The sequence below is a fragment of the Nostoc sp. 'Peltigera membranacea cyanobiont' 213 genome (assembly GCF_002245975.1).
Classification (GTDB): Bacteria; Cyanobacteriota; Cyanobacteriia; order Cyanobacteriales; family Nostocaceae; genus Nostoc.
This window is the reverse complement of the sequence record NZ_NOLI01000058.1, coordinates 1-44,609: the sequence shown is the minus strand read 5'-3', so window position 1 is coordinate 44,609 and position 44,609 is coordinate 1. Positions and strand designations below refer to the sequence as shown.

Sequence of the window (44,609 nt, the reverse complement as noted above, 5' to 3'; positions counted from 1 at the left end):
CCTCATTTTTATCAGTGGCTATCGCTTGAAGTGTTACCGATGGAATTGTAAATGGCTTTTTGGGAAAATCCTTATAGCCTTTACTTACTATCAATCCTGTCTAGATCAACTAACTAGTATTTCCTGATCTATCACTCCGATGATAACTTCGTGTTATCCGCATTCTGCATGTCTTGATTGTTGCTGCTAATTGATGGCGGTGATAACATCGACAACGCCGCGATCGCACCCCGGACTTGAGATGGTTCGACCTCCAAATAATTTTGCAGTTGCTCCAAATTGCGATGTCCACTGATTTCTTGGATGACTCTCAGAGGGATTTGGGCATTGCTCATGAAAGTGAGTGCGGTTCTCCGGCAACTGTGTGTGCTTGCTCCTTCGATGTCCGCACGTTCGCAAGCTTCTCGGAAGATTAGGCTTGCATATTCTGAGTGCAAGTGACCCCGCCCCCATCTACCAGGAAACAAAAAACCGTCACGAGAGTTTGTGGGTTTGTAAGTAGCTAGGAAGCACCTTAGTTCTGACAAAATCGGAATGCTGCGGGTAGCTAACTTTCCCTTTGTATTCCCTTTACGGATGATCAACTCTGCTCTGATCCGTCCCTTGCTGTTATAAACATCTTTAATTTTTAGGGTAACTGCTTCATTGACGCGGCAACCCGTATACAGCATCACGCCTATTAAGGCTCTGTCTCGCTCTGTGGCTAACCCCGAAGTGAATAGACGCTGGATTTCTTCCGGCGACAAAACCTTTGCCTTCCCGTGACGGTCAATTTTCACAGCCCCAAACCCCCGATAGTTAATCATTATCGCCGATGCTCCCGTCCCAGGATTTATTTCGGTGAAAAAAGTGTGGAACTGTACTGCAATGTGTACTAGTTTCTCTACCGTTTCCGTTTCCCTTTCCCTGTTCACGGACAAAGTGAAAATTGTGGCAGTTTGTCAGCAACAGAATACCCCCGTCACCTGTAGCCAGAACGGTGTACTAATGCTGTACTATTCCCCTGCCATTTAAGCGCACAGGAGAAAAAGCCGATTACCATTTGGGACTGCCATCTCTCGTGCTGCACAAGCAATAATCACCTTTATCATGATGAGCGATCGGTTGACTCAATCACTCTTCGTCCCAGTTTACCTAGCCACTACCTTTCTTCATGCCATTGGGCTATAGCCAATGCCCCTATATTGAAAAACCTAAAGATAGGTGAAAAAAATAAACTGAAAATGACTTTATAGTTAATAAGTAATGCAGCAGGTTAAAGAGCATACTCCTAACAGTTAACTACACAAATATTACAGGTGTAGGTTGTGGTCAAAGAAAAGGGGCAAAGGTGCTTATTTTAAGAAACTTGTACAAAATTCTTTCCTGCATCTGTTGCTTTCATGCCAAATCAAGCTGATCAGAATAGCCTGCTTTTTAATCGCTATCACGCCATACAACTATAGAGTCATTTTTAGTTTATTTTTGAGAGTGGTGTAATTGGCACAGACATCGTTTGGCATGGTGGTCTACAAATTCCTGCTCCTTTTAACACCCTCGAGCTGGGCTTATATAAAGGATTAGTTTTTGAGAATCATAATTAAGTTTTTGCCGACCAATGGTCGGCAAATTGCGATGCCGAGCAACCAACGACAATTGCACGTGCGTAGGCGAAAGTTCCCGTTGAAACTATTTATACTTTACCTAGATAACAGTTATCAAGTCACCGGGCGAGTTATGCCCTTTGTGATGCATAAACCACTGTTTCAGTACTTGCTAGATAATGACTCTACTGTTGTGGGTGAAAGGTGACACTAATTCTTCAAAACTGAATTTACGGGGATGGAGCATTACTCTAATTGCACTGAACTCAAAAAATCAACTGACTGGACACTAATTCTTTAAAACTGACAAATAATTCTTTAATGGACAGTTGGCGGTAGTATCTCTTCATAAAAACATTGCTTGAGGAATGCGCTGACACATTTGGCGATGATAGCATCAAGGTAATTCATCATGATGAATTACACGATTTAATAAGCGTGGCAAGCCCCAGTTTACCTAGATGACACGTGAACATGAGCAATACAGGGCGTAAAAAAAAGCTGGCATCTTTCAACTGTGACCAAAGGAAGTGGGAGCAGTTTATCGCCTGTTGCAACTCAAAAGGCACAACAGCAACAGCCACGCTGCTCGAATTTATCGATCTCTACTTAGGCGATTCCCAAGATAAGCTTGATGCAATAAGTGGTAATAATTTAGACAAACGCCTAGATTCTCAGATTAAGGCAAGTGTTGAGAAGTACTTAGTTACGAGTAACAATAGTAACGCCAGTCCGACTAATGAAACGATAAGAGCTATTTGCGAAAGACTTGATAAGCTGGAGTCAGAGTTTTCAAATGAATCTAATAGCAACCAAACCACAGCAATTGATAATCTCGCCAATTTAGAACAAAAAATTGAAAAGATGACAGCCCGAATGACACAGTTGGCTGAGGCGATCATTAAAATTCAAGACTATCTCAACAACCAACAAAAGCGGGGCCAAAAATCGTACTACAACAATTCATCCTATTCTGGGCAAAGTCCGCGAATGCAACCGTTAACTGAAGAAGGTTTGGCCAAGAGGCTTGGTGTAAGTGAGGAAACTGTACGCAAGGAGCGAATTAATCTTCCCCCACCGCTTTTTGTAGCATGGTGTAAGAACAAAGATAGAGCGGGATTAGGGTGGGAATTTAACGAAAATACGGGATTATATCAGCCGGCAAGTTAGTATTTTGATTAATTCCAACTTGTAGCGGCGAATGTGCGCTCTGCTGTTGCCAATTTGAATTTTTTAAAATGTGATTATTTCACAACCTTCAAGCAATTCGTCATAAACAGTTAGTTGTTGTGTTTTTAAGTGGTTTGGCAATGAATCATTATCAAAGGTCAAAGTAACAATATGAGTATTTTTGAGACTAAGAGATGATTTGCTGATATCGGTTATTGCCGCACTCATACCGCTTCGAGTACCGATCAGATACTTCACCGATTGCCCGATTTTTAACTCTGCTGCCGGAATAGCCATAGATTTTAAAAGTGTAACTTAAACAGTAGTCTGGTTGGATGTTTGGAGGTTGGATACGACCGTTTAACCATGTTGGACATGGGTTTTATTCAAGGCGCAGAACTGCATTAATTGCAGAATCAATTAACTCAATTGCGGTAGTTTCATAGTGATAAGTATTAAAGCGAAACTTACCTACAAACTCAGGCTGTTTTGACGGACGATAACCATATTTAGACTCGTACATTTGTAGTGCAAGACTACCAATAGTAGTCATCTGTCCTTGTGTTGCAGTCAATTGGCGTTGTTGCAATCTCGAAGCAATGGTAAGAGTAGATGCTGTTTTTGGAGATTTGGTAGCGTTACCTAATCTGCGCCAAATATTTGCTAATTCATCAGGAGGTGAAATGAGTAAATTAGTGAGGCCAGTAAAACGTTTAGCGGGCTTATCTGTGGCGACAGCAATCTTTAATGCAATATCTTGTCCAACAGCGATAAATGTACCCATTGCGCGGGTCATAGTAGTGTAAAGCAATTGACGGGTTAACATTCGGGAGTTGGAGGTGAGTAATGGAAAAATCACATAAGGAAATTCACTACCCTGGCTCTTGTGGCAAGTGATACAAAAGGAGTGCATGATTTGTTCAAAGTCACTCCTGTAATAGTCAACTCGTGCGCCACCTTCCCAATCAATTGTCACCAGTTCTTTGATTGGGTCAACAGCAATAATTCTGCCCATCTCCCCGTTCATTACTGGTGGGACAGTTTCATAACGATTTTTCAATTGGATAACGCGGTCGCCAACTCGGTAGACAACCGACCCAGAAACAACTTCTGCCTGATTCTCAAGTTTTGGATTGAAAATAGGGGCAAGAAGCTTATTAAGGTTATGAACACCCGCTAGCCCTGACTTTTGCGGTGCTAGTACCATTAGTTGTTGATTTAAATCCACATTCTCTTTACTCATGGCCAGGGCTAAAGAGACGATGGTGTTAGCCGTCGCTTGGGGTGAAGGAGTTTCTAGCATGGCGCAGTCGCTCACATCCATCCACTGATTGGGTTGATTAAATTTGTGCAATGTCGGCACTGTACCAAAATTTACATCACTAGCTGCATAGATAATCAAGCTCTCGTGTCGCTGCCGATAAATGGTTTGCAATCTTGTTGTTGGTATTAAATCGGAATGAAGCAAATCTCGTAGCACCATTCCGGCTCCAACACTGGGTAATTGGTCAGAATCTCCTACCAACAAAATTTGGGTTTTGGCTGGCATTGCTTTAAGTAGAGAATTAAACAGGAATATGTCTACCATTGAAAATTCATCAACAATCAGCCAGTCGAGAGCAAGCAAATTTTCCTCGTTATAAAGGAAAGCTTGCCCAACTCCCTGCCACTGAAGTAGACGGTGAATCGTACTTGCTTCCATACCTGTGGCATCTTTCATTCGGTTAGCAGCTTTTCCGGTGGGGGCTGCAAGAGCAATAGTTGCCCTAATTGAAGTCAACCATTCCACTAAAGTTTTCAGAACATGGGTTTTGCCGCGACCAGGGCCACCAGTAATAATGCTGATTGGATGTTTAGCTGCCATGACTAAAGCACTAAGTTGTTCATCGCTCAAGCGTGAGAGTTGGCGATAGTCAGTTGCTTGAAGATTTACTAACCAGCGTTCAAGATGTTCTTTCGAGCGAGTTGGTTGATTCAGGTGAGCTTGAATTTTCAAAGCCACAGAAAATTCAGCACGGTAAGCAGCTTTCAGGTAAACGCTCTCTCCACTGTCACCAGAAATTAAAGTTCCCTTATCTATTAACTTAGCAAGGATAGTACTTAAAGATTGAATATTAGGTGTATGCAAAGTATGGTTGAGCGCATCCATAGCAGCAACAAGTAATTGCGATGACGGCAGGAAACAATTACCTTCTTGCATTGCCGATTTTAAGACATGGATTAGAGATGAAGCATAACGAGTCTCACTATCAAGTGAGATTCCTAAAGATATCGCTAAAGAATCAGCAGTTTTAAAACCAATGCCATCGACTTCATCCGCTAGGCGATAAGGGTTGTTTTGCAGTACAGAAGACGTTTGGTGTCCATAATGGTCACAAATTTTTAAGGCTAACTTTAATGATGTTCCCACAGCCACAAGTTGAGTAATAACCCCAAAGTTAGGATTAGTTTTACTTTGTGACCAAGATGAAATAATTGCAGTGATTCGATAAGTAGTAAGTCCAGGAACTGAGTCCAATTTTTCCGGGGCGTTGTCTAATACTGATAAGGTGGAAGTTCCAAAGTAATTGACAAGAGTTTGAGCAGTTTTCTTGCCGATGCCACGAAACAGCCCACTTTCTAAATACTGCTGGATTTCTGACAAGGTTAGCGATGGAAATTTCTCGACTTGAAGGAGACTCGTCATGAGTTAAATCTTCGTTGAGAGATTCTGTTCTCATTCCAGAATAGCGCATCAAACGAATTCGCAATGGGCTGCGCCCCGCTACGCTAACGCAATTATTACCCCACGCACGTCACTTGCTCTATTTGGGGAAACCGGAAAATTATCAAAAAGCAGGGAGCAGGTTTTCCCCCGACTATTCTGCTCCCGAACGGGTTTGACCATTTTCTTGAAAATGGTGTGTCGGACAAAACTTAACTGACCAATATATAACAAATAAAAGTGAAAAATCAAGAGGCGAAAGTACGGATTATTTTTGTACCTTTATCGATTCTTTTGTCATTGCTAAATATAGGATATTAAAAGAGAATCGGCAATAGATAGTATTAACATATTTATAAGATAAACAGATATACTTTGGTTATAGGAAAATAGGTTTAAGCTAGCAATAACTAATACTTTAATTAAATAATTAAGATAAATAAAGATTAAAAAACATCTCGTATTTTCAACAGCAAATATTAATAAATGAGTAACTAATTATGTTACAAATATAGAATAGTTAATCATGCAAGTAGCCAAAATTTGTGCTATGCACCCAATAGAGTTTAAGAAAAAGTGGAAATTAAGTTATCGAGAGCTTGCCCTAGTTTTGGGGTACGAAAGTGAATACACTACCCGGAACTGGAATATGCCAGGAGAACATAAACGGAATCCTCAGAATGTTGTTCGCGTAGCTTGTCGTCTTTTAGATGAAAAGTGGGAACGGGAAGGAAAAGCGCTCAATTCTTATCTTTAACCAGTTTTTTGTGACCGCTAATATTTTTTAAAATGACACTCCCCCGCCACGAAAAAGGCGGGTATTTTATGTATAGTTAGAAGTTCCAAGAAGTTCTCAGAATCATGGGGATAGGGGGGTTTACCTGGCAAAATGAAGAACTAACAAGATTAGAAGTTGCGGCGATGTTAAAGCCAAAGGTTTCTGCAAGACAACTGCAAGCATATTTGAATATAGCTCGGAAGTACTTGCCGGAGTTCAAGAAATTCACCAACAAAAAAACAGGTGGTCTAAATGGCATGAGCAAGCTATACAAGTGTCATATTGCTCCCCTTCAAGAAATTCGCTCACTAGCTAGAGAGAATACTTTAGCTGACATAGAGAATGAGTTTGTTCAAAGAGGCTCGAAAAAGTGATTTTTATATGAAGAAAGGAGCAATTCTCTTGGTATCTAATAATTCTGTGCGAAGAACACAAACTCAAGTTCTGGCTAAGGCGCTAGCAGCGATTGGGCGCAAGTATCAGCATCACATAAACGCCGCGGGGACAGCGACAATCATTGTCATGCAAACCATGCCCTCTTATGGGTGGGGCTTGTTCGATTCGGCTCAGGTGGCAATGACTTGTATGTTCGGCGGCGCTGGTGGGATTACTGGAGGTGCTGCTGCTGCTGCCACCTCCATTAAAGCCCTTCCCGCAGTTATCAACGCAACCATTACAGTACTTTTGTTTGTATACTTTGTGGCTTCTGGGCTTAAGGTTGCCAACGGCATTGGTGATGGGCAGGAAGTTACGCAAATGGTACAGCAGCCTATCGGCGTGTTCTTCGTTATCCTGGTGCTTTGGATAGCTCAAAGCATATTATTCAGTGGCGTTACAGCCGCTTGCTAGTGATGAGCGAGTTTAATAAATCCCCCATCAAACGGGTCAATCAGTCACTTGGGCAGAATGCAACAATAGGCATTTTCACGGGATTTCAGTTTGCAGTAGCCTTATTTATGTTTGGCGTGGGCTTCGTTATAGCGATTATGTTTGGGGCGGGAATAGTTTGGGGAATGCTGGCAGGCGTTTGGTTGAGTGCCACGGTGATAGTTTTATCGGGCAAACGACCTTACTTGTTCTGGTCAAAAGTCTTTCCCAGCGTCCCGACTTTTACTCGCGGTTATGTCCGATATTCTTCGCCTCAAAATAAAAAAAAGGCAGGTAAAAAGAAACTGACAAAGCTATGGTAAAAACCTCACGAAATCACAAAATCGTCCCCTTTGAAGATTTTCTAGACCTAGCCACTTTAGTAAAATTAAAAAAGGGGAACTATCAAATAGGAGCTTACTTGTTGAGCAAAAAACAAGTAAGCGACACTAACAATACCATTCAATTAGTATTCGGATATAATTGCACAGGCTTTCACCCACTATTTAATTCATCTGAAAGACTAGAGGCTCACGCCAAGGCTTTTGAGACAGGCTGTAAAGAGTTTTCGGCTGGTGAAAAATTTACGTTTAGATGGTCTTCGTTTTGTGATGAAGACCAAGTAATTGAAAGCTACCGTCAGAGACTAGATAACCCAGTATCTCAAGAGATAGAATTTCTTGACTGGGGGCAAGTTGCGCGGATGCAAGAACTGACTCGCAACCATCAACGCAAGGATATCAAGCTGAGTATTTACACTACTTTTACTGTCCATCCTGGGGGGAATGAAGGAGGGGACGCAGTAGATAGAGCGATCGTGAAACTTGCTAACTTTTTACAGAGGAAATTTACACCAACAGGAGCAACAGAACTATCAACAAAAAACTTAATTCAAGTTCTTGAAAAAGCAATAATTGTTTCTTTGCGCCATCAACAAATCCTATCTGAGATGGGGTTATTTCCCACACCAAAATCAGTTGGTCAGTTGTGGGGCGATTTAGTTTCTCGAATGGGTGCAAATCCGACAAAAGTTCCTCATGCCTTGGTTTATGATACCGGAGAATTATGGGAGGAGATTAATGAAGCCACACCCAAATCTTCGCAGTACAACGATCACTTACATGCGACATCCGTCCTTCTGAATAATGGCATCCCTCACGCTGATAGACGCTGGGTATGCTTGCCCCATCAGAGTACTGACAAAAAGAAATATATCGGCGTGATGACACTTGCCCAGAAACCAGAGATATTTGCCTCAACCCATCAGCAAGTCCGCTTTTTATGGGACGTATTCTCACGCGAAGCGATTTACGATGTCGAGATAATTACAGAGATTAGTCCAGCCGATCAAAAAATGATTAGGCTAACCCAACAATTGATTACAAGGAGGTCAATAAATGCCGAAGTTAGTGCTAGGAAAAAGACTATTGACGTAGGAGCGCAAATTAAGACTGAGCGGTCAGTCGATGCTCAGAAACAACTTTATACAGGAGATATCCCGGAAAATGTAGCGGTTACTGTTCTCGTTTATCGCAACTCTCCAGAAGAAATTGATGACACTTGTCGGTTAATTTCCGGCTATATCAATCAACCTGCGGAGTTGATTAGAGAAATGCAGTATACATGGTCAATCTGGCTCGACAGTTTGCTGTTGAGACAAAGACCCCAGTTAACATTTCCTTTCAACCGGCGAGCTACTTTCTTTGCTAGTGAAGTGATTGGTTTAACTCCAGTAGTCCAGACAGCTAACGGTGACAAACAAGGCTTTGAATTAGTAGCTGATGAGGGGCAATCATCCGTTCATATTGACCTATCAAAGCCGAAAAATATGATGGTAATTGGGACTACCGGGAGTGGGAAATCGGTAATAATTGCCTCGATTATTTATCAATGCTTGGCGTTGGGAATGTCAGTATTAATGATTGACTTGCCAAATGATGATGGTTCAGGAACCTTTGGAGACTTCACGCCTTACTTTAATGGGTTTTATTTTGATATCTCAAAGGAATCAAACAACCTTGTGCAGCCGCTAGACCTATCAAAAATTCCTGAGTCGCAGTGGGAGGAAAGGACAAAAGCCCACAGAAATGATATTAATTTAATCGTTCTTCAATTAGTTTTAGGCACACAAAAATTTGATGGTTTGCTAGCCCAAACTATTGAATCTGTTATACCTCTAGGTACAAAAGCCTTTTACGAAGATTCCGAAATCCAAGAGCGATTTGAATTAGCGCAAAAAGCCGGGATAAACACCCCAGAGTGGGCGAATACACCGACATTGGTAGATATGGAGAAATTCTTTTCTCCTGAGTGGATTTCGTTAGGCTATCAGGATGACAACGTAGAAAAAGCGTTAAATTATATTCGCTTGCGATTACAGTATTGGCAAGCAAGTAGTATTGGTAGCGCTATCTGTAAGCCTTCAACCTTCCAAGCCGATAGCCAGTTAATTACCTTTGCCTTGACTAATCTGCAATCAGGAAAGGATGCAGAAGTGTTCGGGATGAGTGCATATATCGCCGCGTCCCGTCAATCCCTCTCCTCGCCCAACAGCGTATTTTTTATGGATGAGGCTAGCGTATTGCTGGGATTTTCCGCATTGTCACGGCTTGCGGGTCGGAAATGCGCTACGGCTCGAAAACAAGGCTGTCGGGTGTTTCTGGCGGCGCAGGATGTGATTTCTATTGCTAAATCGGAGGCGGGAGAACAAATATTACAAAATATGCCATTGCGGTTGATTGGGCGTATTGTCCCAGGCGCGGCTAATAGTTTCTCTGAGTTGCTGGGCATCCCTAGAGAAATTATCGATAAAAACGAAAGCTTTGTCCCTAATATTCAGCAGCTATATACGTTGTGGTTGCTCGACTACAACAACAAGTATGTGCGCTGCCGCTATTATCCCTCGTATCCACTGTTGGCATTGGTTGCCAATAGCAGAGAAGAACAAGCCACGCGAGATAAATTCAAGAAAATTCACAGCAACAAGTTCACCTGGGTGGCAGAATTTTCTAAGTATTATGTTGACTGCATCAAACAGGGAAAACCGTTATGAAGGTACTATCATTAGCCATTCAAAATAAGTTATTACTGGCAATCCTCACGGGTGTTGCGTCAATAGTCAGCTTTCAGGTTTGGCAATACAATCAAGCTCAATATGAAAAACGTATGAGAAACGCAAAGAATGACTGCGGGGTGTACATAGAATTGGGTGAAGATGCCGTTAGATTCAGTCCTAGTTTAAAAGCAGTGAAGTATCAAAATAAGATCCTTCCGGGGTTAGAACAACCTGGGATTAATTCGGAATCGGCTGATCCTGGAGATTACGTGATGATTTTGAGATCGCAGTCTTCCACCCTTCCGCCTAATGCAAAGCCCTTTGACGACCCCTTTTTTACGAGCTTGTTAAATAAGGAAACATTGCCAAAAACATTAATGGTTTCAGTCGTGTCCTTCGATAAATCAAAAAAACAAGCGACTGTCGAATCCTACTGTACCAAAAAACCTTTTGTAGTAGACATGGATAATTTGTATGAAAGATCCCAAACGATTGATCGTAATCTCAAGCACAGTGGTTTTGATATCCTTTTCTAGTCTCCCAGCTAACGCCCAAACAAATCAAAACCAATCTTTTCTGACTCAATTTCAACAAATTTACAGTAGTTTACAGGCTTACATTAGTAATTACCAGAAAGAGTTTTCTAAAAGTTTGGGCAAGTTGTCAGCAGAATTAAATCAGGCGATTGAGTCTAGTGTTGGAGATTTAGGTATTCCCGATCCTCTAAAAGCTGGTAAGAACATTGAGAAAGTCATAGAAAAACAAGAAGGGGATTTACTAATACTAGATCCACGCATTCAAGCTGATAATGCCATCAAGGATTGGAACCAACAATATACACGCGGACAGTCTCAATCAGTTCTTGGTGCTGAAGGACAAAAAGTCCAATCACAGGAGGCAGAAACCACTAATGATGCTACCTCCCAATCAAGCGAAAATGCTAATGCCGCTCAAGATGATGTCATCACCCAAGACATTCTCAAAAAGATGGCGACTCAAAACTTACAAAGTGCTGTAATTGCCAAATCAATTCACTCAGAGGCACAAAAACAATCCCGTTCTTTGGCAGTTACCAATATTAATCTTGCTGACATTTCTAGTCGCATGGATGAGCAAGCGGCGGCGAAGGATCAGGAATCTAACGCTGCTACCCGTCAAATCATCCAATCTGCCGCCGCTAACGATTCATTCTGGAAAAATCAATAATGCTGGCATTATTAACTATCCTATTTGCTCAAACTACGGGACAGCAAGCGGGGGAAAATACAGGGACTACAAACGCCGGGGAGATAGTTGAAGGGGCGGTTAATGGTGCAGACCTAATCTATAAATCCTTTGAGAATGATTGGGCTGAACTGGCATCAGGAACAAACCCAATTTATACGGCTGTTGTTGCTGTTTCTACTCTTGCTGCTGTGGTTATGATTGGTTTTGCTTCCTTTGGGTGGTATCGGAAATATGCAGAAGAAGGTTTTGGGTTTGATTTTGTCTCTGAGATGGTTTTACCTTTGCTAGTAATTGTCATGCTAAGTAACAACGGGTTCCTTCTCGCCAATACGACAATCGCGCTGAAAAATGTATCCACTGGACTAAATAGAAACATTCTAAATATTACTAGAAATGGCGTGAATTTGAGAGATGCTATCCGAAATGTCAACGCTGACCAAAGCTTTATTTTAGCCGCACAGATAGCTTTAGCTAATTGTGAAAAAGTTAGTCAGGAGAAGAAAGAGGGTCAAGAGTTTAGCGAAAAACAACTTTGCCTCAATAAGGCTGTAGAGGATACCAGAAAATCTGCACAGCAAGCTAGAGAAAAGACTGGCGCAGGTTTTGGAGGAGGAAGCTGGAACCCGTTAGACCTTAGCGGTGAACTAATCAATAGCGCAGTTCAAGGCTTTGTTTACGTAATCCTCAGTGGTCTATCAGCCGCTTTTCAATATATCGTTCAACTGTCATTCTTAATGATTGCATTCGTCGCCCCCGTCTTCCTAGTTCTATCTTTGCTACCTTTTCAAAGCAAGCCTATCTATGCTTGGTTGTCCGGCTGGCTAGGACTAACATTGGTTCTCATTTCGTACTCGATAACAGTCGGAATTATTGCCAGCGCAATTGTTTCTAAACCTTCGAGTAATCCTTTATTACTGCAACTACTACAAGCCATTTTCTCGCCATTACTCGCGGTAGCCATTGGCACGGGGGGCGGGATGACTGTATTCTCAGCGTTTACCAGTGGGGTGAAATTCTCTGTGGGTTTAAGAAGATGAAATTATTAGAGAGAAAAGAGTTAAACTTTACCCCAATTTTCTTAATAGTCAATGCTGTTTTATTAACACTTTTGCTATTAATAGAAGTTGTGAATTTTGCCCGAATTGGGACAATATCTAAAACTAAAGCTTCCACCCTAGTAGAATTATCGGACGGCGAATCTATTAGAGTTTTGCCTATCAGTAGCAGCGATCGTTCCCCGCAAGCTATTACCCATTTTGTCGGTAAAACAATGACAGGTCTTTTGAGTTGGAATGCCCTACCCAAGCCAACTGATGATTACAACCCAGACCCCACTAAACAATTAAAGTTAGATGTCGGGGTAGCGACATCAAAAGCCAAGATTACGACTAGCACTTGGGCTTCTGGTTTTGCTTTATCGGAAGATTTTCGCGCACCGTTCCTTGAGGAAATAGGCAACCTGACACCCCCCGATGTTTTTAATGGGACTACCCAATCAATTTTAAAAGTCAGCTTACTAAGTCAACCGACACGGATTAAAGAAGGTGACTGGAGAGTGGATATGGTCGCTCAGATTATCGTTTTTCAGGGAAGTAATTTAGTAGGTAAGCCAATTTCTTTTAATAAAACAATCTTTGTTAGGGCAATTGATACGGCTGTTGTACCAAGATTTTCTTCTGACGTTCAAGAGACTGCCTCTCGTGTACGAAAAGCTGGGCTAGAAATTTACAAAATCCAAGACTTAAGTTTATGATCCAGACTTCGCAGGAACCCTTACCGTCAGCAACTACTGAGAAGAAAGCAGAGATAAAAGATAAAGACAACGACAACGAGCAAGATTTTGCTGCAATGAACGGTGCTAAATCTTCTCAAATAAATGAATCAATTCAACCTGAAGAGAACCCCGCGCCTGAAGAAATTGTGACGACTAGAACAGTCTCACAATCTCCCCTTTTAAAAGGAGGCGTTATTGCCCTAATTTGCCTTCTCTTTGTGACAATCATCGGGGCATTGCTAGGTAATTCCTTAAATGTGCTGAAGTTTTCTAGCGGCAATGTACAAACCACCAAAAAAGAAGTGCAAACGACCTCGGTAGAGCCGGAGAACGAGACGGGCAAGGATAAGACAGCGCTGGCTCTGACTAGCCAAAATTACGAGTTAAAGCAAATTCGCGATCAAAAAGTTAGCCCAACGCCAACCTCAAGCCCTGCGGCAATTGCACCTGTAGCTGCTCCAATGCAACCAGTGCGGCAGGTTCGGCAGACTTACCCAGTTGTCAGACAGCCTCCTTCACCCAGAAGCTACCAACAATCTAGGCGAGAACAGCCACAACCCCGACAAATTAGTCGGGAGCTTCAGTCTCAACCAAGAATTACCCCCAGGAGTCAACAATCCTCTCCAACTATTTCCCAAGCACAAGCACTAAAGCCAAAGTTAGACCCCACTCAGCAATGGCTTATCGCTGCAAATGCTGGTAGCTTCAGTAGCTCCTCCGATCAGACAGAAAGCGAGAAACCTACCAAGACTAGGGGAATTGAAGGAGGCACGGGAGGAGCTATGCAAGTTTCTCAGATTACTCCAGATAATAATTACAATGCTCATAGTGTCCTCGTTGGCAGCACCGCAGAGGGCAGACTAGAAACTCCAATAGCTTGGGGAGTGGGTGACTCCGGGGGGCAGAATTATCTAGTGAAAATATCAAAAGCTTTGAAGGCTTCGGATGGTAGTGAAGTACTCCCCGTTGGTTCTTATCTGGTTGTTCAATTAGCAGAGTCGAATGGCTCGGGTCTTGCTAAGTTGCGCGGCGTTTCAGCATTGGTCAATATGCAAGAAAAACCGCTACCACCCAATGCTGTTTTGGTTATGGCGAAAGATGGCAATTTCCTCAGAGCTAATTCTCGTAAAGGGAGCAACCTGGGGAATAATTTTATCTCTGCTGTTGTCGCTGGAGTTGCGAAGGCTGCCCAAGTACAGAATAACCCACGGACTCAAGTTAGTACGAACTCTAATGGCTTCTCAACTAGCTCAACTACCAACGATCAAAAAGATTTACCTGCTGCTTTTGGAGAGGGGGCATTCAATAGCATTCTTGACAATATCAAAAGTTCAAATGTCGCTCGTTCTCAACAGTTGAGCGGCAGAGATGAAGTATTTGTGATCGACGTTGGTAAGCCAGTGAAAATATTCGTTAATCAAACAATCTCGCTCTAGTCACAACAAGAATGTTTCATAAACTCGCTATTATTACAACCATCTTAATATCTACAGCCTCAAGTGTGTCGGCAATACCAACCAGAACTATTTACGCAAGAGATGCCGATTCTGATGCGATCGAATTAATGGTGTGGAAAGGCTACGGATTAACTATTAACTTGACTCCCACTGGGGAAACTATCAAGCAAGTTTGGATAGGAGACCCCAGTCGCTTCGCTTTTACTTCAAACGGGTCTTTATGTCCAAAGCAAGAAGGTAAGTCAGAATGCACAGGAGGGAAAGCAAATGTCATCTTTCTTCGGCAGATTAATCCAATCGAGTTTCCGGTCACTTCAAGTAGTAATGGGAGTACTCAAATTACAATCCTTACCAATGAAAAACAATATCAATTTAAGATAGTTCCCGCTAGCGGTAATCCTGCTTACACAAGTTTGATGATTAAGTCAGACTCCATGAAACCTACACCGATACCCCGAATGCGAATGCCAATTCCCCTAACCGTTCAGAAACCACAATCAGTCCCGCCAATGGACAAGCAGCCCTCGTTACCACCACAAACAATAACAGTCCAAAAGCCTCAGTCTGTTGCCGTTTTACGCCCCAATCCTGGGACTACGCTAAACGGGGCAATTCAAAGGAATGATGCGAATGCCCTTGCTTTTGGGCTAGCCGAGGCTGGGCGGAAAAATGAAGTTAAACCCGGTTCTACCACCTGGAACAAGGTACAAGATGCAATTAAATTGTTACGGCGTGGCAAGACTAGAGATGAGGCTATCTCACGCTCTGGCATTGACGCAAAAGTTTTTTATCAGTTAATTCAGTGGGGTAACAAATGAAATTTAAACTCTTTCTACTGACTGCTGTATCTTCGATGGGCTTCGCCAGCACTTCCCTAACTCTACCCTCCGCTTCAGTTGCACAAACACCAACGATTACTCATTCTCAGGGGAAATATTCAGCCCAAACTCCTGATTGGTCAAAAATTACCTGGGATACTTTGCCAGCCGTTCAACAGCCAGGAAATTTAAAGATTCCTCAAGACTTAATCTCAACCTTTGGTTACGACCCTTCCCGTGAATGGTCGGCAGGACAAAAGGTGGACTCTATTGTGATGCTAGGGGATGTAGATGATGCCTTCTCTCTATCCAGTTTTAGTCTAAATTCCATAAGTACAATTGCGCCTCAATCATCAAAACAGACGCTAAAAGATTTTGGATTAATGCAATGGCAAACTCCTAAATCTTTAGTTAAAGCTATTCCAGAATTAGGTAATCTCTCCGTTAATCAAGTTCCACCCCTTGAAGAATTATTTAGTAAATCTGGAGTTGCTACTAGTGGGACAATTTCTGAGATTGTAGCCTATAATCCCCAAGCTGCTAATCTCAAATTAGGTGAAATAGACCTGAGCAAATATTCTTTGAATTCTATACCGGGACTCCAAGATACACCTTTAAAATCCTTTCAATCTTGGCAACAAAGTTATATCAACCAAGTGCCGGGATTAAACCAAGTAGCCTTTGATCAAATGCCCAATCCGATAAACTCTGGACTTGGTGTTGTGGGCATTGCGTCGGTTGTACTTGGAACTTCTGAAAGAGGTGATGCCAAGGCTGGAAATGACTACTTTATCTCTGGAAGCGTCGTCAGGGGGGACAAGACAGTCCCTACCGCTTGTCCTGTTGGCACTGAATGCTCGTATCTCGAAATGGGGGATTTCTCTGGCAGTCAAGGCGGCTTGTATGGTAAACGCTGGGTATCCGGTTCCTCACAGCAAGTAAAAGGTGGCTACGGAATCCTGGCAGCCATCAACGGGGGGAAGGAACCCACGGGGCGGCTAGTGTATGGCAGTGGGTTCAAGGTGGCGCTAACTGGAGTTAATGAAGCCAAAGGAACCGCAGACTTTGGCTTGTTCTTTAGAATCTGTGCTAGTCCGCCATTTCAGCAGAAAACTTGCACCCCTTACTTTATTGGGCCCGTGCCCTGGTTGCCCGTGAGCGAGAATGATTTGGTTATCGTGGGCACTGGACAATGACCGAACCTACTTCATCAGTCAATCCAAATCAATTCATTCCCCTTATTCCCCCAGGTCTTGAATCAGCGCTGTTTTCCCCCGCCGGGTTAGGAGTAATAGCTTGTGTCGTTGTAATCATATTAGCCAAAATTATCGATAGTAAGGGAGGTAAAACCAAGTTAGCGACCGCACGGTGGGGCGGTGCGGTAGAGAAAACGGCAGCTCGTAAATTGGCGTGTAAGCAAATTCAGAAGCGAAAGCATAACCGCGTATCTTTATATGTTGGCACTCCCAAGAATACAGCGAGCGAGGTTATTGATGGTGTCCGTAGAACTTGCATCCCTGAAGATTCAGCAACCCTTTACTTCCCAGAAGCGCAACGAGGTATTTTAGTCTGTGGTGGGCCGGGGAGTGGAAAATCATTCTCAATAATTAACCCGCTAATTCGATCTGCCATCGATCAGGGGTTCCCACTGGTATTGTACGATTTTAAGTACGCACAGCAAGAATCAGCAACGGCCGATGCCAAAGGGCAAGCCCCCATACTTGCGGGTTATGCCGCAAAGCGTGGCTATCAAGTTACTATTCTAGCCCCAGGCGCGGCAGAGTCAGCGATCGCTAACCCGATAGATTTTCTTAACAGCAACGAAGACTCCGAAATGGCGCGGCAGTTAGCAATCACGCTAAATCGAAACTTTCAACTCGGTAATAAAGACTCTGGTAACAGCTTTTTCACCAATGCTGGGGATCAGCTGGTGCAAGCCGTCTTTATGCTAGCGAAAGGAACAGAGTATCCAGATATTATGATGTGCCAAGCGATACTAGGATTGCCAAAGTTAGTTAAGCGCATTGAGCAAGCCGCCGAACTAAACTTCATGGTCAGAGAGGCTTTTGCACAGTTTGTCTCTGTCGCCGGTTCCCCAGAAACAGCCGCTAGTATTGTCGGTACAGCTAGTGGATTGTTCAGCCGATTCATGGTTCCCTCGGCCTTGGCTGCCTTCTGTGGTCAGACTAACATTCCTTTGGATTTGAAGGGGCGGCAGATGGTGATTTTCGGGATGAACAAAGAGAAGCGTGATGTAATTGCACCCTTGCTAGTCTCGATTCTGCATCTATTAGTGAGTCGGAATGTAGCTAACAAACGTACTTGTCCTTTGGTATTAGGGATTGACGAATTACCTACTCTTTATTTACCAGCACTGGTTGATTGGCTGAATCAGAATCGGGAAGATGGGCTAATTTCAATATTAGGGTTACAAAATCTCTCAATGCTGATTGAAGCTTATGGAGAAAACACAACTAATGCAATTTTTGGTGGTTGTGCTACCAAAGCATTCTTTAACCCTCAAGATGATGTCGCCGCCGAACGTTTTAGTAACTTTTTAGGTGAAGAGGAAATTAAATACAAGCAACGTTCTCGCTCATCAGGAGGCAAAGGGGGTGCAAGCATTTCCAACTCTGACCAAAACAGTACTCGCAAGTTATTTGACATTAACCAATTTAATACATTGCCATCAGGAAAAGCTGTAATTATTAGTCCAGGGTTTCGTTCTCGTGGACAGATAAGTTTGCCAATCTTGCAATCAATTAAGATTCCTCAGTATGAAATCCAATCTGAAGCTGACAGTGTGAAAGCTTGGTATGAGTTTCAAAAGTCATTAGCCATGAAGTCTATTTTGAAACCTCCAGCAGATGAAGAAATGAGAATTCGTCGAGCCTCCGCGATAAAATTGTTACCTTTAATAGAAAACCAAGAGCAGTTATCATCTTATGCAAGTCTGATTTAAAGTGAAATTTCCTGCCCTTAATAGTCATCACAAATATTTAGGATAAATACCATGTCGTCACGTGAATTTTACTCACTTAATGATTATGACAGACGAGAAATTGCAAAACTTCCACCTCAGATAGCAGCTTTAGCAGATAAATATCCATGTGAGATTGTAAATGTTGTCGATGCTTGGGACGATGAGCCTTTTGGGATTAATTATGTTCCTCAATATGTTGAAATTTATAGCGATGCTGGTGAAAAGGCTAGCTTGTGTATTTTAGACGGGGTTCTCACTGACTATACACCTGCTAATCCAGAAATTAATACCTCAACTGTCCAAGTAATTATTGACGGCAAGTTTGCTTATATCGAAATTGAAGGAAGGGTAATAATCAATCATTTGGGCGGAATAATTCTCCCCAAAGTAACTGTCAATCCTTCGGAGTTAATTCAAGTTTTACTAAAGGAATCAAATCATGATTGATGATGGAGATGCCAAAGAAATTAAACGTGACTACTTGGATATTCTAGAAGCGCTACTTAAAAATATTCAGCAAAAAGCAAAATCAAAAGAAATACCGACTAGCAATGATATAAGTATTTATGCTGGTGGTAAGCAGGTCTATAAAGGACTTGTCGGACAATCACCATCTAAAAATTTATTGACTTCCGAACAACTAGAGAATATTAACAAAGCGATAACTGATCCCAAAAATTCTCAAGGTACTATCTCGATAAAGATTGGTAAATCGGAAGTTTTTCGCGTTCAAAAAGGACGGATAACCAATGATTTATTAGGTTTAGCTCCCCCATCCCAGCCAAATAAAGTTGTAAGTAATGAGCGAATCTACAGTATAGAAGCTTTGCAAAAACAAGTGAAAGTTTTACAAAGTAAACTTCAAGTACAGCAAAAGCTTGTTGACAGTATCAAAGAGACGCAACAAACGCCAGAATCGCTGTCAAAGTTAATTGACCAAGTTACCGAAATGGGTAAATCTTTGGAGAAACAACAGCAGTTGATTGAGAATACGCAGAAAGCATTGTCCCAAGTAAATGAACGTTCTTTACCACAAGTTCAAAATACGGTTCTTCAAAATTGGGTGGGGACGGTTGAGAACCAGGTAAAACAAACTGTTAAAAATATTTTTGAGCGGGTTAAAGATGCGCTAACACCTGAAGTTACCAAGCTCAGAAACGAAATTGCTTTACTCAAATCTCAAATTAATGAACAAATTACTAGCTTCAAGGATGAAGTTAAATATCAGACTGACAGTGTAAGAAATGAACTCAATCAACAAGTTGGTAACTTAACTCAAGAGTTACGTACACAAGTAGATGGTGTTAAAAACACTGTTGATCAAAGTATTAAGGGTGTGAAGTCGGCCATTGACAATACTCGAACTGAACTACGGGCTGCTGTTGATGATGCTAAAGGTCAAGCAATTGAACAGAGTGTTAAAGCCCTGCTGAACATCTTGGGCAAAGATAACCCTGATGGTTCTAAGAGTTTTAAAAGTACAAATTTTGATTTTGAACGCCTTGGTGATAATGTAATCGTTCGTGCCAAAAATGGCGATGCTGTTCTCACTGACGGAGTTTTATCACCTAACGTTAGTCACCAACAGTTACAGGCTCTTGGTAAGGTTCAATCTGTTGTTGATATGCATCATCAAATTCAGCAGAATTCTCAACAAGAATCACAATCTAGAGGTATGCACAGATAAAGCAGTGGTGGCTCTTGACACTCTTGAGGTAGGGGTAGCGTAAAAATGATACTAATACTAATTGTTTGCTTGTTGTTTCCACTGGGTGGAATAATTTTTCTAGCTTGGTTGTTTGTATTATTTCCACCTTCAACGCCAAAGTCAAAGTATCGCTGGCAAGGTTTTAAGCAATCGCCATTACCACCCAAGAGTACAAAATCGTCTGACATTTCACCTCAAAATTTTGTACGACAAAGCCCAGCACGAACGCAGAAGACTCTCTTCGCTAAAAATTTTAAGAAGCCTGTACGACAAAGCTCAGTAGCAACGCAAAAGGCTTTCTTAGCTAAAAATTTTTTGAAGCAATTACTACCAAGCCCAGCGCGAACACCAAGGGTTAGATTACCTAAAAATCTTAAGAAACACTTGAATAATATTGAGTACGCTAGTCAAGTATTACTTGAGCTTCGTAGCATAACTCAATTAGCCAAATTGCCAGTAGTAATCGCCACACTGGGTAGGATATCACCCTACGTTTTTGAGGAATTGGTACTCACTTGCTGCAAAAAACAGGGCTGGCAAATTCAATGTAACTTTCGGTACACTGGTGACGGGGGGATAGATGGTCGAGTGTTGATTTTGGGAAAGCTTTATGTAATCCAGGTTAAGCGTTACGCTGATTACATTAGCCCAGAACACATCAAAGATTTCCTGTCCTGTATTGAAAGTGAAAGAGCTAGTGGTGGATTCTTCGTGCATAGTGGCATAACTAGACGGTTATCAAAAGAGTTGATTCGTCGCTCCGACAAAATAATCTTAGTGAGCGGTCATAAACTAGTAAATTTTGTTTTAGGTAAGCAGTTGAAGATAATAGGGATAACAATACCAGTTAAGTCAGTGAACAGTTAGCGCCGGAACCGTAGATGCTCCTCGTTTTCATCTGGCGATGGCGAGTTGATTCCCAATCTTTTCATAATCGATGGTTTGTCATCTCTAATCAGTTGCCTAACGATGTTCATTTTCTCCTCAAAAGTCAACACTTTTGCATCAGTTGTAACACTCGTAAATAACTCGCTGACCTTTGCTCCTGTTACCTTTTCACCTTTGACATATTTTCCTACTTCCATAACTACTTCTGCCAATCTTTCAATATCTAAACCCTGAATCATCTGTTTGAGATGCAACTTTAATTCTGCTAGTAATGTTTTAGCTAAGGTTGACTCAGTAGCTGATTGCTCAACAGAGTTAGAGGTGGATAAAATAGCTCTCTTCTCTACATGAGATTGCAACTCAGTTGTCAATGCTGTTTCAAAGTCATTGAATGTACTTTTAGCAGTAACAAGTTGTTGATGAGATTGAGAAAGTTGTTTTGTTAACCCTAATACTGCTTGGTTTAAAGCAGACTCGATAGCTGATTGCTCAACATAATCAGAGATTGATAAAATAGCTCCTTTTTCTGCATGAGATTTTAACTCTTGAGTCAAGGCTGTTTCAAAGTCATTGAATGTAGTCTTAGATGCAACAAGTTGTTGATGAGATTGAGAAAGTTGTTTTGTTAACCCTAATACTGCTTGGTTTAAAGCAGACTCGATAGCTGATTGCTCAACATAATCAGAGATTGATAAAATAGCTCCTTTTTCTGCATGAGGTTTTAACTCTTGAGTCAAGGCTGTTTCAAAGTCATTGAATGTAGTCTTAGATGCAAGAAGTTGTTGATGAGATTGAGAAAGTTGCTCTGTCAATCCTAATACTGATTGGTTTAAAGCAGACTCGATAGCTGATTGCTCAATATAATCAGAGATTGATAAAATAGCCCTCTTTTCTGCATGGGATTGCAACTCAGCTGTCAATACTTCCTCAAAGTCATTAAATGCAGTTTGATATTCAACTAACTGCTGATGAGATCGAGAAAGTTGCTCTGTTAATCCTAATACTGTTTGGGCTAAAGTAGATTCAATACTTGATTGCTCAATATAATCAAAAATTGACAAAATAGCTCTCTTTTCTGCATGGGATTGCAACTCAGCCGTCAATGCTGTTTCAAACTCATTGAATGTACTTTTAGCAGCAACAAGTTGTTGATGAGATTGAGAAAGTTGTTCTGTCAATCCTAATACTGCTTGGGTTAAAGCAGACTCGATAGCTGATTGCTCAACATAATCATAGATTGACAGAATAGCTTTATTTTCTGCATAAGATTGCAACTCAGCCGTCAATGCTGTTTCAAACTCATTGAATGTACTTTTAGCAATGACAAGTTGTTGATGAGATTGAGAAAGTTGTTCTGTTAGCCCTAATACTGTTTGGGTTAAAGCAGACTCAATAGCTGATTGCTCAACATAATCGGAGATTGTATTTAAGAGTTGTCTGGTGGCTGGTTGTGAAGAATGGACATAACTTGCTTCTCTATTAAAAATTGTTGAATTTTGTCCGTTAACTTGTCTTGAGAGTTTCTCTGTTCGTTGACCTCGAAGCCCATCATCTGTAGAGCTTTGGTTAATTCCTGCAATATCGTCTCCATGCTCGAAGACTTTTTCGAGTTCAGCATCTCGGTTAATTGCTGCAAGAAGTTCGACTGATTCGCGCTCATTTCGATTAGGTTCTCGGCTTGGCTCGTTTCTAAGAACTCGATTTTCTGGGTCAATTGCTGGCTGTTGGTTTGTAACTGCTCGAAATTCTTGTTCAATTGCTCTATCTTCTCGGTTAGGAACTGTATCTGAGTTAGGTTGTTGTCGTTGGTTAAAGTCATGGGTTTGTACCTGTGGTTTATTTTGTAAAAGATAGGGAACAGGCAATGGGGAACAGGCAACAGTTTTTTCTATTTCCTCTTCCCTGTGTGTTGGTAAGAGATCCAATTTGTCATTCCCTGTTGCCCGTTCCCTGTTGCCTGTTCCCTCAAGTTGTATAGAACGTTGTTCTGGTATCGGCTTACGCAAAGGTGGAAAAGCCGCAGTCTTTGAATGCTGATTCTGCTGTTGCCAGTCCCGAAAGGTTGGAGCAAGATGACTCAATTTCTCGTAAGCTTGTGGCCCATTTGCGGCGATGAAATCATCAACACCTTTGTCTGGGCCTGGCAAGTTGATGACTTTTACTCTTGCTCCAGCTTCTTGTAACAATCTTCCAGTTACGGAAATATCTCGTTCGATATGGAGTTTTGTTTCGGGCTTGGTTTCATAGTCAAAGCAGAATTTGATTTCTCGAGAAGGTGTGGCGAAAACCGCTAGCTCCTCATGCAGGTAAGACTTGCCAATTTTCTTACCAAACTCATCTTTGGGAGTTCGGTATCCCGCCGAAATCCCAGGTAGCCCAATGGCAGCATGACCCTGACTCAACAGGCTGGCTGCTTTTTTAGCTCCTTCTGCGATCGCACAGGGGATATTATGTTTCCAGACACAGTACCAAAATCCTGACTGGCGATCGCTATCACTGGGGTTCACCTTGTGTTTGGAGTAAATGCGTTCGGCAATATCGTCGGGAACATCTAGCAAGAATATACTTAATTCAACTTTTGGGGGATGCTCATATTTAATGAATTTCCCTTCAATTATTTGATTATTCTCATCTTTTTTGGGTCTTGGTTGATTTGGCTTGTAGCATCCCCATCGTTTAATCGGCGGTTTCTCACCTGGCTTTAAGTCAGCAAATGTTCGCGCATCAACTCCAGCATCACACCACCATCCACCAGCATCAAGATGAGAATATGCTCTGATTAATCCCTCCGTTAACCTCCCGGTATTTGTACGATTAAGTTTTTCACTGATCATCAGCCTTTCCCAAGCCTCATGCTCACCACCTGCATAGTTGAACTGAAGGCTTTCAAAGTTTTTTGCCGTAATATCAGGATGAATGGCACTTGATTCAAACTCTTGCCAGTGCTTTGGTTCAATAAAATTGGGAATATCTTTACTTTTATGTGGTGTCCAAAACGCTTCTGTGGGGACAGCAGATTTCAGTACTGGCTTGTCGATATGAGGTTTTGTAACGGTTGGTGGTAACTCTATCTCTTTTAGCTTGACTACAGGTATTTCTGTCGTCATTTCTTTTTGACAAATTGGCTTTGTTTCTGGCTCTTCTCCTGATTTAGGAGTTTTCAGTACTGGGTCAGACTTCAGTACAGGTGCTACTAGCTCATCACTGATATTTATAGTTATTGCAAGCTGAGGCGAAAGTTGGCGCTGGCGAAGAGTTGAATTATGAACCTGTTTTCGTAGCAATTCCAAAGCATTCTCTTTGGCTTTGGACTGTTGCGCCAACTCTACCAATCGCGTTGGATCTTCGGTGTAAATCTTTAATTCATGCCTTGCACGGCTGGCAGCAACATAAAAACTTTCCTGTCCAATAGTGAAATCTGCCGAAATTAACACCCGATCCGCAGTTTTCCCCTGACTACTATATGTTGTACTCACAAGGGCATAGTCTAAGTTTTGCGCCTGTGCCAAACTAATGGATTCAGTACGCTCATCAGCATATTTAATCTGGACTATGTTCAGGTCAATCCCTGTTACAGTAAACTCCTGTCCGTTACGTCGTCCCAATTGCCGATCGTTTTTCTTCCATTGCAAGCGATCGCCCACAGCAATTTCAATCTGGTGCCTCTGGTAAACTGCCTTGTCAAATGCTGTATCTACTTCTAAATGCTGTCCATCATCACTTCTTAGTGTCAACTTGTCAGTAGTTCGACCTACCACTTCATATAATTTGCCTTTAGAAAGCCCCCGGCGTTTGTAATCCCGTGTGGGCATGATCACATCACCAATTTCAAAGTTATGGGCAAACCGCATCTGTACTTTTGTCAGATTTTTGGTTTGCAATTGGGTGATGGTTGCAGTTTCTCCCAAAGTTCCTTCACCCAAGAGCTTCGAGCGAATCGCTTGGGTAAGGGCAAGTCTTTCTGTATTTGTTCCAGCTAACACAAGAGTTTTGAGTCGCTGCTCTGGTGTCCCTACTATATAATCATTGGCGATCTGCTCTATTTTGGATTCACTCTCTACTTGAAGTATGGAGCCGTTGGCTTCTAGTCGTGCAAAACCAGCTTCAATCCTGCCATCAGCAATTAAATCTACTGCTAATTTTAGTTGAGGGTCTTTTTGGCGCAACGATTCATTGAGGTGTGCGGTTTTAATTCCTGCTTGCTGCAAGGATTTGAAGGGATTACCTGCTGATACTGCTGACAACTGCCGAGTGTCACCGACTAAAATCACCCTAGCTTTAAGTAAGGTTGCTCTTTGTAGGAGTGCATGGGCATCCTTAGCACTGAGTAAACCCGCTTCGTCCACAATCCAGATTTGATTTGGTTCAATCTGTGGTGGTGGTTCCGAAACCAGTAATCGAGCAACAGTCTCAGACTGAATTTTTAACTCTTCGCTCAAAACCTTAGCAGCAGAGGAACTGGGGGCGAAGCCTTTGATAATATATCCGGCAGAAAAAGCGATCGCTTTTAATTCCTTGAGGGCAAAAGTCTTCCCAGCACCAGCTACCCCCTGCCATGCAATGAACTGGTCAGATGTTGTTGCAGCCAATTCTACTGCTTGGCGCTGTCCGCTATTTAGTAAGGTATTCTCTAAGTGGTTTTCGACTACTTCCGAGTCAGAAATGGAGCAAAATTTACATTGACCCTGCTGCATCAAGTCAATCGTCGCCAATTCCCGCCGCACTGCTGTCATCGTCGTAAATTGGTGAGTCAACCCTGGCAAAGCGATTAACTCCTGATGTTCTCTAATCAGGGGTGCAATCGCTGTTACATCCGTAGCTAAACGTGATTCTAGGATGAATTTTTCTAAATCCTCTTGTTTAAAGGCGACATTTCTCTCACTGCAATGTGCGATCGCATCATCTAACGCATCAATCAGACTTTTTTGCTCAACCACAAGAGGAGCCTGTTCTTTTCTTGGTTCTCCTGGCTTGACAAACGTGATACCTAACGCCGCAGCTTCTTCTTTCCACAATGCAACTAATTCTGATTCTGGTAGTTTCTGCTTGCGCTGGCGGGTATCATCCCAAATTTTTTCACGTTCGGCCCAAGTCGAATTAGCACCAGATGAGGCGATGATTTGCTGTCGCCGCTTAGAAAATGCCTCTAAATCCTCGAATTTAAAGCCTTTTATATCAAACTGCCCATGTAAACGAAGCTCTATCTCGTAGCCAAGCTTCTGCACCTCACGCGCCAGAGAGCTTTGGTATGCCATCCCCAAGAATTTCTTATTGGCGAATATCTCGTTATTACCCAAACTTAACCACCTACCATCTGGAGTTTGGGTCATGTTCATCAGCAAACAATGGGTGTGCAGATGTGGGTCTAAATCCCGACTTTCGATGTGATCGAACTGCGCGACGACCAAGTTACCAGTTTTAACTCTATGTCTGCCGCTATTATCTGTCACTCTGGTATAGGCATAACGCTGCTCTATTAGCTCCAAGGTTTCTTTTAGCGCCTGATGATGGGCATCGATTAACCGTGTATCCCCACCCACCAATGCCATCAAGCTCACACTTTTGGGCGCAGAAAATGTACAGTCTAATGCGGCTCTGCGTTCTCCTTTCCCCTTTTCTTTGACTACTCTGGCATTCAATACCTCACGACCATCAGGCTTTTGCCCCTCAATGATATTTTTAAAAGCGTCTTCGTCATCGACTGCCCCTGACAACCCCAACTTTTTAGCACCTTGACCATTCCAAAGCGACTTTCCTTGGTGATAGTAATTCTTGATGAAGTAGTTCACCGCCATCTCACTTGAGACGTTAGCCGCTGTTAGCATGGCTCACCTCTGTTATGGGGTTTACAAAAGTTAATCCTTGTTCTATTCCATCTGTTAGTGCGGCCTACTCTCGTCAAGAAATTCTGATTATTTTCTCTTATTGCAAGATAATCACCCTTGCAATAAGTATTGAAGTCAAAATCAATCCCCGTCATCAAACTTCGTAGTGCTTGATGACGAATGAAAATTTTTTCGTGAGACTTTGACCAAAACAAAATTTTATTTCCCCAACTCTCCTGTCATTTAATATAGCAAAAAATCGAGCATTCTTTCCGCCAAATATGGCGTACTGTGCGTCAGAAAAAGATGGATTGCATGGCTTGTGGTTCTTGAAGCTAATTACTAGATAATTGGGAGAATCCTTGAGAAAATTGGGAAGTATCAGGAAGTGCTAGGAAGTCTTGGGAAGTCTTAGGAATTGTTGGAAAATATTAAGCTAATGAGAATTTGGTGAGGGGATGATGTTAAATAGTTGAAAAGGTAAGAAATGAATTAGAGATTTGGGAGATATTGTTTAGATATTGGGAGATGTTGAATGTAATTGGTGAAAATTGGGAATTGAGGGATTTTGTGGAGATTTTCTATCAGATGCACGAATTTATGATTTGTCAAAGAGTATTGCCAAAACTGTAATCTTTCTTCGTAAATGTGGAAAAAATCACGGTTTGGGCGGTTCAAGTTGAGAGTAATTATCAATTAGATAGACAAAAAAAGGGTCAAAAACAGGGAGAATTTTTCTTGTGGATTTAATGTTGAGTCTTGATCCGGGAACTTCAATGACGAAGATGGTTTATCGTGTTCTCTCGGAGATTTCGTACAAGTCAGAATTGCTGTGTATGGAACCAGAGTTAATTAAGATTTCCAAAGATTCGTTGGATTTATATGAGTCTGGGCAAATGAATCGGCCCAATCCAGAGAATGAAGCGTGGATAGAGTACAACGAAGAATATTATGCGGTTGGGTTTTTGGCACAAAAGTATTTTGAAGCGCGAATCAATTTTTTAGAACTCAAGTATGAGAACGCGATTCCAAAAACTTTGGCAGCAGTGGGGGCAATAGCGATTAGAGATTCTTTGAAGGCAAACTTTGATTTATCCTTGGGACTGCTATTGCCTTATGGGGAGTGGGAAGATAGAGAAAGATTGGAGAGGGGTTTAACTAAGGCACTGTCTAGCTTTAGCTTTCGAGGGAAACAATTTTGTATAAATTTGATTAACTTTCAGTGCTTGCCCGAAGGTGGGGGACTGATATTGACGCGAAGTAAAAAACTTGGCACAGATTTCAATAAAATGAACATTGCTGTGGTGATGCTGGGTTTTCGGGATATATCAGCCGTAATCTTTGAGCGTGGTATCTCAACTGGAAAGACGGAAGGATTGGGCTTGGCGTGGATGCTGGAGAGAATCAAAAGCCGAACATCAGGGCAAAACTTACATGAACTGTTAAAGGCTGTTCATCTATCAGGCCCGACATTGAAACCGAGATACTGCAAACCTTTGGCTCGGAGCAAGAAGTCTGATTTTCAGGTTGAGGAGATAGCACAAATTATTGAAGTGGCTGACTTATCTCGTAAAGAATACTGGGAAAAGGTATCCACTTGGCTCAAAATTAATATTCCTGCCCATATTGAGCAAGTCATTATTGGTGGTGGAACGTCGGAATATTTAGGTTCGGAGTTGAAAAATTTGTTTACTCATACCGACATTTCATGGGCAGCAGAATTATCTGAGGATGTGCGTTTAGCTTTTAACCTGCCGATTAAAAAAGATGCCTTGTGCTTGCGTTTCACTGATGTATATGGATTGTTTCGTTACCAACACGCTACGTCATCCATTTCAACTCATCGTGCTTCTTAATTAAAGGAATAATGAAATGTTTTCAGATGTTGAGTTTCGCTTACGAAGTAGAGTTAAGGCTGATAGTTCCGAAGCAATGGTGATTAAATATCTAAATTCCAGGAATACTCTTTATCCTGCTAGGGATATGGCGATGATTGCTATTAGCAGCTATTGGTTGCCTTTAGCTTATCAAGCTATGGATCAATCTGTGGATTTAGAGCCACACATTCGTGGTTGTCTTTACCGCCTTCAACTACACTCTTCATATCTGATGGGACTGCTGGGAGAAATCCCCTCTCAGGGAACGCCGATGATTGCAGTAGCCTCTAATCAATCACAACCACTACAACTAATACAATCATCACCATTACCAATATCCAGGACTTCAGTCAAAGAACCATTACAAATAGCCAGAACTCCCGTACCAGAAGAATCGGAGTTAGGAACTGACTGGTTAAATCCGTTTTAGGACTGACCATTTTTTGAATTGATTTGACGCATTGCTCCTTTGGGAGCATCTTTTTCATTAACGCAAATATGTCGTTTCAGGCTTTTTAACTAGGAGTGCATGATTATGTATCAACCACAAGAACTTTTCAACAACCTCTCACCATCCGAAATTAGCCGGACTTTACGCTTGAGTGGGATACCTGAAAAAGAGTCATATACCGAGAATGATGCAGACAGGTTTCGTGAGTGTCGCACCTTAATTGAGCAGGGTGGAAATGATGAGGAAGTAATGGCTCTATTATCTCCAGTTGTTGACAATGCACTGTCAGAAACTCAGGGCAATTCCTCGTCGTCAACGAAGAATGGGGGGAAAAAACAAGGGAAGAAAGCCCAATTACCATTAGATATCACTGAATTACTAGTTATTGCTCGTGAAAGAGGCTATAAAATCGCACTTTCTCAGGCTTTAATAATTCTCCAAGTCTGCGGACTATCTGAGCAAGATGAGTATAGCCCAGATGAGTGTGAGCGCTTTCTTGAAACCTACAAATCAATAAAAGAGCAAAATAAATCCTTTGAAGAAGTTGCATCTGAGTTAGCTGTTCTAAATGAGTCTGGGATTTCTCAGCAACTAAAATTAGATGCAGTGATTGAGAATGTTAGTGAAAAAGCTGTAGCGGCCAGAGATGATTTATCTAATCTTATTGATAGGATTACTGCCGCCGAAGCTGAAGAAGTAACTGGCTTAGTTCAATCACTTTACCTGAAAAATGTCGCATTGAAATTGCAACAGAGCGATTCGGGAAATAATCTGTTTGCTCAATTAGAAGAAAGAATCATGGCTCGAATCGCCCAAAAAAAGCAACAGAGGGCACAGTTATCTGGAATGATTTGGGAGACGACACCCTTATTGCCTTCTTCGCCAATGCCGATGCTGTCGCCCAACGTATCCAAGAATGGAATGAATACCGATTAAAACAAGAAATTGCAGCCAAAGAACGCACCATTGACATTCAAGTAGAAAAAACCTCTGATGCTAAAGCCAATAAATTAGCTTATCAAAAGCTGGAAAAAATACAGGCATGGAACGAAGCACAACTAGAACGTCAAAAACTTCGTCAAAAACACTTTGAACAATGCAAAGGACTTCTTTTCTGGGTTGGTGGTTGGGTTGGTTCTGGTCGCTCTGGGATTTTCTTTTTCATCTCTGCCGTTTTGATTTCTACAACTGCTACAGTCGTGCCAATCATTAATCTGCCAACAAATCTTTCCTGCCCTGATACTAAAAGTCTCTGTTATCTGGTATACCAAATGCGATTCAACAATAAAAGTGTGATTCTTCCGGGACAAGCAAAGGATATCGTTGCTGAGTATGAACGTAATAAGAGCAAATCTAAACGACGCAAGTAATTAAGTTTTTGGGAAAGAGAAACTGTCTGTTTTGGTTTTCCCTATCTTTTGAACAGCATCAACAGTTTGATAGAGGGATGAAGTTATGAACGAACTAAAAGAAATTAAACTTTGGGATGATTGGGACGATATTAATTTATCTACTCCAGAACGTCGCATTGAACGTTTAGAAATTCTGCTGTGCCAAAAAGTCCACAAAGGCGAGGACATATCTGAATGTCTGCAAGTTTTAGAGTACTTGAAAAATCGCACGACTCAGCAAAAGTTAGAGTCTGTTTTCTTTAGGCGAGTTCAGTCTCAAGTGACTTTCAACTCGTGGAAAATAATTGGTCAGGCTACTTTAATCTCCCTAGTCGCTATTTCTTGCTGTTTTGCCATGTATAAAATAGCTACTTCATCATTAATATCTAGCAATTCTTCGTCGGAATTATCTCTTAGCAAACAATTATCAAAAAGCACCCCACCACACAGTAAAAAACATCATAGATAAACACAGTGACAGTGCAGTATATTTATTTACTGCACTGCGATTACTGACTATGATACTCCATCAGTAATTTCTAAAATCTTTCAAGTCAACGGAGTAAAAAGGCAGTTTATGAATATTTACTTTCATGCCCAAGGTGAGGCGATCGCTTTTTTTCACATATTCAGGTCAAATCACTGCATTTGATGGATAAAAACTTTCTTTACAGGGTAACTCACCTACTTTAATAAGAGGTGTCCTTGTCGAAAGGCAAACTGTCTTCCGGCTCAAAGTTACGCAGGTCTTGCTCCATCTGCTGCCGACGTTGGACGTAAGTTCTGCTGTTTCCAATCCTCCCTTGCATCAACCATTCACCAAAGTTGATGCCTTGTTCTATGTGTGAGGCAGACATTTCATTATAATCATCAACCTCTATTTTCTTACGCCACTCAAGCTGTTCGAGGGCACTTTCACTGATGCCAATTTGACGAGCATATTCTACATATTCAGGTCTGAGACAACCATCTGGGTTGAATTCTTTTTTTTCTTGTTCAGTGAAGAAATCGTAGGCTGTGTAGATTGGCCACGGCTCTGGATCAGTTTCGTCCAAGTGCTTCCACTCGTCGTATCTTGCTTTTAGTCTAGAGGCATAATCATCAATTGCCTCGTTACTCATTCCTACAGATAACATTTCTTGTCGAGCTTCATTTTTCAAGCTGCCATCTGGATGGAACTCTTTCTTGTGCATATTTATCCAACGCTTAACCCTTGACATAAAAACCTCTCAAAAAATTAATTAATGTTCATCAAACTTTAAATATTATGACTTTGGAATTTAAGCATTTTGACCCTCGTTTAAATCAGTGGATCTATACAGACGATAACAAAACGAACTCTCAATCAATTCTAACTGAAAAGCTCAATAATACTTTACTGGAATTCTACTTTCCTGATAAAGAATTTTCATTTGGACACTCAGATGAATACAGCACTGCTGAAGAATTAAAGAATCATCCAGATGGACAGATTTTATTGCTATCTTCTAAGACTCGCTTACTTTATGGAGATAAAGAATGCTTAGAAGTTATCCCAAAAATTTGTCCCGATAGTAAAGACCGTGGGGCTTATGGTTCCATCTTTCTTGGGGCTTGTAAAAATGCGATTCACGAAAAGCTAAACATTCTGGTAGTAGATGATTCTACTGAAAAGGCTGGTGAAAATGGAGGGATATTATCAAATGATTTAGCATATAAATTAGTTGGTGACTGTTATGGGCAGATTTCAACACAACTCTATGACAAAGTAACCTTAAGAGAATCTCAACCAGATAAAAGTTATCGTGTAATTCAGCATCGATTTGGTTGGGTGGATGGAGTTGGAGAAGATACTACTAAATATCGTTTTGGCAAAGGAACACTCCGACCATACAGATTAGACGAAATCAAATATGCAGATCCAAATAACAAACCCAAAATAGACATAATTCTCCCCGTAAGCAGTTTTAAGGGAACAGACAAGGATAGACCCAAAGGCCCCACAAAACCTCAAATTCAACCAGGATTATATCAGCAAAATATTTGGTTAGCTGAAAAAGGGCAATCTCAGCAAGGTCAGATGTCTATCTCCCAACTGCTGGCATCTTTCCCCCAAGGAATTAAAGATTTTGCCGAGTCACTAGAGGTGCAAGCTCAAAGATTAGCCTCTATTCAAGATGACCCTAGAAATGTTGCTGCTTACTATTGTGAAAGATATGAAAAACGTAAAGAATCATTGAGTCAAAATAAATTAAAAACATCAGATATTATCAATCAAGAAACAGATGTTAAAAACTTAGGGACAAATGATGACTTAGATGCAGATCAGGAGTTGGATGACGAGAGTGCTAAAGATGACTTGTTCATGTACAAACTCATTAAAGCCGATTTACTAGGGCATCAGCAGCTTTTAGAAACTGAGAAGGTTAAACAGGAATTAAGTCGGTTTGTACAAAGTGAGTGGCGAGATATTGCTGTTGGGAAAACGCTTACTTTTGACCGAGGAATGATTATTCCCTCTAAGGAACTCAAAAATGGTGAAATCTGTGTCCCTTGGCTGAAGCTTGGAGAAAAAGTTCTTAACTTTCGCTCTCCTTTCCTCAACTCTAATGGATTGTGTGTCTCTACTAATAAACATGTTGAAGACAGTGTTGCGCCAGATGGTAAATCTTTGCAAGGAATAATTGTAGTCAACGATGAAGACCACAAACGTATACTTGCGAGGATTGAGGCGCTAGAAACTCAAGGCATTGAACACAACGAAGTTAATCCCCTCGAAACCGAATCAGAACGCCAAGCACGAGACTACGATGGTGACTGCATTGGTGTGGCAAAAGCCAGCTTACATCCCAACTTAACAGCAGAGGCAGAGCGAAGAAATCTTCCTCAAAACGCCTATTCACCCACGGTTAAGCTCAAAAAACAATCATTTTATGATCCCACAGATGGAACCCAGCCCCCATTTGAAAAAATCGCTATCCACATGAGTGATAGCATCAGCGTGGGCATAATCAACAATCAAGTGACAGCACTAGAGGCATTAGAATCGGAAATTGAGGTACTAAAGACTTACGGTACTTTTGAGCAGAAATCAAATTATCTAGACCAAGTTTCTAACCATTACGAAACCCTGTTTGAGCAAGAACGCCAGAAAGAGCCAAAGTTAATTCGAGAAGAATACAAGCCTTATATGCAAGGGGTTGTTGAAATTGCTCATTGTCAAAGAACTCCCGAAATTATCCAGCAAGCAATGGACATTAACCGTCAAATGTACCGGAGCATGATTGAAGAAGGATGTTATCAAAACCAAATAGCGGTTGATTTATTCAAAAGTGCTAAAAAACCTGAGATGAATTTAATCCGGGAAAACAACCGCTACTTGTATCGTGATGTTAATTATATTAAAGATAAAAAGTCGCCTTCAGTTTATTTAAACACGGGGATAACACCAAAGGGCTACTCACCAGTAGAATTATTAATTAGCCAAACCAATAAATATTTCCAAGAATCACAGTTAGAATCGCGCCCCATCGTTCAGTTTAAAGACTTGTTCCAAGGAGTAGAATTTACACCACAGCAAAAATTTGCAGCGATCGCCGCCAAGTACGAGTTTGATCTGAAATTCAACGCTGCGGTTCGTGCCTCAAGGCGGCGAGAAACAGAGTCTGGCCCTAGCGCAGTTGTTCAAACGGATTCAGGAACGCAACTCGAAATTACCAATCTCACCCGTTACGGGCATCCCTTAATCTGGAAAGCCCAGACGTTGAACATTCGCTATTATGAGATTAAATTCACAAACAGTGAACGCCCCCATAAATTATTAGCAGTTGCACAGATAGATGGCGAGGTTGGGTCAGATGGAAAACCCGCTTACCGCAACCTGGGGACAGTTAGCCAACAATCGGTGACTGACCACAACCTCAAGGCGGGGATGACCATGCAGGCAGCTAAACTCCTAGAACTAAAACCAGAACTTACTAGAAGCCAAACTAAACTACTCTTTGCCTTGGCAAATGATGCATCTGAAGCATTTTACGCTTCTATCCCAGAGTCAGAAAAACTTGCATCTGCTGCTGCCGCTTGGAACATCTGTGCATCCCGCCAGGATGAACTCGAAGTTGCAAGAAAAGAAAACGCAAACCCCCAAGCGATCGCCAAAAAAGTTTCCAATTTCGCCTTCGCTGCTTTCCCCAATGAGATTATTTCTCGCTTAGATAAATTGCAATTTACTGAGCCGAAGTTAGTCACATTAAATAATGAAGCGAATCATTTTTTGGGTCGAGACTGGAATCCCACCGAAAAACACCCGATAGAAATCAGAGCTTCTCACCACCCAGTTGGGCATGAGCGCCATGTTTCCAGGCTAATGTTTGTCCAGGATAGTGACGGCGAATATAAGGAATTCGCCATGCTTGAAACCAGAACTGCACAGCTTCCCATTGGTACGAAAGCGCTCTCTTGTATGGTTGGGGTAGAACCAGCCACAGCATCAGCAACTATTGGACTACCAGGAAACGAGCCGGTTGAAATTACTATCCGTGAACTCAAGAACTTCTCTTATGCAGGACTTGTTTTTAACGACCAACCCGTAAACTTAGAATTTGGCACTGTGCCGATTCCTGATAAAACAGTAAAAATCAAACTTGATGGCAAAACCCTGGGTGAGTTAGACAGTGATTCTGCCCAACAGTTGAAACAAATTGATTACCTGAAAAATGGTAATCCCCTAAAATTAAAGCTCACGTCAATCTCTGAGACAGGAGATCAAGCTTTTGTCCTGGGTGAGTCTCCTAATGGAAATCTCCTCAAAATTAATAAAATTAACTTTTATGATTTTTCTGGTCAGACATTCAACGATCAAGATTACCGAAAACTGACTATCGAAACCTCAGCTTCTAAAACTAGAGATGCTGTATTTTTGAATGGTGAACCTCTGGGGGTATTGCACTTCAAAAAAGACAAAGACGCGCTCAGACAACTTGGGCTACTCAAAACCGGAAAACTTACACCCGCCGACGCTATCATTGAAAGTAATTTTTCTGTTATTTGCGCTCAAATAGACCCTAATACCGTTGAATATCCCCAGAGGTGGACGAAGGAATTTCAGGCTTTTGGGACTCAATCAGTTAATTCTGAACAACAAGAGATGATTGAGAGTAGTGCGAATATTCTACATCATATTAAAGAGCGTCCTACTTTCTTATTTTCTACAGAATCAAACAAAAAACTTGGAGTCATGGGTTTGGCTGTTGACAACCAGAAAGCTGAGACTGTGACTAAATGGTTAACTGCTCAAAAAGTTGAATGGCAGCAAGTACCAATAGAAGATGTTATCAGGGAAACTAAGAAAGGTCTAGCGGTATTTAACTTGGTTGATAGCTCTATCCCTGCCAAAACTTTGTCGAGCATGACCAAGAAATTCGGGGCTGTGATTGAAACGGATAGTGACTATCAACAATTTGTTAGCTCCCTTGCCACACGACCGCAGTTTTTGAAACCACCATCTCAATCAGCATTGTCCCCGCCTCAACAAAGCGCTCAATTCCACCCAAACCAAGAGGTTCAAAATGTCGCCCCTTTTGTCATCAAAGGCAAACCGATTCCCATGAACTACCCATTAATGATGCATGGTGACACTAATCCAATACCAGTAAACACTTGTATTGATGCGATGAGAGGATATGGTCGAACTCACACCACAAGAGCTAAAGAGCCATACAAACAGTATGGGTTTAAGGAAGGCGATATTGCTCTGGCGACAGGTATTGATAAGCAAGTCGCCTTTCGAGTCGGTAAGCAGTATCAAATCACACCCTCTATGATTGCTGACCCCGTTTATCAACAGCAATGGGCTGACATGGAAAAGCACTCACCCAAAGCATTACCAGAATTATTCACTGAAAAACAGCAAGTCTGGGGACTACATCTAGAGCCGTTGGGGGATTATGTGGAGGGTTTTATAGTCCCGTTTCCTGAACTACAAAACAGAGCTGCAACCAAACAAGAAGTCCAACCTCAATCAGTTACCATTGATGATTTAAGAAATTGGTACAATGCCGCAGATAAGTTAGGGAAGTCGGAGAATTACAAAAAACGCATTGTAGAAGTGGCTAATCGGTTTAAAGCTAGTGAGCAATTATCAGCCGAAGCATTGACAGTAATGAATAAAGATAAATTTGAACTTGAAGCCATCAGTCGGCTCACTCAAATTGCTCAAAAGATTGGCATGGCCTGGGGTAAATCTGATGAAAATGGTACTAAAGTCCAAGGGAAAATTTATGACTTGGCTTTCAATACCCAGCAGAGAGATTTAACTATTTCGCAGAAAAATGGGGAGGTAATTTTAAACTTGCAATCAGGGAGAGTGCAGACTAATAAACTAACTCCACAGATATTACAAACTTTTGAAGATGTTAATACTCAAATTGATAAAATATTAGCTAAATCTCAAGCGCAACAAGTAGACTTACAAAGATAGATTTATCCTAAAATAGCCCTTTTCAGTAATGAAAAAGAGAATCAAGCTATGAAGAACACTAGGGTAGCTTATACAGACCAGCAGGAAAATGTTGTGTTTATCAAGCGGGGTTTAGATGATGAAAAGTCAGGCACACTCGTTTGGGATACTGCACGGATTGACAATCGTTGTACGGAGTACCCCAAAAACAGCGAACGCTCACAGGGCTGGTTCCGCCTGAAATTGGATGGAGAGGCAGATGATAAAATCGAAAGAGTACTCTTGTGTGATTAGTAAAGAAAATATATTTGGTTGAGATATTGTGATATTTCTTTTTCCTAGCGATTACTTCAATCCTAAAAAAGCGGATGCAGCCTACTCGGAGCAAGTTGCTTGTATACAAAATGCTGGGTTTACAACTGGAGTTATTTCTTTAGAGTCGTTAGGAACGGGTTCATCAAAGATTATTCCAGCCCCAACTCCTGGCTCTTGAGTGTGCCAAGCGAATTGAGAGCCAGTTTTTCTCTGTTGATGTGATAGAGCGTAGAGATGGTACTAAGCGAATCGTAGAAATTGGTGATGGGCAGGTATCAGATATTATTGGATGGACGGCTGAACGTTTTGCTCAACTGTGGATTGATAGTTAACAAGCCCATGAAGTGGATTGCCAACAGAAAAGATATTGTTTAGGTTATAAAGTCTGAGTAAGAAACAAAAGTAAGCAAGAAAATTTTAACTTGCTTAAAACCCCAATGGAGAAGGCTTTCAACTCCTATTACCTTGCAACTTCCAAATGCTGCCGCAGCTTAAAAATTGCGATCGCAGGAAGCGAGAAACCTTTGAGTAATCAATCATTGCTTCAATATCGCTCTATCTCTAAACGATACTAACTGGCTGTGGTTCATGAGTAACAGAGCTAGGCTTCATGGGTGCAGGATGTTTGCTCTCTTGAAGATGAGTGACTTCAAGAGAGCGAATCAACTCTCGAATGACATCAGTTGCTGGTCTGCCTGTGATTGCACAATAGCGTTCAAGTTTTTCACTCTCAGTTGATGCGAGATTTATCGTGATTCGTTTGATAGCCCATTTTTTATTCATAACTTGTTCGGATTTTTAAAAGTTGATAAATTAAACGGACATTGCACTCTAGCAATGGTTGATAAATAACAGTTATTAACTAGATTCATACTTGCCTTGCGGTCATACTATTATAAACATAAGTTTTTTAAGGTATTTACGTATAATCAAAAACTTCACTAATAAATCACTTATGTGAATTTCAGATACAGTTTTAATTTGGGATTGGGAAGCTAGCGTTTTATCATAGCAAGTGGTACTGGTGAACACGCAGTCTTTTTTGCGACAATTAACATCTAAAAAGAAATTACTTTACGATCTCGCAAAAATTTACCGTTTATATTGCGTGGAGCATCAGTAGCGAGCCAAATAGCAGTGTCGGCTCCTTCTGCTGGCGTGTGCGGTGCTGATGACCCACCCATATCTGTTTTAACCCACCCCGGACAAATGGAATTGACAACAATTCCAAAAGATTGTAAGGCTTGTGCCAGCATAATTGTTGCACCATTTAATGCCAGCTTTGATAGGCAGTAACTTGGGACATCGTAAGACAAGCCTTCTAATGCTCCATATCCGCTTGAAACGTTGACAACTCTGGCATCGGGGGATTTTTCCAACAGGGGTAAAAATGCCTGCACCATCCGAATTGCGCCAAAGGTGTTGGCATTCATGGTGGAATCAAGTAACTCCCGGTCAATGGTAAGAATATTTACATCCTTATCTGGATACACGCCAGCATTATTGATTAAAACATCTAACCGAGAAATTTTCTGGTGCAGGGTTTTTACTGCTTCATCGATAGAGCGATCATCAGTGACATCCAATTCGACAGGAATTATCTTTGATTGAAGCTTCTGAACCGCAAGTTTTGCGTTATCAAGCGAACGCGAAGTGATAATTATCGAGTAACCTTTTGCTAGTAGACCTTGAGCGATGGCAAACCCAATCCCTCGGTTCCCACCTGTGACTAATGCCCATTTGTCTTGCGTGGATTCCATCTGATGTTCTACCTTGTGTTAAGAATGCTTGCAGAAATGTTGAATCAGGGAATAGTACGTTTTTTTAGTGTGGCTGGTGATTTTCTCCAAAGTAGGGAGTACCTAAAGCTTTAGGAGGTGTAGATTTGCCCAACTTACCGACTAATGCCAATAAAGCGATCGCATAAGGTAGCATGACTAAAAATTGGTAAGGGATATTTGCGCCTAATGCCTGAATTCGCAGTTGTAAAGCTTCTGTAGCCCCAAATAGCAAACAAGCTAAAGCACTACCTATAGGATGCCATCTGCCAAAAATTAATGCTGCGATCGCAATAAATCCTTTACCAGCACTCATCCCTTCGGCAAAAAATCTTACATGTACGAGAGTTAAATAAGCACCTCCTAAACTCGCAAGACAGCCACTAATCACCACAGCGATATAACGAACAAATGCTACAGAAATACCTGCTGTGTCAGCAGCTTTCGGAGATTCTCCCACTGCCCGCAATGTCAATCCAAAGCTAGTTTTAAATAAAATGTATGTAGTTAAAATGACTAAGATAAATAATAAGTATACTAAAAAATCTGACTGAAATAGTAGCGGCCCGATTAGGGGAATATTGGCTAAACCAGGAATAGTAATTGCCCCAATTCCAGGTAACTGCTGCGTACTACTGCCACTAAACACTAACCGGGCTAAAAACGATGTTAATCCAGCTGCAACGAGATTAATTGCTAGCCCAGATACCAATTGATCGACACGCAAAGTTACACACAAAACAGCATGGAGTAGTCCGACTAATCCACCTGCAATTAAGGAAGCGAGGATACCAAGCCAGGGATTACCTATGTAGAAAGTGGCAGCAGCAGCAGTAAAAGCACCTGTAAGCAACATTCCTTCTAAGGCGATATTTAAGACGCCTGCTCGTTCCGAGTACAATCCTCCAAGGGCTGCAAATGCTAGGGGGACGGCTAGGCGTAAAGTAGCGATTAAGTAATCGGAGAAGAAGTTGAAATTATTCATGGAGTTATTTTTAAACGCAGAGGGAAGCGCAAAGTATCGCAGAGTTTTCTTTGTGTTCCTCTGCGTTAAACCTTGGCGTCCCTCTGCGTTTTTACTCTTATTTCTCTTTCGACCGCGAGACTGATAGCAATAAATAACACCATAAACCCTTGAATCGCGTAAACTACTGTAACCGACACACCTGCACTACGCTGCATCACATTTGCACCACTGCGAAGCGCTGCAAAAAACAAAGAAGTCAAAACTACACCGATAACACTACCACGACTTAAAAAAGCGATCGCAATCGCATCAAATCCGTAACCTGGTGAAACTTGTTCAAATAGCCGATATTTCAACCCCATCACCTCACAACTCCCAGCCAACCCAGCTAAACCACCTGAAAAAGCCATCACCAGCATAATGGTACGTTCAACAGATATATGGGCATAACGGGCAGCAATTGGGTTAAATCCCACTGCTGTAATTTGATAACCTAGAGGCGATCGCACTAACAATACCCATAAAATACCTGCGGCAATTAAACCGAATAAAATCCCAGCATGGGCAAGGCTTTGCGGTAAGAGAATCGGCAAACGCGATGTTTTAGCAATTAATGGCGAATAAGGACTAGGCGCACCTGTGGCCATTAATGGGTTTTGTACGAGGTAGCTAACTAAATTCACCGCGATATAGTTGAGCAATAATGTAGTAATTACCTCATTCACTCCGCGCATGGCTTTGAGATAACCAGGAATCCAACCCCAAACTGCACCAAAGAAAAATCCTGCCAAAAGTGCTAAGGGGATATGAATCACCGCAGGTAATCCTTGCACATATAACCCGATTAAAGTACTTCCCAATGCACCCAGATAAATTTGTCCTTCTCCACCGATATTAAATTGCCCAGCCCGCAATGCTACTAACACGCCCAAACTAGCGAACAATAGCGGTGTCATTTTGGTGAGGGTGTTACCAAATCCAAAGTAGGTAGAGATAGATTCTTGAAATAAAATGCTGTATGCAGTGATGGGATTTGCCCCAGCAATTAGCATGAGGATAGCACCGACGATAAGGGCGGAGGAGATCGCAATGAGGGGTGATAGGATTGGTAACAGGAATTTCATCCGATTAGTTGGGATCATTGATTAACCCCCCACCAGCCATCAAAAAACCAATTTCTTCAACCTTCGCTGTGGCTGCATCCAAAATAGCCAAAAACTCACCTCTGTAGATTACGGCAATGCGATCGCTCATTGCCATCACTTCTTCTAACTCAGTAGAAATATACAAAATTGCCGCGCCACGATCGCGTTCTGTTAAGATTCGAGACTGGACGGCTACTGTCGCCCCGACATCTAACCCCCTTGTGGGTTGCATAGCGATTATTAAAGCTGGTGTTTGGGCCAGTTCTCGCGCTAACACCACTTTTTGTTGATTTCCTCCCGAAAGCTGACTTACCTTGATATCAATCCCATTCGCCCGAATGTCAAACTCTTGCATTGCAGCTTGGGCACGATTAGCGATCGCTTCTGGTTGTAACAAAAAACGGCGACAAAATGGCAGATATTTAAAAGCTTTTAAAATCAAATTTTGGGCGATGCTAAATTGCAACACCAATCCCATTGTCTGCCTATCTTCTGGAATGTAGGCCACTGAGGAATGCTTGGGCGTAAACTCAATTTTACCCTGCTTAATAGTCCGCACAAAAGCAATGGCATCAGCTAATTCTCGCTGTCCATTCCCATCGACACCAGCAATTCCTAAAATTTCTCCCGCCCGCAGTTCAAAAGATACATTATTTACAGCCGGAATATTTCTTTCATCAGCAACTTGTAAATTTTGCACCGATAGGATGATTTCTCCTGGTAATGTAGGACTTTTATTTAACTGTAAACTTACCTCACGTCCTACCATTAATGTTGCTAACTGCTGAGGTGTCGCTGCTGAAGTTAATATTGTTGCTACTACCTTTCCCTGGCGCAAAACTGTTACTGAATCACAGAGATTCATTACCTCTTCTAATTTATGACTGATAAAAATGATTGTGTTACCTGCGGCTGCCAATTGTCGCAAGATAGCAATTAATGATTCTACTTCTGGCGGTGTCAAAACTGCTGTAGGTTCATCAAGAATCAACAACTTTGCTCTCCGGTAGAGAACTTTGAGAATTTCTACCCGTTGTTGTGCCCCAACAGATAAATTTTCAACTTTGGCAGTGGGGTCAATTTCTAATCCGTAAGCTTGGGATAATGCGGCAATTTGTTGCTGTTTATCTTGTAAATTTAGCCGCCAAGTTTTCTCCATCCCTAAGATGATATTTTCTGTGACAGTCAATTTCGGTACAAGCATGAAATGTTGGTAAATCATGCCAATCCCTAATTTAATTGCCTCATTTGGTGAAGTAATTTTTATTGATTCTTCTTGAAGATAAATCTCCCCAGCATCAGGTTGATAGAGTCCACTAATAATATTCATTAAAGTACTCTTACCTGCACCATTTTCGCCTAGTATTGCATGAATGGTTCCAGATGCAACAGAGAGGTTGATATTGTCGTTAGCAATAAAAGACCCAAAGCGTTTGCTAATATTGTTTAAGCGCAAATAGTTCATATTCACTAAAATGATAGCTCGTAGTGAGGACTTTAGTCCTCAAAATCTGGACTAAAGTCCTTACTACAAAAGTTTTTTAATCTAGTCTACTAAACCTATTACAGTACAGCGTAATAAACCGCCCATTCCAAATCCCCAAAAATTTTGCCCTGTAAGCTTTTTGGCTTCCGCCCTGCGGTACTATGTTGTTGCTTTTTTTAGGCAGCGCGTATCTTTCCCAGCCTCTTTACAGTCTTCAAAAACGATTTTTTTATTAACAATATCTTGCTTTGCATTCAATACCTTTTGCTTTACGACTTCTGGTATAATTTCTCCGAATTTTCCTAAAAATAAGATATCTGTTCTTTCTAACCCAATTGTATATATTTGTCCTTTGATTTGTTTTTGTTTAGCTAATTCTGCTATGTAAGCGATGGCTAAATCTAAGCGTTTTACAGCGCTGGTTAAAACAGCTTTTGGTGCAACATCTAATTGATCCTTGGTGTTGCCAAAAGCATATACTCCTTTTTCACCTGCTGTTTGTAAGACTGCGGCTGAGGCATTATCTAACCATTGATAGATGACATCAGCACCAGAAGAAATTAGTGCGAGCGTCGCTTCCTTGGCTTTGGCAACATCATTCCAATCACCTGTAAAAGTAGAGGTAATTTGGATATTTGGTTTAACAGACTTTGCTCCTAATTCAAATCCCCGGAGTTCTCCCTCGGTAGCGGGGAACTTCTCTCCAGCAATATAAGATAATTTATTAGATTTAGTGACAGAAGCACCGATAATGCCACACAAATAACTAGCTTGTAGGTGATCTATTCGTAAAGAAGCAATATTCTCAGCCTTAAGATTACCATTCACACCCACAAAAAATGTATTGGGGAACTGTGAGGCGACTTGTTCAATTGCAGCATCAAATTGTCCGCCATGTGCGAAGATGATATTGTAGCCTTTACGAGCAAAATCTGTTAATACTTCTGTTTGATCTGCTTGTGCTACTTTTTCTACATAGGCGGTTTCTGTACCTAGCTTTTGTTTTGCTAGATTAATTCCTTCATAACCAGATTGATTCCAGCCTTTGTCAGTAATCATTCCAGGGAGAGCGATCGCTATTTTAAACCCTTCAGTACCATCCGTTGTTGTCGCTGTTGGTGTCGTCGGCTTATTAGTGCAAGCTTGCACCACTAAGCTAGTAGCAAATGCTGCTGAACCAAACAAGATAAATTCACGCCGACTAAAGCTTGTTGTCATACCTCGCCTTCAGATAGATAGTTATTTCAAAACTCTAAAGTCGTAGGTGGTCTTTTGGAAACAATTTCTCCCGGATTTCTCAATCAAGACACAAAAACGTCTCTCCTCGTTTATCATAGTCTGCTTTTACACTTGTTCTCTCAGCCGTATTATCTCGTACTCTTTTTCAAAAATCAAATAGGATTCCTATAGCGCTCTTTCATCAGTCTTGGGAAAAGCAATCGCTGCAAGGCTTACGAGACTTCGGTTTTCAGTTTTTAGCTAGATTTTTGAATTTCTATTAGAAAATAAAGCCTCAAACCTTGATTGGGTGATAGTTTCAGTTTTCTGCTTCGATTATTGTTTGATGAGAGTGATGGAAGAGCGATAGTAAAAACCTAGAATTAAAGAAAAGATAAAAAGTCAATCGTGTCAGACTTTATTGAGCTAGGGGTTACAAATCAAAATCAAGGCTGAATGTTTCTCCTGAAGAATCCTCTTCTTTCTCGTCTGCAAATGGAGTTTGAGTCCAAGAGGTGAGTTGGTTTGATTGAGTATTAATCGGTGAGTCAGGTAAAAGTTGTGCAGGTAATCCAGCCTTGATGAAAACAAAATAGCAATCAACTATAAAGTAAAGCGTGTCCAGGTAGCTTTTAGGGACTTCCAAAGAATAAATTAATCAACAAAAACCAAGAATCCAATTTTAAACAATAATGATAATCATTTTAA

General features: G+C 41.5%; 40 protein-coding genes. 27 read left to right on the top strand and 13 right to left on the bottom strand.

What is annotated here, in order from left to right; genetic code table 11:
* Positions 1-131 precede the first annotated feature (131 nt).
* Positions 132-779 (bottom strand): tyrosine-type recombinase/integrase, encoded by a 648-nt coding sequence (locus CDG77_RS17380; protein ID WP_094330598.1) that lies wholly within the window; start codon positions 777-779, stop codon positions 132-134.
* Positions 780-1,566: 787 nt separating this feature from the next.
* Here CDG77_RS17380 and CDG77_RS35545 point away from each other — a divergent pair.
* Positions 1,567-1,791, top strand: a complete 225-nt coding sequence (locus tag CDG77_RS35545) for a hypothetical protein (protein WP_143857044.1) — start codon at positions 1,567-1,569, stop codon at positions 1,789-1,791.
* A 266-nt stretch (positions 1,792-2,057) separates the two neighbouring features.
* Entirely contained in the window at positions 2,058-2,753 is a 696-nt protein-coding gene (locus tag CDG77_RS17375) for a hypothetical protein (protein ID WP_094330594.1), read from the top strand.
* Positions 2,754-2,816: 63 nt separating this feature from the next.
* Here the strand turns inward: CDG77_RS17375 and CDG77_RS17370 are convergent, their stop codons facing one another.
* Positions 2,817-3,050: a hypothetical protein gene (locus CDG77_RS17370; protein ID WP_223269846.1), complete on the bottom strand. Its 234-nt coding sequence runs from the start codon at positions 3,048-3,050 to the stop codon at positions 2,817-2,819.
* Between the two features lie 85 nt (positions 3,051-3,135).
* Entirely contained in the window at positions 3,136-5,439 is a 2,304-nt protein-coding gene (gene recD2 / locus CDG77_RS17365) for an SF1B family DNA helicase RecD2 (RefSeq protein WP_094330593.1), read from the bottom strand.
* A 544-nt stretch (positions 5,440-5,983) separates the two neighbouring features.
* On the opposite strand from recD2, the gene CDG77_RS17360 reads away from it, so the two are divergent.
* The 15 genes from CDG77_RS17360 to CDG77_RS17290 all read left to right on the top strand — a co-directional run bounded on the left by CDG77_RS17360 (position 5,984) and on the right by CDG77_RS17290 (position 20,103).
* Complete coding sequence (locus CDG77_RS17360) at positions 5,984-6,214, top strand: hypothetical protein (RefSeq protein WP_223269845.1); 231 nt, start codon at positions 5,984-5,986, stop codon at positions 6,212-6,214.
* 104 nt (positions 6,215-6,318) lie between these two features.
* Complete coding sequence (locus tag CDG77_RS17355) at positions 6,319-6,609, top strand: hypothetical protein (RefSeq protein ID WP_094330592.1); 291 nt, start codon at positions 6,319-6,321, stop codon at positions 6,607-6,609.
* Positions 6,610-6,616: 7 nt separating this feature from the next.
* Entirely contained in the window at positions 6,617-7,084 is a 468-nt protein-coding gene (locus tag CDG77_RS17350; RefSeq protein ID WP_094330591.1) for a hypothetical protein, read from the top strand.
* 2 nt (positions 7,085-7,086) lie between these two features.
* Positions 7,087-7,425, top strand: coding sequence for a hypothetical protein (locus tag CDG77_RS17345; protein WP_094330590.1), 339 nt, complete (start codon positions 7,087-7,089; stop codon positions 7,423-7,425).
* Entirely contained in the window at positions 7,419-10,154 is a 2,736-nt protein-coding gene (locus CDG77_RS17340; RefSeq protein WP_094330589.1) for an AAA family ATPase, read from the top strand. The genes CDG77_RS17345 and CDG77_RS17340 overlap by 7 nt, the downstream gene beginning before the upstream one ends.
* On the top strand, positions 10,151-10,693 hold the full coding sequence (locus CDG77_RS17335) for a hypothetical protein (RefSeq protein ID WP_094330588.1): 543 nt from the start codon (positions 10,151-10,153) through the stop codon (positions 10,691-10,693). Before CDG77_RS17340 ends, CDG77_RS17335 begins: the two co-directional genes overlap by 4 nt.
* The gene (locus CDG77_RS17330) at positions 10,671-11,363 is read left to right on the top strand and encodes a hypothetical protein (protein WP_094330587.1); all 693 of its coding nucleotides are present in this window, start codon (positions 10,671-10,673) and stop codon (positions 11,361-11,363) included. Before CDG77_RS17335 ends, CDG77_RS17330 begins: the two co-directional genes overlap by 23 nt.
* The gene (locus CDG77_RS17325; protein WP_094330586.1) at positions 11,363-12,421 is read left to right on the top strand and encodes a hypothetical protein; all 1,059 of its coding nucleotides are present in this window, start codon (positions 11,363-11,365) and stop codon (positions 12,419-12,421) included. Before CDG77_RS17330 ends, CDG77_RS17325 begins: the two co-directional genes overlap by 1 nt.
* Positions 12,418-13,137: a hypothetical protein gene (locus CDG77_RS17320; protein WP_094330585.1), complete on the top strand. Its 720-nt coding sequence runs from the start codon at positions 12,418-12,420 to the stop codon at positions 13,135-13,137. The genes CDG77_RS17325 and CDG77_RS17320 overlap by 4 nt, the downstream gene beginning before the upstream one ends.
* Entirely contained in the window at positions 13,134-14,594 is a 1,461-nt protein-coding gene (locus CDG77_RS17315; RefSeq protein WP_094330584.1) for a hypothetical protein, read from the top strand. The genes CDG77_RS17320 and CDG77_RS17315 overlap by 4 nt, the downstream gene beginning before the upstream one ends.
* 11 nt (positions 14,595-14,605) lie before the next feature.
* Complete coding sequence (locus CDG77_RS17310; RefSeq protein ID WP_094330583.1) at positions 14,606-15,433, top strand: hypothetical protein; 828 nt, start codon at positions 14,606-14,608, stop codon at positions 15,431-15,433.
* Positions 15,430-16,629, top strand: coding sequence for a hypothetical protein (locus CDG77_RS17305; protein WP_094330582.1), 1,200 nt, complete (start codon positions 15,430-15,432; stop codon positions 16,627-16,629). Before CDG77_RS17310 ends, CDG77_RS17305 begins: the two co-directional genes overlap by 4 nt.
* A complete protein-coding gene (locus tag CDG77_RS17300) occupies positions 16,626-18,395 on the top strand; it encodes a type IV secretory system conjugative DNA transfer family protein (RefSeq protein WP_094330581.1) in 1,770 nt (589 codons plus the stop codon). The genes CDG77_RS17305 and CDG77_RS17300 overlap by 4 nt, the downstream gene beginning before the upstream one ends.
* A 51-nt stretch (positions 18,396-18,446) precedes the next feature.
* Positions 18,447-18,863, top strand: a complete 417-nt coding sequence (locus CDG77_RS17295) for a hypothetical protein (protein ID WP_094330580.1) — start codon at positions 18,447-18,449, stop codon at positions 18,861-18,863.
* Positions 18,856-20,103 (top strand): hypothetical protein, encoded by a 1,248-nt coding sequence (locus CDG77_RS17290; RefSeq protein ID WP_094330579.1) that lies wholly within the window; start codon positions 18,856-18,858, stop codon positions 20,101-20,103. Before CDG77_RS17295 ends, CDG77_RS17290 begins: the two co-directional genes overlap by 8 nt.
* Here CDG77_RS17290 and CDG77_RS37660 read toward each other — a convergent pair.
* Positions 20,067-20,312, bottom strand: a complete 246-nt coding sequence (locus CDG77_RS37660) for a hypothetical protein (RefSeq protein ID WP_223269844.1) — start codon at positions 20,310-20,312, stop codon at positions 20,067-20,069. The two genes, CDG77_RS17290 and CDG77_RS37660, sit on opposite strands and share 37 nt — an antisense overlap.
* 196 nt (positions 20,313-20,508) lie before the next feature.
* Here CDG77_RS37660 and CDG77_RS37655 point away from each other — a divergent pair, with 196 nt between their 5' ends.
* Positions 20,509-20,991 (top strand): restriction endonuclease, encoded by a 483-nt coding sequence (locus CDG77_RS37655; protein WP_223269843.1) that lies wholly within the window; start codon positions 20,509-20,511, stop codon positions 20,989-20,991.
* On the opposite strand, the gene mobF is transcribed toward CDG77_RS37655, so the two are convergent.
* The gene (mobF, locus tag CDG77_RS17280; RefSeq protein WP_094330577.1) at positions 20,988-26,837 is read right to left on the bottom strand and encodes a MobF family relaxase; all 5,850 of its coding nucleotides are present in this window, start codon (positions 26,835-26,837) and stop codon (positions 20,988-20,990) included. The genes CDG77_RS37655 and mobF overlap by 4 nt on opposite strands.
* A 749-nt stretch (positions 26,838-27,586) precedes the next feature.
* On the opposite strand from mobF, the gene CDG77_RS17275 reads away from it, so the two are divergent.
* The 5 genes from CDG77_RS17275 (at position 27,587) to CDG77_RS17255 (ending at position 31,025) form a co-directional block, all read left to right on the top strand.
* Entirely contained in the window at positions 27,587-28,693 is a 1,107-nt protein-coding gene (locus tag CDG77_RS17275) for a ParM/StbA family protein (RefSeq protein WP_223269847.1), read from the top strand.
* 16 nt (positions 28,694-28,709) lie between these two features.
* Positions 28,710-29,144 (top strand): hypothetical protein, encoded by a 435-nt coding sequence (locus CDG77_RS17270; RefSeq protein ID WP_094330576.1) that lies wholly within the window; start codon positions 28,710-28,712, stop codon positions 29,142-29,144.
* A 105-nt stretch (positions 29,145-29,249) separates the two neighbouring features.
* Entirely contained in the window at positions 29,250-30,101 is an 852-nt protein-coding gene (locus CDG77_RS17265; protein WP_094330575.1) for a hypothetical protein, read from the top strand.
* Complete coding sequence (locus CDG77_RS17260) at positions 30,017-30,535, top strand: hypothetical protein (protein WP_094330574.1); 519 nt, start codon at positions 30,017-30,019, stop codon at positions 30,533-30,535. The genes CDG77_RS17265 and CDG77_RS17260 overlap by 85 nt, the downstream gene beginning before the upstream one ends.
* Positions 30,536-30,620: 85 nt before the next feature.
* Positions 30,621-31,025, top strand: a complete 405-nt coding sequence (locus CDG77_RS17255) for a hypothetical protein (RefSeq protein ID WP_094330573.1) — start codon at positions 30,621-30,623, stop codon at positions 31,023-31,025.
* 220 nt (positions 31,026-31,245) lie between these two features.
* Here the strand turns inward: CDG77_RS17255 and CDG77_RS17250 are convergent, their stop codons facing one another.
* Positions 31,246-31,776: a hypothetical protein gene (locus CDG77_RS17250; RefSeq protein ID WP_223269842.1), complete on the bottom strand. Its 531-nt coding sequence runs from the start codon at positions 31,774-31,776 to the stop codon at positions 31,246-31,248.
* Positions 31,777-31,823: 47 nt separating this feature from the next.
* Here CDG77_RS17250 and CDG77_RS17245 point away from each other — a divergent pair, with 47 nt between their 5' ends.
* The 4 genes from CDG77_RS17245 to CDG77_RS36585 are packed head-to-tail and all read left to right on the top strand — an operon-like array spanning position 31,824 to position 37,639.
* Positions 31,824-37,013 (top strand): hypothetical protein, encoded by a 5,190-nt coding sequence (locus CDG77_RS17245; RefSeq protein WP_094330572.1) that lies wholly within the window; start codon positions 31,824-31,826, stop codon positions 37,011-37,013.
* Positions 37,014-37,061: 48 nt separating this feature from the next.
* On the top strand, positions 37,062-37,286 hold the full coding sequence (locus tag CDG77_RS17240; protein ID WP_094330571.1) for a hypothetical protein: 225 nt from the start codon (positions 37,062-37,064) through the stop codon (positions 37,284-37,286).
* Positions 37,287-37,314: 28 nt separating this feature from the next.
* On the top strand, positions 37,315-37,485 hold the full coding sequence (locus CDG77_RS36590; protein WP_190233992.1) for a hypothetical protein: 171 nt from the start codon (positions 37,315-37,317) through the stop codon (positions 37,483-37,485).
* Positions 37,475-37,639 carry an ATP-grasp domain-containing protein gene (locus CDG77_RS36585; RefSeq protein ID WP_190233993.1) on the top strand — a complete coding sequence of 55 codons (165 nt, stop codon included), beginning with the start codon at positions 37,475-37,477 and terminating at the stop codon, positions 37,637-37,639. The genes CDG77_RS36590 and CDG77_RS36585 overlap by 11 nt, the downstream gene beginning before the upstream one ends.
* 229 nt (positions 37,640-37,868) lie before the next feature.
* On the opposite strand, the gene CDG77_RS37650 is transcribed toward CDG77_RS36585, so the two are convergent.
* The 7 genes from CDG77_RS37650 to CDG77_RS17205 form a co-directional block, all read right to left on the bottom strand.
* On the bottom strand, positions 37,869-38,090 hold the full coding sequence (locus CDG77_RS37650; RefSeq protein ID WP_223269841.1) for a CopG family transcriptional regulator: 222 nt from the start codon (positions 38,088-38,090) through the stop codon (positions 37,869-37,871).
* A gap of 275 nt (positions 38,091-38,365) precedes the next feature.
* On the bottom strand, positions 38,366-39,067 hold the full coding sequence (locus tag CDG77_RS17230; protein WP_094330570.1) for an SDR family NAD(P)-dependent oxidoreductase: 702 nt from the start codon (positions 39,065-39,067) through the stop codon (positions 38,366-38,368).
* A 64-nt stretch (positions 39,068-39,131) separates the two neighbouring features.
* Positions 39,132-40,070 (bottom strand): ABC transporter permease, encoded by a 939-nt coding sequence (locus CDG77_RS17225; RefSeq protein ID WP_094330569.1) that lies wholly within the window; start codon positions 40,068-40,070, stop codon positions 39,132-39,134.
* 65 nt (positions 40,071-40,135) lie between these two features.
* A complete protein-coding gene (locus CDG77_RS17220; protein ID WP_094330568.1) occupies positions 40,136-41,194 on the bottom strand; it encodes an ABC transporter permease in 1,059 nt (352 codons plus the stop codon).
* A complete protein-coding gene (locus CDG77_RS17215) occupies positions 41,181-42,662 on the bottom strand; it encodes an ABC transporter ATP-binding protein (protein WP_094330567.1) in 1,482 nt (493 codons plus the stop codon). Before CDG77_RS17215 ends, CDG77_RS17220 begins: the two co-directional genes overlap by 14 nt.
* 180 nt (positions 42,663-42,842) lie before the next feature.
* Entirely contained in the window at positions 42,843-43,901 is a 1,059-nt protein-coding gene (locus tag CDG77_RS17210) for a BMP family protein (RefSeq protein ID WP_094330566.1), read from the bottom strand.
* Positions 43,902-44,334: 433 nt separating this feature from the next.
* A complete protein-coding gene (locus tag CDG77_RS17205; RefSeq protein ID WP_190233991.1) occupies positions 44,335-44,547 on the bottom strand; it encodes a hypothetical protein in 213 nt (70 codons plus the stop codon).
* Between the last annotated feature and the right edge of the window lie 62 nt (positions 44,548-44,609).

Bases quoted from the DNA above. Each gene is read 5' to 3' on its own strand.
- CDG77_RS17295 (WP_094330580.1), top strand. From the start codon at position 18,447: ATGTCGTCACGTGAATTTTACTCACTTAATGATTATGACAGACGAGAA.
- CDG77_RS17375 (WP_094330594.1), top strand. From the start codon at position 2,058: ATGAGCAATACAGGGCGTAAAAAAAAGCTGGCATCTTTCAACTGTGAC.
- CDG77_RS17290 (WP_094330579.1), top strand. From the start codon at position 18,856: ATGATTGATGATGGAGATGCCAAAGAAATTAAACGTGACTACTTGGAT.
- CDG77_RS17300 (WP_094330581.1), top strand. From the start codon at position 16,626: ATGACCGAACCTACTTCATCAGTCAATCCAAATCAATTCATTCCCCTT.
- CDG77_RS17335 (WP_094330588.1), top strand. From the start codon at position 10,151: ATGAAGGTACTATCATTAGCCATTCAAAATAAGTTATTACTGGCAATC.
- CDG77_RS17240 (WP_094330571.1), top strand. From the start codon at position 37,062: ATGAAGAACACTAGGGTAGCTTATACAGACCAGCAGGAAAATGTTGTG.
- CDG77_RS17265 (WP_094330575.1), top strand. From the start codon at position 29,250: ATGTATCAACCACAAGAACTTTTCAACAACCTCTCACCATCCGAAATT.
- CDG77_RS17370 (WP_223269846.1), bottom strand. From the start codon at position 3,050: ATGGCTATTCCGGCAGCAGAGTTAAAAATCGGGCAATCGGTGAAGTAT.
- CDG77_RS17225 (WP_094330569.1), bottom strand. From the start codon at position 40,070: ATGAATAATTTCAACTTCTTCTCCGATTACTTAATCGCTACTTTACGC.
- CDG77_RS17230 (WP_094330570.1), bottom strand. From the start codon at position 39,067: ATGGAATCCACGCAAGACAAATGGGCATTAGTCACAGGTGGGAACCGA.
- CDG77_RS17270 (WP_094330576.1), top strand. From the start codon at position 28,710: ATGTTTTCAGATGTTGAGTTTCGCTTACGAAGTAGAGTTAAGGCTGAT.
- CDG77_RS17305 (WP_094330582.1), top strand. From the start codon at position 15,430: ATGAAATTTAAACTCTTTCTACTGACTGCTGTATCTTCGATGGGCTTC.
- CDG77_RS17345 (WP_094330590.1), top strand. From the start codon at position 7,087: ATGAGCGAGTTTAATAAATCCCCCATCAAACGGGTCAATCAGTCACTT.
- CDG77_RS17215 (WP_094330567.1), bottom strand. From the start codon at position 42,662: ATGAACTATTTGCGCTTAAACAATATTAGCAAACGCTTTGGGTCTTTT.
- CDG77_RS37660 (WP_223269844.1), bottom strand. From the start codon at position 20,312: ATGTCAGACGATTTTGTACTCTTGGGTGGTAATGGCGATTGCTTAAAA.
- CDG77_RS37650 (WP_223269841.1), bottom strand. From the start codon at position 38,090: ATGAATAAAAAATGGGCTATCAAACGAATCACGATAAATCTCGCATCA.
- CDG77_RS17310 (WP_094330583.1), top strand. From the start codon at position 14,606: ATGTTTCATAAACTCGCTATTATTACAACCATCTTAATATCTACAGCC.
- CDG77_RS17325 (WP_094330586.1), top strand. From the start codon at position 11,363: ATGCTGGCATTATTAACTATCCTATTTGCTCAAACTACGGGACAGCAA.
- recD2 (WP_094330593.1), bottom strand. From the start codon at position 5,439: ATGACGAGTCTCCTTCAAGTCGAGAAATTTCCATCGCTAACCTTGTCA.
- CDG77_RS17320 (WP_094330585.1), top strand. From the start codon at position 12,418: ATGAAATTATTAGAGAGAAAAGAGTTAAACTTTACCCCAATTTTCTTA.
- CDG77_RS17350 (WP_094330591.1), top strand. From the start codon at position 6,617: ATGAAGAAAGGAGCAATTCTCTTGGTATCTAATAATTCTGTGCGAAGA.
- CDG77_RS17340 (WP_094330589.1), top strand. From the start codon at position 7,419: ATGGTAAAAACCTCACGAAATCACAAAATCGTCCCCTTTGAAGATTTT.
- CDG77_RS17275 (WP_223269847.1), top strand. From the start codon at position 27,587: ATGTTGAGTCTTGATCCGGGAACTTCAATGACGAAGATGGTTTATCGT.
- mobF (WP_094330577.1), bottom strand. From the start codon at position 26,837: ATGCTAACAGCGGCTAACGTCTCAAGTGAGATGGCGGTGAACTACTTC.
- CDG77_RS17255 (WP_094330573.1), top strand. From the start codon at position 30,621: ATGAACGAACTAAAAGAAATTAAACTTTGGGATGATTGGGACGATATT.
- CDG77_RS17355 (WP_094330592.1), top strand. From the start codon at position 6,319: ATGGGGATAGGGGGGTTTACCTGGCAAAATGAAGAACTAACAAGATTA.
- CDG77_RS17315 (WP_094330584.1), top strand. From the start codon at position 13,134: ATGATCCAGACTTCGCAGGAACCCTTACCGTCAGCAACTACTGAGAAG.
- CDG77_RS17245 (WP_094330572.1), top strand. From the start codon at position 31,824: ATGACTTTGGAATTTAAGCATTTTGACCCTCGTTTAAATCAGTGGATC.
- CDG77_RS17210 (WP_094330566.1), bottom strand. From the start codon at position 43,901: ATGACAACAAGCTTTAGTCGGCGTGAATTTATCTTGTTTGGTTCAGCA.
- CDG77_RS17360 (WP_223269845.1), top strand. From the start codon at position 5,984: ATGCAAGTAGCCAAAATTTGTGCTATGCACCCAATAGAGTTTAAGAAA.
- CDG77_RS17250 (WP_223269842.1), bottom strand. From the start codon at position 31,776: ATGTCAAGGGTTAAGCGTTGGATAAATATGCACAAGAAAGAGTTCCAT.
- CDG77_RS17220 (WP_094330568.1), bottom strand. From the start codon at position 41,194: ATGATCCCAACTAATCGGATGAAATTCCTGTTACCAATCCTATCACCC.